The 56,263-nt window shown below is 68.3% G+C and carries 53 protein-coding genes; 25 read left to right on the top strand and 28 right to left on the bottom strand.

Going from position 1 to position 56,263, the window contains the following annotated elements:
* Positions 1–52 precede the first annotated feature (52 nt).
* The 4 genes from NBRGI_RS31670 to NBRGI_RS31655 are packed head-to-tail and all read left to right on the top strand — an operon-like array spanning position 53 to position 5,880.
* The gene (locus tag NBRGI_RS31670) at positions 53–1,270 is read left to right on the top strand and encodes a hypothetical protein (RefSeq protein WP_081878315.1); all 1,218 of its coding nucleotides are present in this window, start codon (positions 53–55) and stop codon (positions 1,268–1,270) included.
* A 13-nt stretch (positions 1,271–1,283) separates the two neighbouring features.
* Positions 1,284–2,498, top strand: coding sequence for an HpcH/HpaI aldolase/citrate lyase family protein (locus NBRGI_RS31665; protein WP_195091468.1), 1,215 nt, complete (start codon positions 1,284–1,286; stop codon positions 2,496–2,498).
* The gene (locus NBRGI_RS31660; protein WP_081878314.1) at positions 2,495–4,981 is read left to right on the top strand and encodes a phosphoribosyltransferase; all 2,487 of its coding nucleotides are present in this window, start codon (positions 2,495–2,497) and stop codon (positions 4,979–4,981) included. The genes NBRGI_RS31665 and NBRGI_RS31660 overlap by 4 nt, the downstream gene beginning before the upstream one ends.
* A gap of 50 nt (positions 4,982–5,031) precedes the next feature.
* A complete protein-coding gene (locus tag NBRGI_RS31655) occupies positions 5,032–5,880 on the top strand; it encodes a hypothetical protein (RefSeq protein ID WP_029900852.1) in 849 nt (282 codons plus the stop codon).
* Position 5,881: 1 nt separating this feature from the next.
* Here NBRGI_RS31655 and NBRGI_RS31650 read toward each other — a convergent pair whose 3' ends face one another.
* Entirely contained in the window at positions 5,882–6,334 is a 453-nt protein-coding gene (locus NBRGI_RS31650; RefSeq protein ID WP_029900851.1) for a MerR family transcriptional regulator, read from the bottom strand.
* A gap of 46 nt (positions 6,335–6,380) precedes the next feature.
* Between NBRGI_RS31650 and NBRGI_RS31645 the strand changes: the two genes are divergently transcribed.
* Together NBRGI_RS31645 and NBRGI_RS31640 are read left to right on the top strand one after the other, a co-directional pair.
* Positions 6,381–7,178, top strand: a complete 798-nt coding sequence (locus NBRGI_RS31645; protein ID WP_029900850.1) for an MBL fold metallo-hydrolase — start codon at positions 6,381–6,383, stop codon at positions 7,176–7,178.
* Positions 7,179–7,215: 37 nt separating this feature from the next.
* Complete coding sequence (locus NBRGI_RS31640; RefSeq protein ID WP_036561644.1) at positions 7,216–8,127, top strand: NAD-dependent epimerase/dehydratase family protein; 912 nt, start codon at positions 7,216–7,218, stop codon at positions 8,125–8,127.
* Positions 8,128–8,284: 157 nt separating this feature from the next.
* Here the strand turns inward: NBRGI_RS31640 and NBRGI_RS48815 are convergent, their stop codons facing one another.
* The 4 genes from NBRGI_RS48815 to NBRGI_RS31620 all read right to left on the bottom strand — a co-directional run bounded on the left by NBRGI_RS48815 (position 8,285) and on the right by NBRGI_RS31620 (position 11,323).
* Positions 8,285–9,106 carry a hypothetical protein gene (locus NBRGI_RS48815; RefSeq protein WP_063726335.1) on the bottom strand — a complete coding sequence of 274 codons (822 nt, stop codon included), beginning with the start codon at positions 9,104–9,106 and terminating at the stop codon, positions 8,285–8,287.
* A 117-nt stretch (positions 9,107–9,223) separates the two neighbouring features.
* Positions 9,224–9,988 carry an AIM24 family protein gene (locus NBRGI_RS31630; protein WP_014989055.1) on the bottom strand — a complete coding sequence of 255 codons (765 nt, stop codon included), beginning with the start codon at positions 9,986–9,988 and terminating at the stop codon, positions 9,224–9,226.
* 2 nt (positions 9,989–9,990) lie between these two features.
* Positions 9,991–10,689, bottom strand: coding sequence for an AIM24 family protein (locus NBRGI_RS31625; protein WP_029900847.1), 699 nt, complete (start codon positions 10,687–10,689; stop codon positions 9,991–9,993).
* A gap of 10 nt (positions 10,690–10,699) precedes the next feature.
* Positions 10,700–11,323, bottom strand: a complete 624-nt coding sequence (locus NBRGI_RS31620) for an AIM24 family protein (protein WP_029900846.1) — start codon at positions 11,321–11,323, stop codon at positions 10,700–10,702.
* 241 nt (positions 11,324–11,564) lie between these two features.
* Here NBRGI_RS31620 and NBRGI_RS31615 point away from each other — a divergent pair, with 241 nt between their 5' ends.
* Together NBRGI_RS31615 and NBRGI_RS31610 are read left to right on the top strand one after the other, a co-directional pair.
* Positions 11,565–12,977: a TerD family protein gene (locus NBRGI_RS31615; protein ID WP_029900845.1), complete on the top strand. Its 1,413-nt coding sequence runs from the start codon at positions 11,565–11,567 to the stop codon at positions 12,975–12,977.
* A 31-nt stretch (positions 12,978–13,008) separates the two neighbouring features.
* A complete protein-coding gene (locus NBRGI_RS31610; RefSeq protein ID WP_051728177.1) occupies positions 13,009–14,637 on the top strand; it encodes a TerD family protein in 1,629 nt (542 codons plus the stop codon).
* On the opposite strand, the gene NBRGI_RS31605 is transcribed toward NBRGI_RS31610, so the two are convergent.
* The 3 genes from NBRGI_RS31605 to NBRGI_RS31595 form a co-directional block, all read right to left on the bottom strand.
* Entirely contained in the window at positions 14,619–16,394 is a 1,776-nt protein-coding gene (locus NBRGI_RS31605) for a glycosyltransferase family 87 protein (RefSeq protein ID WP_051728180.1), read from the bottom strand. The genes NBRGI_RS31610 and NBRGI_RS31605 overlap by 19 nt on opposite strands.
* Positions 16,395–16,467: 73 nt before the next feature.
* Positions 16,468–18,633, bottom strand: a complete 2,166-nt coding sequence (locus NBRGI_RS31600) for a transglycosylase domain-containing protein (protein ID WP_228833260.1) — start codon at positions 18,631–18,633, stop codon at positions 16,468–16,470.
* A 679-nt stretch (positions 18,634–19,312) separates the two neighbouring features.
* Positions 19,313–19,732 (bottom strand): DUF5318 domain-containing protein, encoded by a 420-nt coding sequence (locus NBRGI_RS31595; RefSeq protein WP_158439950.1) that lies wholly within the window; start codon positions 19,730–19,732, stop codon positions 19,313–19,315.
* A 170-nt stretch (positions 19,733–19,902) separates the two neighbouring features.
* Here NBRGI_RS31595 and NBRGI_RS31590 point away from each other — a divergent pair, with 170 nt between their 5' ends.
* Together NBRGI_RS31590 and NBRGI_RS31585 are read left to right on the top strand one after the other, a co-directional pair.
* Positions 19,903–20,460: a PadR family transcriptional regulator gene (locus NBRGI_RS31590; RefSeq protein ID WP_014989047.1), complete on the top strand. Its 558-nt coding sequence runs from the start codon at positions 19,903–19,905 to the stop codon at positions 20,458–20,460.
* Positions 20,453–21,550: an inositol-3-phosphate synthase gene (locus NBRGI_RS31585; protein WP_029900841.1), complete on the top strand. Its 1,098-nt coding sequence runs from the start codon at positions 20,453–20,455 to the stop codon at positions 21,548–21,550. Before NBRGI_RS31590 ends, NBRGI_RS31585 begins: the two co-directional genes overlap by 8 nt.
* A 165-nt stretch (positions 21,551–21,715) precedes the next feature.
* On the opposite strand, the gene NBRGI_RS31580 is transcribed toward NBRGI_RS31585, so the two are convergent.
* From NBRGI_RS31580 to NBRGI_RS31555, 6 genes are all read right to left on the bottom strand, one after another.
* Positions 21,716–22,141 carry a GyrI-like domain-containing protein gene (locus tag NBRGI_RS31580; RefSeq protein WP_029900840.1) on the bottom strand — a complete coding sequence of 142 codons (426 nt, stop codon included), beginning with the start codon at positions 22,139–22,141 and terminating at the stop codon, positions 21,716–21,718.
* A 9-nt stretch (positions 22,142–22,150) separates the two neighbouring features.
* Positions 22,151–22,609: a GyrI-like domain-containing protein gene (locus NBRGI_RS31575; RefSeq protein ID WP_029900839.1), complete on the bottom strand. Its 459-nt coding sequence runs from the start codon at positions 22,607–22,609 to the stop codon at positions 22,151–22,153.
* Between the two features lie 303 nt (positions 22,610–22,912).
* A complete protein-coding gene (locus NBRGI_RS31570) occupies positions 22,913–25,171 on the bottom strand; it encodes a transglycosylase domain-containing protein (RefSeq protein WP_029900838.1) in 2,259 nt (752 codons plus the stop codon).
* A gap of 132 nt (positions 25,172–25,303) precedes the next feature.
* On the bottom strand, positions 25,304–26,182 hold the full coding sequence (locus NBRGI_RS31565) for a carbohydrate ABC transporter permease (RefSeq protein WP_029900837.1): 879 nt from the start codon (positions 26,180–26,182) through the stop codon (positions 25,304–25,306).
* Complete coding sequence (locus NBRGI_RS31560) at positions 26,182–27,114, bottom strand: carbohydrate ABC transporter permease (RefSeq protein ID WP_036561662.1); 933 nt, start codon at positions 27,112–27,114, stop codon at positions 26,182–26,184. The genes NBRGI_RS31565 and NBRGI_RS31560 overlap by 1 nt, the downstream gene beginning before the upstream one ends.
* A gap of 135 nt (positions 27,115–27,249) precedes the next feature.
* Positions 27,250–28,551 carry an ABC transporter substrate-binding protein gene (locus NBRGI_RS31555; protein WP_029900835.1) on the bottom strand — a complete coding sequence of 434 codons (1,302 nt, stop codon included), beginning with the start codon at positions 28,549–28,551 and terminating at the stop codon, positions 27,250–27,252.
* A gap of 143 nt (positions 28,552–28,694) precedes the next feature.
* On the opposite strand from NBRGI_RS31555, the gene NBRGI_RS31550 reads away from it, so the two are divergent.
* Both NBRGI_RS31550 and NBRGI_RS31545 read left to right on the top strand, forming a co-directional pair.
* Positions 28,695–29,561 (top strand): DUF2786 domain-containing protein, encoded by an 867-nt coding sequence (locus NBRGI_RS31550; RefSeq protein ID WP_200882252.1) that lies wholly within the window; start codon positions 28,695–28,697, stop codon positions 29,559–29,561.
* Between the two features lie 291 nt (positions 29,562–29,852).
* A complete protein-coding gene (locus tag NBRGI_RS31545) occupies positions 29,853–30,365 on the top strand; it encodes a TIGR04338 family metallohydrolase (RefSeq protein ID WP_029900833.1) in 513 nt (170 codons plus the stop codon).
* A 254-nt stretch (positions 30,366–30,619) separates the two neighbouring features.
* Here NBRGI_RS31545 and NBRGI_RS31540 read toward each other — a convergent pair whose 3' ends face one another.
* Positions 30,620–31,597, bottom strand: coding sequence for an o-succinylbenzoate synthase (locus NBRGI_RS31540; RefSeq protein ID WP_029900832.1), 978 nt, complete (start codon positions 31,595–31,597; stop codon positions 30,620–30,622).
* Positions 31,598–31,687: 90 nt separating this feature from the next.
* Here NBRGI_RS31540 and NBRGI_RS31535 point away from each other — a divergent pair, with 90 nt between their 5' ends.
* Positions 31,688–32,059 carry a hypothetical protein gene (locus NBRGI_RS31535; RefSeq protein ID WP_029900831.1) on the top strand — a complete coding sequence of 124 codons (372 nt, stop codon included), beginning with the start codon at positions 31,688–31,690 and terminating at the stop codon, positions 32,057–32,059.
* A gap of 7 nt (positions 32,060–32,066) precedes the next feature.
* Here NBRGI_RS31535 and NBRGI_RS31530 read toward each other — a convergent pair whose 3' ends face one another.
* The 3 genes from NBRGI_RS31530 to NBRGI_RS31520 are packed head-to-tail and all read right to left on the bottom strand — an operon-like array spanning position 32,067 to position 33,387.
* On the bottom strand, positions 32,067–32,372 hold the full coding sequence (locus NBRGI_RS31530) for a hypothetical protein (protein WP_148311014.1): 306 nt from the start codon (positions 32,370–32,372) through the stop codon (positions 32,067–32,069).
* A 50-nt stretch (positions 32,373–32,422) separates the two neighbouring features.
* Entirely contained in the window at positions 32,423–32,800 is a 378-nt protein-coding gene (locus NBRGI_RS31525; RefSeq protein WP_029900829.1) for a TIGR03618 family F420-dependent PPOX class oxidoreductase, read from the bottom strand.
* The gene (locus NBRGI_RS31520) at positions 32,797–33,387 is read right to left on the bottom strand and encodes a dihydrofolate reductase family protein (RefSeq protein ID WP_029900828.1); all 591 of its coding nucleotides are present in this window, start codon (positions 33,385–33,387) and stop codon (positions 32,797–32,799) included. The genes NBRGI_RS31525 and NBRGI_RS31520 overlap by 4 nt, the downstream gene beginning before the upstream one ends.
* Positions 33,388–33,476: 89 nt before the next feature.
* Here NBRGI_RS31520 and NBRGI_RS31515 point away from each other — a divergent pair, with 89 nt between their 5' ends.
* On the top strand, positions 33,477–33,929 hold the full coding sequence (locus tag NBRGI_RS31515; protein ID WP_029900827.1) for a winged helix-turn-helix transcriptional regulator: 453 nt from the start codon (positions 33,477–33,479) through the stop codon (positions 33,927–33,929).
* Positions 33,930–33,973: 44 nt separating this feature from the next.
* Entirely contained in the window at positions 33,974–34,312 is a 339-nt protein-coding gene (locus NBRGI_RS31510; protein ID WP_148311013.1) for a hypothetical protein, read from the top strand.
* A 34-nt stretch (positions 34,313–34,346) separates the two neighbouring features.
* Here NBRGI_RS31510 and NBRGI_RS31505 read toward each other — a convergent pair whose 3' ends face one another.
* A complete protein-coding gene (locus tag NBRGI_RS31505; RefSeq protein ID WP_029900825.1) occupies positions 34,347–35,516 on the bottom strand; it encodes a thiolase family protein in 1,170 nt (389 codons plus the stop codon).
* Positions 35,517–35,616: 100 nt separating this feature from the next.
* Here NBRGI_RS31505 and NBRGI_RS31500 point away from each other — a divergent pair, with 100 nt between their 5' ends.
* Positions 35,617–36,141 carry a winged helix-turn-helix transcriptional regulator gene (locus NBRGI_RS31500; RefSeq protein ID WP_081878312.1) on the top strand — a complete coding sequence of 175 codons (525 nt, stop codon included), beginning with the start codon at positions 35,617–35,619 and terminating at the stop codon, positions 36,139–36,141.
* A gap of 392 nt (positions 36,142–36,533) precedes the next feature.
* On the opposite strand, the gene NBRGI_RS31495 is transcribed toward NBRGI_RS31500, so the two are convergent.
* On the bottom strand, positions 36,534–37,616 hold the full coding sequence (locus tag NBRGI_RS31495) for an ABC transporter ATP-binding protein (protein WP_029900823.1): 1,083 nt from the start codon (positions 37,614–37,616) through the stop codon (positions 36,534–36,536).
* A 598-nt stretch (positions 37,617–38,214) separates the two neighbouring features.
* Between NBRGI_RS31495 and NBRGI_RS31485 the strand changes: the two genes are divergently transcribed.
* The 4 genes from NBRGI_RS31485 to NBRGI_RS31470 all read left to right on the top strand — a co-directional run bounded on the left by NBRGI_RS31485 (position 38,215) and on the right by NBRGI_RS31470 (position 42,160).
* The gene (locus tag NBRGI_RS31485; protein WP_029900822.1) at positions 38,215–39,009 is read left to right on the top strand and encodes an LLM class F420-dependent oxidoreductase; all 795 of its coding nucleotides are present in this window, start codon (positions 38,215–38,217) and stop codon (positions 39,007–39,009) included.
* A 170-nt stretch (positions 39,010–39,179) separates the two neighbouring features.
* Positions 39,180–40,976 (top strand): ABC transporter substrate-binding protein/permease, encoded by a 1,797-nt coding sequence (locus NBRGI_RS31480; RefSeq protein WP_029900821.1) that lies wholly within the window; start codon positions 39,180–39,182, stop codon positions 40,974–40,976.
* A 4-nt stretch (positions 40,977–40,980) separates the two neighbouring features.
* Positions 40,981–41,706 carry an amino acid ABC transporter ATP-binding protein gene (locus NBRGI_RS31475; protein ID WP_029900820.1) on the top strand — a complete coding sequence of 242 codons (726 nt, stop codon included), beginning with the start codon at positions 40,981–40,983 and terminating at the stop codon, positions 41,704–41,706.
* 157 nt (positions 41,707–41,863) lie between these two features.
* Positions 41,864–42,160: a hypothetical protein gene (locus NBRGI_RS31470; protein WP_029900819.1), complete on the top strand. Its 297-nt coding sequence runs from the start codon at positions 41,864–41,866 to the stop codon at positions 42,158–42,160.
* A gap of 85 nt (positions 42,161–42,245) precedes the next feature.
* On the opposite strand, the gene NBRGI_RS47750 is transcribed toward NBRGI_RS31470, so the two are convergent.
* Together NBRGI_RS47750 and NBRGI_RS31460 are read right to left on the bottom strand one after the other, a co-directional pair.
* A complete protein-coding gene (locus NBRGI_RS47750; RefSeq protein ID WP_148311012.1) occupies positions 42,246–42,530 on the bottom strand; it encodes a hypothetical protein in 285 nt (94 codons plus the stop codon).
* Between the two features lie 94 nt (positions 42,531–42,624).
* Positions 42,625–43,398: an AAA family ATPase gene (locus NBRGI_RS31460; protein WP_029900817.1), complete on the bottom strand. Its 774-nt coding sequence runs from the start codon at positions 43,396–43,398 to the stop codon at positions 42,625–42,627.
* A 124-nt stretch (positions 43,399–43,522) separates the two neighbouring features.
* Between NBRGI_RS31460 and NBRGI_RS31455 the strand changes: the two genes are divergently transcribed.
* Positions 43,523–44,362 carry an alpha/beta fold hydrolase gene (locus tag NBRGI_RS31455; protein WP_029900816.1) on the top strand — a complete coding sequence of 280 codons (840 nt, stop codon included), beginning with the start codon at positions 43,523–43,525 and terminating at the stop codon, positions 44,360–44,362.
* 128 nt (positions 44,363–44,490) lie between these two features.
* Positions 44,491–44,778 carry a hypothetical protein gene (locus NBRGI_RS31450; RefSeq protein WP_148311011.1) on the top strand — a complete coding sequence of 96 codons (288 nt, stop codon included), beginning with the start codon at positions 44,491–44,493 and terminating at the stop codon, positions 44,776–44,778.
* A gap of 3 nt (positions 44,779–44,781) precedes the next feature.
* Here the strand turns inward: NBRGI_RS31450 and NBRGI_RS31445 are convergent, their stop codons facing one another.
* The 4 genes from NBRGI_RS31445 to NBRGI_RS31430 are packed head-to-tail and all read right to left on the bottom strand — an operon-like array spanning position 44,782 to position 50,012.
* Positions 44,782–46,041, bottom strand: coding sequence for a CHAT domain-containing protein (locus NBRGI_RS31445; protein ID WP_029900814.1), 1,260 nt, complete (start codon positions 46,039–46,041; stop codon positions 44,782–44,784).
* The gene (locus tag NBRGI_RS31440; RefSeq protein WP_029900813.1) at positions 46,038–47,564 is read right to left on the bottom strand and encodes a tetratricopeptide repeat protein; all 1,527 of its coding nucleotides are present in this window, start codon (positions 47,562–47,564) and stop codon (positions 46,038–46,040) included. Before NBRGI_RS31440 ends, NBRGI_RS31445 begins: the two co-directional genes overlap by 4 nt.
* 1 nt (position 47,565) lies before the next feature.
* The gene (locus NBRGI_RS31435; protein ID WP_029900812.1) at positions 47,566–48,699 is read right to left on the bottom strand and encodes a hypothetical protein; all 1,134 of its coding nucleotides are present in this window, start codon (positions 48,697–48,699) and stop codon (positions 47,566–47,568) included.
* Positions 48,699–50,012 carry a hypothetical protein gene (locus NBRGI_RS31430; RefSeq protein WP_029900811.1) on the bottom strand — a complete coding sequence of 438 codons (1,314 nt, stop codon included), beginning with the start codon at positions 50,010–50,012 and terminating at the stop codon, positions 48,699–48,701. The genes NBRGI_RS31435 and NBRGI_RS31430 overlap by 1 nt, the downstream gene beginning before the upstream one ends.
* A 176-nt stretch (positions 50,013–50,188) precedes the next feature.
* Here NBRGI_RS31430 and NBRGI_RS31425 point away from each other — a divergent pair, with 176 nt between their 5' ends.
* The 3 genes from NBRGI_RS31425 (at position 50,189) to NBRGI_RS31415 (ending at position 53,838) form a co-directional block, all read left to right on the top strand.
* The gene (locus tag NBRGI_RS31425; RefSeq protein ID WP_029900810.1) at positions 50,189–50,728 is read left to right on the top strand and encodes a lipoprotein LpqH; all 540 of its coding nucleotides are present in this window, start codon (positions 50,189–50,191) and stop codon (positions 50,726–50,728) included.
* An 86-nt stretch (positions 50,729–50,814) separates the two neighbouring features.
* Positions 50,815–51,618 (top strand): hypothetical protein, encoded by an 804-nt coding sequence (locus tag NBRGI_RS31420; RefSeq protein ID WP_029900865.1) that lies wholly within the window; start codon positions 50,815–50,817, stop codon positions 51,616–51,618.
* Positions 51,619–51,771: 153 nt separating this feature from the next.
* Positions 51,772–53,838 (top strand): PhoX family protein, encoded by a 2,067-nt coding sequence (locus tag NBRGI_RS31415; RefSeq protein WP_029900809.1) that lies wholly within the window; start codon positions 51,772–51,774, stop codon positions 53,836–53,838.
* A 75-nt stretch (positions 53,839–53,913) separates the two neighbouring features.
* Here the strand turns inward: NBRGI_RS31415 and NBRGI_RS31410 are convergent, their stop codons facing one another.
* Both NBRGI_RS31410 and ggh read right to left on the bottom strand, forming a co-directional pair.
* Positions 53,914–54,648 carry a glycoside hydrolase family 25 protein gene (locus NBRGI_RS31410; protein WP_014989012.1) on the bottom strand — a complete coding sequence of 245 codons (735 nt, stop codon included), beginning with the start codon at positions 54,646–54,648 and terminating at the stop codon, positions 53,914–53,916.
* 94 nt (positions 54,649–54,742) lie between these two features.
* Positions 54,743–56,080: a glucosylglycerate hydrolase gene (gene ggh / locus NBRGI_RS31405; protein ID WP_029900808.1), complete on the bottom strand. Its 1,338-nt coding sequence runs from the start codon at positions 56,078–56,080 to the stop codon at positions 54,743–54,745.
* Positions 56,081–56,263 lie beyond the last annotated feature (183 nt).

Below are 56,263 nucleotides of genomic sequence, written 5' to 3'. Positions count from 1 at the left end.
GTAGGAACCCGCAGAACCCCCGGTGAACAGAGGAGATCTCTAAGATCGGGGCGTGGTAGGCCGTAGGCGCGGATGGTTCCGCTCAGCCGGGAACAGCGAATGGATCGAGCAGGCGCGACAGTCGCTGGCGTCGGCGTTCCTCGACATGGACAGACGGCAGAGCGCGGCCGAGGCGGCGGTGCACGCCTCCGAGCAGGTGTTCCCGGAGCGGCGCCTGGCCGCGCGCTGGGAGCCGGTGCGCAGTCGCTGCTACGACGCGTCGGGCGCGTATCTGACCCTGACCGAGCAGCTCGAGCAGGTCGAACGCGACGCGACCCCGATGCCCCAGGGGCAGGCGCAGGCCGACACCGTGACCAGGCAGCTGGTCGAGGCGGCCCGTGCCGTCGACGAGTTCTATCGCGCCAACCAGGCACAACTCGAGCAGGCGGTCGGCGTGCTCGCTACGGTGCCGCAGCTGGCCCAGCAGGTGAAGATCAGCGCGGCGGGCGTGCGCAGGCAGGCGGCCGAGTCGGAGTTCGCGAACTATCCCTCGGTCCGCCAACGCGCCCAAGCCGTGGATGAGGCCCTCATCACACTCGAAGCCGCAGGTCCGGGGGCGCCGGCCGGCGCGGTGCGCGACGCCGCGAACCGGCTGGAGGCGACCACCAAGGCGTTGGCAGAAGCGTTGGCGCAGGCCCCATCTCGGGCCGCCGCCGCGAAAACCGCGGTCGCCTCGGTGACCACCCGGCTGGCCGCGGTCCGGACCAGGGCCGAGGGGCTCGGCCCGGCCTATTCGGCTCTACTGCGCGAATTCAATGCTGCGAGTTCGGCAGACTTAGCTGACAATGAGCGGGAAAGCCAGCGAGCCATCGAGGCCGCGGACGATGCCCTGGCCCGGGCACGTGCGGCAGCGGCGGAGAACAACCCGGAGATTGCACTTGATCTGACCACGTCCGCCCGCGGGTATCTCACGAAGGCCGAGCAGCAGGTCGACGCCGTCACGAAACGGCTGACTTTGCTGCGAGAAGTCCGGTCCGACCCGCAAGAGAAGGCCAAGGCCGTACGATTTCGGCTGCGGGACGCGCAAATGCTCGCGGTGAGTCGCGAGCTCGTCCCGGAATGGGGTTCTGTGCTCGACGCGCAGGCCGTACGGATCGATCGAATCAGCGAGAGCCTGTCGGGGCGGCACCCCGACTATTGGGCGTATGTGACGGAGCTGGATACCGTCATGGATTTCATAGCCGGGGTGGTAGATCGAATGAGAAAACAAGCAGGACCACGACGAGAATGAGGATGGACCAACGATGACCGCAGGCATCGCCGTCCAGCGGGAAGTTTCCCTGCGGAAGCGAATGCCGCTGCGCCACTTTCGGCAGCTGCATGGTCCGGACGCACGGAGTCTTTTCCATCGGGAGCCCGAGCCGTTCGGCGACGACCACACCGATCGGGAATTACTGGCGGTCGCGCTGGGCGCGACCCTTTACGCACCGGCCACCCGGCCGGACCTCGCGCTGACCATCAGCAAACGCGCCGAACGCGGCGTGTGCTCGATGGTGATCGATCTCGAGGACGCGGTCGCCGATCACGAGGTCGAACTGGCCAAGTCGCAGACGGTTCGGACGCTGGATGCGCTGGCGCACAACGGGGATTCGAATCCGCTGCTGTTCGTCCGGGTGCGCGACGCGGAGACCATCACCGAGATCGTCGAGCAGTTGGACGCCGGCGCCTCGGTGCTGACCGGATTCGTCTTCCCTAAGTTCGACAGCACGACGGGTCCGCGCTATCTGGAGGCGTTGAGCGCGGCGGTGCGGCGCCTGGATCGGCCGATCTACGGGATGCCGGTGCTCGAATCGGCGGGCCTGGTGCACCGGCAGACCCGCGACCAGGAGCTGACCCGGATCGCCGAACTGCTCGGCGCGCATCGTGACCGGGTGCTGGCCGTGCGGGTCGGCGCCACCGATATGTGCTCGACCTTCGGCATCCGGCGCGACCGCGACCTGACCATCTACGACGTGCGAGTGGTCGCCGACGTGATCGGTGACATCGTGAACTATCTGGGCCGCGCGGACGGCACCGGTTTCGTCATCACCGGCCCGGTCTGGGAGTACTTCGCCGACCACGAGCGCATGTTCCGGCCGCTGCTGCGCACCGCGCCGTTCGAGGAATCCGACGCGGTGCCGTTCCGCCAGTACCTGGTCAGCCGGGATCTGGACGGCCTGCTGCGGGAGATCACGCTGGACCGGGCCAACGGCATCCAGGGCAAGACGGTGATCCATCCGTCGCATGTGGCGGCGGTGCACGCGCTCTCGGTGGTGACGCACGAGGAGTACTCCGACGCGCTGGACATCCTGCAGGTCGATGTCGGCGGGGTCGCGGCCTCGGGCTACCGGAACAAGATGAACGAGATGCGGCCGCATCGCAGCTGGGCCAGGCAGACCTTGCTGCGCGCAAGGGTGTTCGGCGTGGCCAACAAGGGAGTGTCGTTCGTGGATCTGCTGACCGCATTGGTGAAGGTATGACCGGCGCCGCCCTCGAGATGATGGAAACTCCCTGGGCTACAAAGAATCTCGGCATCCAGCTGGAGCACGCGGAATCCTTCGGCACCGCCCCGGTAGGGGTGCTGCCCGCGGAGTTGGACATCGCTGCGTTGATCCAGCCCGGGCTGCGGCGGGGCAACAAGCGCCGTGCGCACCTGCTCGTCTCCACCGTGCTCGGGAAGCACCTGCCCACCGACCCCCGCGTGGTGCTCGAGGGCGGTAACCGGCTGGGCGATCTCGTGCGCGAACTGCTCGGTGCGCGCGACGCGCTGGTGCTCGGATTCGCCGAGACCGCAACGGGACTCGGCCACTGTGTCGCGGCGCGGATCGGGGCCGTCGGTTATCTGCATTCGACCAGGCGTGATGTCGCCGAAGCCGACACGCTCACCGGTTTCGAAGAGGGGCATTCGCACGCCACCTCGCATCAACTGCAGCCGGTACCCGCCGACATCTTCGTCAACGATCTGCCGCTGGTTCTGGTCGACGACGAAATATCCACGGGCGCTACGGCACTCGACGCAATTCGGGCGCTGCATGCTTTTTCGCCGCGTTCGCACTATGTGCTCGCCTCGCTGGTGGATATGCGGGTCGAGGCCGACCGTGCCGCATTCGAGAAGGCGGCCGCCGATATCGGCGGCCGGATCGACACGGTCTGCCTGGCCTCGGGGCAGACCGTACTGCCCGCGGGACTCGTGGACGCGGTCGCCGCACTCCCTGAAGCCACGCTCAATCCGGTTGCCGCACAGCGCGGCTCGTTCACCCGCCTCGAATTGCCCTGGCCCGCAGCGGTGCCCGAGGGCGGTCGGCACGGTGTGCTGCGCGCCGACCTCGCGGCGTTCGACGTGGCCCTCGCGACGGCCACGGACCTGTTGCGCGCTCGGCTCGGCGCGCAGTTCCCGGCTCGGCCGGTCATCGTGCTCGGGCACGAGGAGCTGATGTATCTGCCGCTGCGCCTGGCGGCGGAACTCGCCGAGGCCGGTACGCCGGTGCGATACCAGACGACCACCCGTTCGCCCGCGTATGTGCTGAACGAGCCGGGGTATCCGCTGCGGCGCGGATTCCGGTTCACCGCACCGGAATCGGATCGGGAGGCGCCGCGGTATCTGTACAACGCGCAGTGGGACGACGACACCGACGCCGATCCGGTGCTGCTGGTCGTCATCGATCCGCCCGCCGACACCGACGAGCTGGTCGCCGACGGTGGTCTGGTGGATGTGCTGACCGCCTCCGGCGCCGACGTCGTCGTCGCGGTGCTGCCCGGCGCGGATCCGCGGGCGCTCGATGCGGCGCGGGCCGAGTTGCGTACCGGCACCGCGGCGGCCGCCGCGGCCTCCGGACTGCCGACGCCGCTGTACGGCCCGGAATTCGGTTCGTACGCGGCCGACGAGGTGTGCTGGCTGCTGCAGGATCTCTCCGCCGTCGACCTGGAAGCCGATGTCGTGGAGCGGGAACGGCGCATCCAAGCCGGGGTGGCGCACTACGCGGAATCGCTGCCGATCGAATACCAGCCCGACGCGGCCTATCGCGCGCTGTTCGACGAGGTGCTCGCCGACAGCGCCGAGCGGTTGGCGCTCGCGGTCGCGACGGTCGCGGAACTCGTGGTGGCCGAACGCGGCGACGATATCGTCCTGGTCTCACTCGCGCGGGCGGGGACGCCGATCGGCATCCTGATGCGGCGCTGGCTGCGGTCCGGGCGGGCCGCCGACCTGCCGTCGCTGGATGTGCCGCACTATGCCGTCTCGATCGTGCGCGGTCGGGGTATCGACGCGGTGGCGCTGGATTACCTTGCAGCACATCATGATCCGTCTTCCATCGTGTTCGTGGACGGCTGGACCGGCAAGGGTGCGATCACGCACGAGCTGACCGAAGCGCTGGACGCCTACCATGCGGCGGGCGGCGCGCGCTTCAACGACGAACTCGCCGTGCTCGCCGACCCGGGGCACTGTGTGCGCACCTACGGCACCCGTGACGATTTCCTCATCGCCTCCGCCTGCCTCAATTCGACTGTCTCCGGCCTGATCTCGCGCACCGTGCTGAACGACCAACTGATCGGGCCCGGTGAGTTCCACGGCGCCAAGTTCTATCGCGAACTGGCCGGCGACGACGTGTCGAACCGGTTGCTGGACACCGTGGCCGCCGCGTTCGACGCGGTTCGCGACCGGGTGCCCGGCGCCGTCGCCGCGGTCCGCGCCGGGGTGCGCACGCCCACCTGGACCGGCTGGGCGTCGGTCGAGCAGGTGCGGGCCGAATACGGCATCACCAGCGTCAATTTCGTGAAGCCGGGGGTGGGCGAGACCACCCGGGTGCTGCTGCGCCGACTGCCGTGGCGGGTGCTGGTGCGCGAGGCCGACGCACCCGAACACGCGCACATCCGGTTGCTCGCCGCCGCGCGCGGGGTGCCGGTCGAGGTGGTGCCCGGCCTGGCGTACTCGTGCATGGGGCTGATCAAGGACGTGCAGTCGTGACCGAGCAGCGCAGATGATGATGGAACCGACTGGATGATGGAGCTGGGTGCATGATGGAGCTGGGTCGACTACGAAGACACACGCTGGTCGCCACCGACCTGGACCGGACGATGATCTACTCGCGCAACGCGTTCAGCGCGCACCCCGAGGTGCCGACGGTCTGCGTGGAGCACCTCGAGGGCGCCCCGCTGTCGTTCATGACGACCGCCGCCGCGCTCCGCATGCAGACCCTCACGCAGCCTGCCGCGGTCGTGCCGACCACCACCCGCACCATCAAACAGTTCAATCGCATCCAATTGCCCGGCGCGCCATGGCGTTACGCCATCACCAGTAACGGGGGCAACATTCTGGTCGATGGCGTGCCCGATCTGCGCTGGCGCATCGATATCGACGCCAAGGTGCGCGCGGGCGGTGCGACCCTGTCCGAGATCACCACCGAACTCCGCGCCCGCATCGGCGATTCGTGGGTGTCGAAATTCCGGGTCGCCGACGATCTCTTCTGCTACCTGGTGGTTCGCCCGAAAGAAGTGCCCGAGGGTTTCCTCGCCGAATGGGATGCATGGTGCCGTCCCCGGGGTTGGTCCGCCTCGCAGCAAGGCCGCAAGATCTACACGATGCCGCAGGTGGTCTGCAAGAGCCACGCGGTCGCCGAGGTGCGGCGCAGGCTGCTCGAGTCGGGCGAACTGGCCACCGAGTCGAGGACTTTCGCCGCCGGTGACGGTGCGCTCGATGCCGAGATGTTGCGTGCGGCCGACTATGCCATTCGCCCGCGGCACGGCGAACTCGAACATCTCAACTGGACCCACCCGAACCTCACGATCACCCGGGCCACCGGCATCCTCGCGGGCGAGGAGATCATCAACTGGTTCATCAAGGGCTCACCGCCGCAGCAGGACTGAGTCAGGCTGCGCCGGAACGGCGTCGTGGTGTGCTCGCCGGCTTCCGCGTCCGGGCGGTGCGTGGGGCCGGATTCGCCAGGGTGCGCTTGAATTCCGGGCAATCCACCAGCACCTCGTGCGTGCAGGTGGCGGCGTGGCGCAGACCGTCGCGCATACGAATGAGCCGCGCGATGTCGTCCTCCAGATCGAGAGCCTTCTGCGCCATGTTCGCCCGGATATCGGTGTCGCCCGGGGTGGCGCGGGTGAATCGGGTGATCTCGGCGAGGGTGAAGCCCGCCTCGCGGGCGCAGATGATCATCGCGAGGCGGCCGAGCACGTCCGGATGGTAGGTCCGGCGCAGGCCGTTGCGGCCCGCGGACGCGATCAGGCCGCGCTGCTCGTAGAACCGCAGCGCCGAGGGCGCGAGGCCGCAGCGGTCTGCCACCTCGGCGATGTCCAGCAAAGTATCGGCCACGGTTCTCCTTGACTTGAAGCGCGCTTCAAGTTGAACACTAGTCGCCATGAACATTCACCACCTCAATTGCGGATCGCTGCGGCAGATCGACGCGACGTACGCGGGACCGCAGCCGGCACCCGCGGTCAACCACTGCCTGCTGGTCGAAACCGATTCGGCCGGACTGGTACTCGTCGAGACCGGGCTCGGGCTCGGCAACGTCCGCGACCCGGAAGGCACGCTCGGCGCGGACTGGGTAGCCATGGCCCAGCCGCTGCTCGACCCGGAAGAGACCGCGATCCGACAGGTCGCCCGCCTCGGCTACGCGCCCGCAGACGTCCGGCACATCATCCTCACCCACCTCGACGTGGACCATTGCGGTGGTCTGCCCGACTTCCCGCAGGCGAAGGTGCACGTGCTCGCCGCCGAACTGGCGGCGGCGCAGGCAGCAGGGCCGAACTTCCGCTACCGCGAAGCACATTGGGCGCACGGCCCGGACTGGGTCACCTATCACCCGGACGGCGACGAAGACTGGTTCGGTTTCCGCGCAACACCGTTGACGGGTTTGCCGTCGGACTTCAAGCTCGTCCCGCTCGGCGGGCACACGGCGGGGCACACCGGAGTCGCTGTGCGCGAGGGCGAACGGTGGCTGCTGCATTGCGGCGATGCCTACTACTATCACCGCGAGTTGACCCAGCCCTATCAACCGCACCCCGTGATGGACGTGGTGCAGACCACCTCGGAAGTGCATCACGACCTACGCGTCGGCACCCGGGCGCGGCTGCGCGAACTCGTGCGCGACCATGGCGACGAGGTCTCGGTGTTCAGCGCGCACGACCCGTGGGAGTTCAGCGGTTACAACTGACCGCCGCCTGGCACTATCAGGTGCCGAGAGGAGAAGCGTGCGGGTTCTGGTGACGGGGGCGAACGGTTACCTGGGCGGGGCGGTGGTCGCCGCGCTGCGCAACGGCGGCCACGAGGTGGTCGGGTCGGTCCGGCGCGAACGCGCGGGTGTGCCGCCGGGAGTGCCGGTGCGCCGTGCCGACCTGCGTGATATCGCCGCGCTCAGCGCGGCCGTCCGGGACATGGACATCGTCTGCCATCTGGCCGGGCGCACCCGGGTGCGTGAATCGTTCGCCGATCCGCTCGGCTACTTCGAGGTCAACGTGGGCGGCACCGTCGCGCTGCTGCGGGCGATGAGCGAATGCGGGGTGCGCAAGCTGGTGTTCGCCTCCACCGCGGCGGTTTTCGGGGCGCCGGAGGTACAGCCGATGTCCGAAGATCTGCCGGACCACCCGTCTCATCCCTACGCGGCGAGCAAGCACGCCGCCGAATCGGTGATCGCCGCCCATGCCGCCACCGGGGCGCTCGACGCGATCGTGCTGCGGCTGTTCAACATCGCGGGCGGCGATGATCGCGATCCGACCAGGATCATTCCGCGTATCCTGGCCACCGCCGCGGGGGAGAGTCCGATGCTGGCCGTCAACGGTGACGGTTCCGCCGTCCGCGACTACGTCCATATCCACGATGCGGCACAGGCGTTCGTGGCCGCAGTCGAGCGGGACGTGCCGGTGCCCTGCCGGACCTACAACATCGGCAGCGAAACCGGCACCAGCGTCAACGAATTGATCGCCGCGGCGCGCGAGGTGACCGGGCGGCCGATCCCCGTCGAATACCGATCGGCGCAGCCGGAACCACCCCGTTTGGTCAGCGACAGCACTCGGGCGCACCGCGAACTCGGCTGGATCCCAACCCGTTCCGCGATCCCGGCCATCCTGCGCGCCGCCTGGCTCTCGCCTCCCGCCGTGCCTTGATGTCGCGCCTCTCCGGCCGAACCCCCTGACTGCATGCATGCTTCTCGCCGCCCGGGCCGATGCTGAGCCCACGGACCGCTGCGAGTCCACGCACCCGCTCTGGCCGGCCACTATGAGTGCGAAAGCTGGACAGTGTGCGGGAATTCGGCAACGGCCCTCAACGGCGGCGGGCGCGTAGCCAGTCGACGCCGTCGCGGAAGGTGGGGGAGTGGTCGAGCGGGGGTACAGACCCTCCCGGGCGTTCCTGCCGAAGGGCGTCGGGTCCGCATCGGTAGTACTCCCGCTCGGGGTCCGTCGGGAAGCGGTCGGGTCGGGCGTCGCCTGACCTACTCGGGTGTTCGTGCTGAGCGTCGGACGGGTGGCGGTACTGCGGGAAGCGATCGGACCGCTGCTGCTGTTGGGAACGACTCTCGCGCGGCGGGGCCGAGCCCGGGTGTCCGAGGTTGCGGAGGAAACGGTCGAGGGTCGGCGAGTTGCCCTGTGCGCCGGTGCTGCCGGACGACGCGCCGGTGGGCTTGGCGGGGGCGAAGGGGACGCCGCTGGCCAGCGCGCGCAGGCCGAGGGTGAGCATCTCGCCGAGCATGCCGACGCCGATCGAGAGTGTGATCGGACGGGCCTGCGGATGCATGCCCATGACGCTGCCGAGCGCGCTGACGCCGAAACCCGCGACGGCCGAGACACCCCATACGGCAAGGGTTTTCACCGTGTACCGCTGCCACAGGTAGCCGTCGCGTTCGAACAGGACGGTGGTGGTGCCGCGCACCGCGCCGAACGCGATGCCGATCACCGCCCCGATCACCAGCCACCCGATATCGGTGCCGTCGAGTCCGTCGACATGGATGACGCTGTATCCGCCGATGCCGACCAGGATCAACGGCGTGAGGAAGGTGTCCCGCGCGTCCACCGGCTCCCCGGCGAACCGCTTCACGATCAGCACGAGCACGCCGACGAAGACGGCGATCAGCAACCCGACGCTCATGGCGGCCTCCCGGCAAGTAGTCCTGCCGGAAAACTAATCGGGCGCCGCGGCGCTGCGGATCCTCCGAACGAACGACCCGGCGGAGGATCCGCCCTCCTCCGGGTCGTCGGTCGTCGGTCAGTAGTGCTGCTGGTTGCCGAGTTGCTGCATGATGGTGGCTTGCAGCCGTTGCAGGCCGGGCGGCGTGATACCGCTCTGGATCTGTCCCTCGATGGTGCGGACCAGCATTTCGTCGCTGAGCACCTTCTCGCTGGACTGGATCAGCACCGTGCCCGCGCCGGTGAAATCGAACTGACGCTCCTCACCGGAGTTGACGCCGAACCGGGCCGCGCCCGCGGCCAGGAAGCTGCCGATCCAGCGCTGGTCGTAGTGATGGCTGGGGGACGGGCAATCGGCCCAGCCGACCAGGGATTCCGGGTCGACCCGCAGCGGCGGCTCGGCGAACATGACCGGCCCGTTGGAGGAGGCGAGGAACTTGCCGGTGCCGATCAAGGTGAGGAAGCCGGGCACGATGGACTGGTTCAGCGACAGACCGGGCTCGAACGCCAGCAGATTCGCGGCGCGGATGGTGAGGTTGCCGTTGTCCTCGAGGTCATAGGAATTGATGTCGTAGCCGCGGTCGCCGATGATCAGCTTGCCGTGGCCCTCGGCGACGACGTAGTCGCCGGTGAACAGCGGCGCGGAGAACTGCTGCGACACCATGTGCAGCAGCCCGCCCTGCAGACCGTGGGTGAGCGTCTGGAAGCGCATGTCGCCGTAGTAGGCGATCATCGCGCCCTTGCGCATGAACCAGGGCTTGTTCAGGTCGATGCAGTACGCGTAGCTGTTGCCCGGAATGTTGTCGCTGTCCCCGAGATTCATCGGGTTCAAGATGTCAGCCATGGTCACAACTTCTCTTCGGAGGCCTGCACGTACACCACACCCTGTCCGACGCAATGCAACTGCATCGCCTCGCCCGCGCCGCGGCCGACCGCGTCGCGCCAGCTGAGTGCCGTCTTCAGCTCGGTTTGCACATTGCCGTACGCGGCGACGAAGGCCTGCGGATCGACCACGATCGGATTCGGCCCGCCCACTTGCAATTCCAGGAAGCCGCCGTGGGCCAGCAGCACCGCCGAGCCCTGACCGGAGAGCTGGGTGGTGAACATGCCCTGTCCGGTGAGCGCACCCGAGGCGGCGCCGCGCAGCGCGCCCATGAGTCCGCCGCCGCCACCGCCCCCGCCCGAACTCATCACGGAGACAATCGAACTCTGCAGCCCGGCGGTGTTCGCGAGCAGCCGTGAGGCCTCGACCCGCAGCGTCGCACCCGGCTGCATATGCACCACGTGGACTTCCAGCCCGGCGTAGCCGTAGTGCACCTCGCCGTTGCCCTGCGCCAGCATGGTGCGTTCGTGCTCACCGGCCATCATGCGGCCCGCCATGCGCATCAGCCCACCGCCGCCGCCCATTCCCTGGCCGCCCGGAATCTGGTGCGGCGCAAAGGAAACGTCGCCGGTGTAGAACAGCATCGCGCCGGTGCGAGCGACCACGCCGCCGGACATCCCGACGTTGACCTTGACGACCTTGCCGTTGACTTTCTCGAACATCTACCCGCCCTTACCGTTCCGCCGGCTGGATCAACACCACGCCCTGGCCGTCCCAGCGCAGCGAGAACGTCTCGCCGGCGCCCTGGCCGACCGCGGTCCGCCACGAAATATCGGTGATGAACGACTGATTGAGGTTGCCGCGCGCCGCGACGAACGCGTCGGGGTCGACCACCAAGGGATACTGCGGTGACACCTCGAGGTGGATCAGCGGACCGCCCGCCGACAACAGGGCGACCTGACCCTGACCGGTCACCGTGGTGGTGAACAGGCCGGCGCCGGTCGACGCGCCTCGCAGGCCGGCGAAGCGCACGTCGGTGCGCAGGTTGCCGGCGAACGCGAGCAGCTGCTGCGATTCCACCTGAAGGGTCTCGTTGTTCAGATTCACCACGGTCACGTGCTGGCCGTTGACCGCGAAGAACACCCGCCCGTTGCCGGAGCACTCCATCAGAGAGAGCTTTTCGCCGGTGGCCCGGCGCTTGAGTCCGGCGATCACGCCGTCGCCGCCGCCGAAACCGGCTGCTTTGAACTGCACGTTGCCCTCGTAGGCGATCATCGAGCCGGATATCGCGCGCAGGCTGGTTCCGGCCAGGTGCGCCTCGATCACCTTCTTGGATTGTTCGAAAAGTTGCGCCATGTGGGTGTCTGCCCTGCTGTTCTTGTCAGTGAATATGGGGTAATCGCGCCACATTCCGCCCGCGTTTCGTCACCTTGATAGGCGCAGCGCGACGGATTCTATCCACAGATCCGGTCCATCCGGGGTGAATGCAGGCGGTATGCCCGCAGAACTGACGGGGCCGGGCGGCGTTTACCTGAACCGTGTCCCGCACGTTTCTCGTAGAGTGGCATCGAACGCACCGACAAGCGAAGGGTCGAACTTGTCCGCAACACTCGCCAAGGGCCAAAACGGTCCGTTGGCCACGAACGACGTGGTGGTGTCCATCCAGCTCACGGCGCCGGCGGATCTGTCCGCGCTGCTGGTCACCGAAACGGGCAAGGTCCGCTCCGACGCGGACTTCGTCTTTTTCAACCAGCCGAGCGGCCCCGGGGTGAACCTGCAGCCCGCGCCGGCCGGACAGCCCGCCTCGCTCGCGGTGTCGTTGAACGCCGTGCCGCCGGAGATCGATCAGATCCGCGCGGTGATCACGCTGGACGACGCGAACAGCAACTTCGGCCGGTTCCCCGCGCCGACCGCGATCGTGTCGGACACGGCCGGTAATCGGTTGTACGAGTACCAGATCGACGGATTGAGCAGCGAGTCGATCGTGATCGCGCTCGAGCTCTACCGCAGGCAGGGCAGCTGGAAGGTGCGTGCCGTCGGCCAGGGCTACGCCGGCGGTTTCGCCGCGCTGGTCACCGACCACGGCGTGACGGTCGACGATTCGCCGTCGCAGCCCGCCGCCCAGGCTGCCCCGCCGCCGCCTCCGCCGCCCGCGTACCCGACGCAGCCGCCGCCCCCGCAGCAGCAGCCGAACTACCCGCCGCCCACCACGCCCGCGTATCCGACGCAGCAGGACCCGCAGTTCGCGCAGGGCGGCTACCCACCGCCCGGCCCGGGTTACCCGCCGCCGGGGCCCGGCTACCCGCCGCCGCCCGGTCCGGGCGGTCAGTACCCGCCGCCCGGCCAGCCGCAGGGATTCCAGCAGCCGGGGCAACCGGTCGCGCCGCCCCCGCAGCAGCCGCCGGCCGAGGTCAGCCTCAGCAAGGATCGCCCGGTCAGCCTGACCAAGGGACAGCGGGTCACCTTGCGCAAGGAGGGCGGTACCGCCCTGACCTTCGTGAAGATGGGCCTCGGCTGGGATCCGGTGAAGAGCCGCGGCATGTTCGGCAACCGCACCGTGGACGTCGACCTCGACGCGTCGGTGGTGTTGTTCGCCGATATGAACCCGGTGGACGTCGCCTACTACGGGCAGCTGACCTCCAAGGACGGCTCTATCCGGCACCAGGGCGACAACCTCACCGGTGAGGGCGAGGGCGACGACGAGGTGATCCTGGTCGACCTCACCCGCATCCCGGCGCACGTGAGCACGCTGGTGTTCATCGTGACCTCGTACAAGGGCCACACCTTCGAGCAGATCCAGAATGCCTTCTGCCGCTTGGTCGATGGCTCCAACAACGCCGAACTGGCCCGGTACACGATGGCCGGCGGGATGCCGTTCACCGCGATGGCGATGGCCAAGGTCTTCCGGGTCGGCAACGACTGGAAGATGCAGGCGCTCGGTGAAGGCTTCGCGGCCAAGCATCCGGGCGAGGCGATGCCGCACCTCGGCCGGTTCCTGCAGAACGGTTGAGTTCGGCAGCGCGGACAGCAAGGCAGACAACGTGATTCAACTCAAAGCCGGTCAGAACATGCCGCTGACCGGCGATATCGTCCGGTTCGGCGCGCACGCCGAAGCGGCACTGGATGTTTCGGCACTGGTGGTAGCAGAGAACCTGAAGGTGTTCTCCTCGGACGATTTCGTCTTCTACAACCAGCCCGCCACCGCGGGCGTGGCGCTGACCGACGCCGAGGTGACCGTCACGCTCGCCGAGGTCCGCGCCGACGCCAAGGCGGTGCTGCTGGTGGTCAGCGCCGACCCGGCGGTGCCCGCGCGGACGGGCGGGCTCGGCACGGTGACCGCGACGCTGTTCGAAAATGATTCGGCGGCAGCGGAATTCGTGGTGAGCCCGGCCGCGGGTGAGGCGGCGCTGATCTGCCTGGAGGTGTACCGGCGCGGGCCCGAGTGGCGGTTGCGCGCGGTTGGACAGGGTTATGCGGGCGGGCTCGCGGTGCTGCTGAGCGCGCACGGCGTCGACGTCGAGGACGAGCCCGCCGATCCGGCCGCGCAGACCGGTTCGGCCGCGCAGACCGGTGACGTGCCACAGCCGGTCGACGCGCCCCGCTCGGGCCCGGTCGCGCACACCATGGCCGGTCCGATGGCGAGCGAGGCCCGCGCGGTCACCGCCACGCCGACGGAGGTCGGGCACGGCCTGGAACGGCTGTGGATGATCTTCGAGGACGCCGCTCGTTCGGCCGCGGCGCTGGTCTCCGCGCGCGACTACGCGGCCAAACGGCTCGATCACGAATTGTCCGCCGCTGTTTCCGATCCCGCGATCAGGAACACTCCGGCCGCCGATGCGGCCCGCCGCGCCGCCCAGCAGCGCAACGACGAATTGATCGCCACCGCCGAACGAAATCATCAGCGCGACAGCGAACAGCTCATCCGCGAGCTCGCCGATGCCGACCTGATGTTGCCGCCCGCGCTGGCGTCCTGGGACGCGCCGGCGTGGGACAAACCGGTGGCGCCCAGCGACGGCATCCGGCTCGGTGAGCTGTACGCGCAAGAACGCGGTGCGCTGCGGGTGCCGTATTGCGTTCCGGTGCCGCTGAATCGGCCGCTGTGGATCGACACCGAGTCGTCGCAGGCGGTCGCGCCGGTGGTCGGCGCGCTGCTCGCTCGGCTGCTCACCGCGGCGCCGGACCGGCGCACCGTGGTCGACATCATCGATCTGACCGGAGCCTTCACCAGCTTCACCGAGCCGCTCGCACCGGTGCTGCACGGTCCGCCGATCACCGACCACACGGAGATCTCGGCGCGGCTACAGGAACTGGTCCAGGCCGCCGAACTGGCCGAGCTCGCGTTCACCAGCGGAATGGGCAGCCCGCCGAGCGAACACCGGATCCTGATCGCGGCCGACTTCCCGCACGGTTACCAGAGTTCGGACGCGCAACGGATCGGCTCGCTGATCATGCGCGGCGACCTGATCGGGTTGTCCACGGTGATCGTCGGCAGCGACGAATCCGACTCCACCGACACCACGGTCGCGATGCTCTCGCAGTCGTGCCGGCACCTGCCGACCGTGGCCGGGACGCCGCTGTTCGATCCGTGGACCGGCAGCCCGTGGCAGCTCGACCTGGACCTGCTCATCCAGGAACCGGAGCGGCTGGCGCGCTACCTGCGCACCCACTGAGCGGACGCGTCCACCTGCGGCTGCCATTCGCGGGTGGGCGCCACCCGGGGCCGCAGCACCTCGGGCAGCCACGGCAGCAGCGGATCGGGCGCGCGGTCGACGATGCCGCCGATCGGGTCGTCCACGTAGTCGCGGCGCACCAGGTCTTCGCCGGGGCGATAGATCTGGCGAACGATCAAGGCGCACAAGGCGATCACCGCGAGGTCACGCAGCACGACGGTGCCGGTGAACCACTGCTCGGGCAGGCCCTTCTTGTCCAGACCGAGGTAGTAGAACATACGTGGCGCCCAGACCAGGGCGTCGATGGTCATCCAGGCGAGCAGGATGCGGCGGTGCGGCAGCGCGAGCACGGCCAGCGGCACCAGCCACAGCGAATACTGCGGGCTCCACACCTTGTTCGTCAGCAGGAACGCCGCCACCACCAGGAAGCAGAGCTGCGCGAGCCGGGGGCGCTGCGGTGCGGTGAGCGCGATGTAGCCGATCGCCACGCAGGCCGCGATGAACGCGAGCAGCGATACCGCGTTCAGGATCACCGGCGGCTCGCCGTGCGCGAGTTGCCCGTCGAAACCGGCCCAGCCGGTGAACGAGGTGATCACGTTGTAGATCGAGTCCGGGTCGGCGTGCCGGGAGGTGTTGAGCCGGAAGAACTCTCGCCAGCCGGTGGGGTACAGCGCGGCGATCGGCAGATTCACCACGATCCAGGTGCCGAGCGCGGCCGCGACGGTGACCGCTGCGGCGCCGAGCGGGCGCGTGCCGAGCAGGTGCACGCGGTAGGGCGTTTCGCGTACCCAGTCCAGTGCGGCCGCGACACTGTCGATATCGCGCAGCCGCAGTCCGGCCTGAGTGCTCGGCATGCGCTGCATGGGATCGGTGCGCAGGCACAGCAGCACGATCGGGCCGAGCAACAGCAGTGGATACAGCTTGGCGGCGCCGCCGAGCCCGAGCAGCAACCCGGCCAGCGCGGGTCGCCTGCGGGCCCAGGCCAGCAGGCCGGTCGCGGCCAAAGCCGTTGCCAGCGCGTCGAAATTGGTGAAGATGTGCACGATCACCAGCGGCGAACAGGCGACCAGCGCCGTGTCCCACACCCGGCGCCCGGCCAGTTGCGCGGTCGCCCACACCGTGACCAGCCAGGCGAGCGCGAGGCCGATCGCGACGACGTTGAAGTAGATCACCACCTGCAACGCGCCCGGCAGCGGCGTCATGTCCCAGGCCTTGGCGATCCGCATCGACAGGTACTGGTAGAGACCGGACAGCACCGGATACTCCATGTACCTCGTCTCGCGGCCGCCATCGGGGGTTTGCTCGATCCAGAACTTCTTGTAGGGGAACGCGCCCTCGTTCAACCGCTCTGCCCCGTACAGCGGCACGGTGTCCGAATAGCACATCGCGACGTACTGGCGGCCGTTGTTCCAATCGAGCGTGAGCGCGCCGTCGGCGGTGGTGGTCTGCTGGATGCAGCCCGCCTTGCCGAACCAGCCGAACGCCAGGAACACGACCGTGAAGGCCAGCAGCACGCGCATCGGCGTCCAGAACCGGGCGCGGCCGATCAGCGCGTGCTCGCCGACCGGACCGCCGATCACCGTGGACAGCTGCGCGGTCAGCGAGTCGTTGCGACTGGGCCGATCGCGGGCGTCGGCCGAGCGCAGGTCCGGCGCGAGCGGGCCGGGGGCGACGTAATACGCCGTGCCGGAAGGCGCCTCACTCGCGTGCGGTCCGCTCCCGTTCGCCCGCTGATCCACCAGCTGCTGATCAGTCACGGCACCCGAGGCTACCGGGCGATCGCCGTCGGGTGCGTCGCGCACCTGTTCCCCCCTGGTCACTCGACCAGACCTACCTGCTGCGCGCGGTCGGGGGAGTTCCGTTCGTATCGCCCTGCCCGTTGGTGCCCGGGCGCGGCGCACCGGTGGCGGTCGGCGACGATCCGTCCGAAGGAGCCACCGGCTGGCCCGGGAGCGGACCGGCGTCCGGCTTCTCGGGCTGCTCGTTGCGCGGCTGCTGCTGTTGTTGTTGCTGTGGCCGCGGCTGGCCGCCCGGCAGTGGAATCGGGCCGAACGGGGTGTCGATCGTCGGCGGGATGTAGATCGGCGGCAGGATCGACGGCGCTTCGGTGGTCGACGGCGGGGTGTACGGCGCCGACCACTCCGGCACGCCCGCTTGGCCCTTGATCGGGGCGGGCTTCGGGAAGGTCTCGTTCTGCGTGCCCTGCAGGGCGCCGTCCATCGTGGCCTTCCAGATGTCGGAGGGCAGGCCCGAACCGTAGATCATGCCGCCGCCGTAGTTGCGCAGCGGCGAATCGTCCACGCTGCCGACCCAGACCGCGGTGGACAGCGACGGGGTGTAGCCGACCATCCAGGCGTCCTTGTTCTCCCCGGTGTCGCCGAGCTGGGCGGTACCGGTCTTGCTGGCCGACTCCCGGCCACCGGCCAGGTTGTGGTTGCGCGACCAGGCCGCGATCGGCTTCATCGCGGCGGTGACGTTGTCGGCCACCGCGGCCGAGACGCGCGGCTCGCCCGCGACCTCGCCGCGATCGAGCAGCACCTGACCGTCGGCGGTGACGACCTTCTGCACGAAGTGCGGCTTGTGATAGGTGCCCGACGCGGCCAAAGTGGCGTAGGCCGAAGCCATGTCGAGCGCGCGCACCTGGTACTGGCCCAGCACGATGCCGTTGTTCGGACCGGAGCCGTCCGGCTCGGTCAGCGTCTTCGGCACGCCGGGAATGGCTTCCGGGATGCCGAGCTTGTGCGCCATATCCGCGATCTTCTTCGGGCCGTTGCCCATATCGATCTGCATCCGGTAGAAGCTGGTGTTCAGCGAGCGCTTCAGCGCCTCGGCGATGGTGCACATACCGCACTGCTCGCCCTCCACGTTGGTGATCTTGATGCCGTTCACCGTGAGCGGCGAGCTGTCGTACAGCTGCGACAGCGGCACGCCCTGCTCCAGGTTCGCCGCCAGACCGAACACCTTGAACGACGAACCCGGCTGCAGGCCCGCGTTGGCGAAGTCCCAGCCCTGGCCGTCCTCACCGCCGTAGTACGCGCGCACCGCGCCGGTCTTCGGATCCACCGAAACGACCGCGGTGCGCAGCTGTTCCGGCTCGCCCTGCATCTTCTTCTGCGCCGCGTCGACTGCGGCCTTCTGCGCCTTCGGGTCGATCGTCGTGGTGATCGACAGACCCGCGGTGTTGAGCTGCTGCTCGCTGATGCCTTCCGCGGTCAGCTCTTTGAGCACCTGCGACTTGATCAGGCCCTCCGGGCCGGTGTCGAGGGTCTTGTCCTTGGTCGTCGCGACGGGGACCACCTGCGGGTACTGCATCGCCTGCCGGTCGGCGGCGGAGAGGTTGCCGCCGGAGACCATGCCGTCGAGCACGTAGTTCCAGCGGGTCTTCGCACCCTCCGGGTTCTTCTCCGGGTCCAGACCGGACGGCTGCTGGATGGTGGCGGCGAGCACCGCGCCCTCGGCGGGCGTGAGGTCCTGCACCGGCTTGCCGAAGTAGGCCTTGGCCGCGGCATCGATGCCGTACGCGCCGCGACCGAAGTAGATGGTGTTCAGGTACGCGGCGAGGATCTCGTCCTTGCTCCACTGGCGCGCCATCTTGGCCGAGATGACCAGTTCGCGCATCTTGCGGGTGAGCGAGCGCTCGTCACCGACGAGTGCGTTCTTCACGTACTGCTGGGTGATCGTCGAACCACCGCCCGCGCTCTCCCGGCCGAGGACGTTGTCCCGGGCCGCGCGCGCGAAACCGGAGATCGAGAAGCCCGGGTTGGAGTAGAAGTCCCGGTCCTCGGCGGCCATCACCGCGTACCGCACGTGCGGCGGGATCTTGTCGATCGTGACGTCGGTCCGGTTGCCTTCCGGCGGAACGACTTTGCTGATCACCGACTCGCCGTCGGCGGCGAGGATGGTCGCCACCTGATTGGTTTTGAGATCCTGCGGCTGGGGTACCGACACTGTCGTGTACGCGATCAGGAAGACGCCGCTGGGGATCAGGATCATCATCGCGATCAGCACGTAGATGACGCGCCGCACGATCCGCCACGGTGATTTCTTCTTCTGCCCCGGACGCTTGCCGGAGCCACCGCCGGAACCGTCACCGGAGCCGCCGTTGCGTCGCGGCGGCGGGCCGGAGGGCGGTCCGCCCGCGGTCTTGCGCCGTTCGCCGGTGCCGTTGGCCGGGTCGCCGACGCGGCGGGCCCGTTCGGCCGGACGCGGGCCGGTGGGCGGGGCGCCGCGCCGATTGCGTTCGGCCACCGCGTTGTTGGGCAAGTTGGAGCGTTCGATGCGCTGGGTCGCCTGCGGTCCGTTCGGCGCGCCGGGCGCGGGACGCCCCCCTTGCGGCGGCCGCTGCTGCGGTGGCGGTGGCGGGCCGGGGCGGCGCTGTGGCTGCGGGCCACGCAGCTCGCCCGGGTACGGGGCCGGACGCTGCGGCGGCGGACCAGGACGTGCGCCGGGCGGCGGCCCGGGACGGGGGTTCTGGTACGGGTTGGGACCTGGATGTGAACTCCGTGGAGCACGGCCGCCGTTCGGGTCATCGCCGTAGGGGGAAGTCTCGTAGGGCGAATTCACTGACAAGATCTCCATAACTCGTGACGTTGCTGGTGGCTCGGTGCGGTCACGCGGACCGCGGCGGACCCGGTTCGGCTCCGCGAGTCACCCGACGGGCAGATGACCAGGCACTTCATTCGGCTGCGGTGCGCCGGTTGGCTCGGGTCCCGGTGCGGCGGCGGGTAGGCGCCGGCGCGGTGCCGAGCACGTAGGACTGCACCAGATGATTCCAGCTGCAGGACCGGCATACCTCGACGACATGGACCGAGAACTCTTCGCGAGTCTCATCGAGACGCGCCAGCTCCTCCGGGGTGCGAGCCGAACCCGCCATCGGTCCCAGGCCGTCGCCGTAGACCCAAGATACAAGCGTGAGCTGTTCTTTCCGGCAGATCGGGCATGTGACCTCGCTCCCCCGACCATGGAACTTCGCCGCACGCAGGAGATAGGGATTCGCATCACATACCTCGGCGACATCGACACGGCCCGCGTACACGTCGGCCAGCAGAGATCGCCGCCGGAGGGCGTAGTCGACCACTTGTCGCTGGATTCGCACGAGAACCAGAGTAGCGGTGTTGCCGAGGGGGTGCCCCGGCTCAGGGGTATGAGAAAGCCGGTAGATCGCGGGTTATATCGAGCGGGGCTGTGCGCGGTTATATCGCTCCGATATAGTTTGGAGTCGCATCCATCAGTTAGGTCTGTACATAGTCAGGGAGGTGAAGCCCGGTGCTCGAGCTGGCAATCCTCGGGCTGCTCCTCGAATCGCCCATGCACGGCTACGAGCTGCGCAAGCGGCTGACCGGCCTGCTCGGTGCGTTTCGTGCCTTCTCCTACGGGTCGCTCTACCCCACGCTGCGCCGCATGCAGTCCGACGGGTTGATCGCGGAGGAGATCCCGGCGGGCGTGGTCGCGCGCCGTGCGCGCCGGGTCTACCAACTGACGCCTGCGGGCCGGGAGCGGTTCAGCGAACTGCTGGCCGACACCGGACCGCAGAACTACACAGACGACGGCTTCGGCGTGCACCTCGCCTTTTTCAGCCGCACCCCCGCGGAAGCGCGGATGCGGATTCTGGAGGGCAGGCGGCGCCAGGTCGAAGAGCGCCGAGAAGGGCTGCGGGAGGCGATCAAGCGGGCCAGTGGGTCGCTCGATCGCTATACCCGGCAGCTCCATCAGCTCGGACTCGAATCAAGCGAGCGCGAAGTGCGCTGGCTCAACGAGTTGATTGCGGCGGAGCAATCGACGAAGGCGGCACCACAGAAAGAGGGAAATATCGGCCATGAGTGAAGCACAGAAGGCTGACAACGCCACCGAAGTACGCGTCGCCATCGTGGGTGTGGGCAACTGCGCCTCCTCGCTGGTCCAGGGTGTGCAGTACTACAAGGACGCGGACGAGACCGCGACCGTGCCCGGCCTCATGCACGTCAAGTTCGGCAAGTACCACGTCCGCGACGTGAAGTTCGTCGCTGCGTTCGACGTGGACGCCAAGAAGGTCGGCTTCGACCTCGCCGAGGCGATCTTCGCCAGCGAGAACAACACGATCAAGATCTCCGATGTGCCGCCGAGCGACGTCGTCGTGCAGCGGGGTCCGACCCTGGACGGCATCGGCAAGTACTACGCCGAGACCATCGAGCTTTCCGAAGCCGAGCCGGTCGATGTGGTCAAGGTGCTGAAGGACAACAAGGTCGACGTCCTGGTCTCGTACCTGCCGGTCGGCTCGGAAGAGGCCGACAAGTTCTACGCGCAGTGCGCCATCGACGCCGACGTCGCGTTCGTCAACGCGCTGCCGGTGTTCATCGCCTCCGACCCGGAGTGGGCCGAGAAGTTCACCAAGGCGGGCGTGCCCATCGTCGGCGACGACATCAAGAGCCAGGTCGGCGCGACCATCACGCACCGCGTCATGGCCAAGCTGTTCGAGGATCGCGGTGTGCAGCTCGACCGCACCATGCAGCTGAACGTCGGCGGCAACATGGACTTCAAGAACATGCTCGAGCGCGAGCGCCTGGAGTCCAAGAAGATCTCCAAGACTCAGGCCGTCACCAGCAACCTGAAGAAGGAGCTCGGCGCCAACGACGTGCACATCGGCCCGTCCGATCACGTCGGCTGGCTCGACGACCGCAAGTGGGCCTACGTCCGGCTGGAGGGTCGCGCCTTCGGCGACGTCCCGCTGAACCTGGAGTACAAGCTCGAGGTGTGGGATTCGCCGAACTCGGCGGGCATCATCATCGACGCGGTGCGTGCGGCGAAGATCGCCAAGGACCGCGGCATCGGCGGCCCCGTCATCCCGGCCTCGGCCTACCTGATGAAGTCCCCGCCGAAGCAGCTGGCCGACGACGTCGCCCGCGCCCAACTGGAAGCCTTCATCATCGAGGCGTGAGTCATCGGCCGCGTGGCCGCGGCGTGTTCATGACCCCCTGATGTCTCGGGCCATGAACGTGCTCGTCGGGCTCGCACTGTGTGGGCGAGGTCATCGATGCACGAGCCGCCCGGAGGTACTCCTCCGGGCGGCTTCGGTTTTCGGGACTCGGTGCGGTGGGTCGATTCAGTCGAGGGAGACGTAGACCTCGACGGAGGTGGGGCCGGTGTAGCGCTCGAGTTCGGCGGTGTGGGAGCGGGTGATGGTGCCGGCGCTTTCGGCTTTGCGGACCTGGGCCCAGGCGGTGCGGAGCAGGTCGTAGGGCTTGTCGGAGACGACGAACTTGGCGTAGCGGCCCTGCGGGACGCGGGTGAGCACGTCGCCGGCGTCCATCTCGTCCATGCCGGTGATCTCGTAACCGAGCACCGCGACGGCGTGATCGTTCTGGCCGATGTAGGCGGCTACCCGCGGCACGTTCTTCTCCCGCGCGAGGTAGCGGTCCCAGGTGAAGTTCACCAGGTCGAGGTCGCGGGCGGTCACCTCACGCCCGGCCAGCGGGACGGTCAGTCCGGCGACCAGGCTCTCGTCCAACGTGACAATCTCGAAGTCCACAGTCTGTTCCTACCCGTCGACCTGATCGTCTGCCAGCGCTACGAAGACTTCGACCGTGCGCGCGTCGGGATAATGCTCCCAATCGCCGGTATAGGACCGCACGAAACGGCCCGCGGCCTCGGCATCCCACACCGAGCGCCAGATGTAGACGATGGTGTCGCCGAGGTTGTCACCGCTGGCGATGAACCGCGCGAATCGTCCCGCGGGCACCCGTGCCAGTACGTCGCCGGGCAATAAGTCGTCGAGGCTGCGGCAGCGATAACCCACGATGTGGGTCAGATACGAATTGATCTCCGGCGCGTGGTCGACGTACGCGGTCGTCGGCGGTCCGGGCAGCTGGCGCGCCAGATTGCGCTTCCACGCCTCTTCGACTTTCGCGCGGCGCGGCCCCTCGACCGCGAGCGCCGGGCTGCGCAGTACCGTGCCCGCCACCAGCGTCTCGGGTTGGTCAACGACATTGAAATCCACCGGCGTAGCCCCTATGTCTCGTCTGTCTCCAATTGCGGCGCTCCCTGGCCCTTCGTGGTGCGCCTCCGGGCCGGTTCGCGGGTCGCTGTGTTCCGTTTCGAAGCCCATCGTGGTCAGGCAAGTCGCCGCCTCCGGGCCTGTCGCTCACACCGCTGTGTCGTCGTTCGAGCGCATATCCTTCCGCATCGATCCCGGGACTCCGGCGTCGGCCTGTTCCGACACAGTCCCTGTTCGCTCTCACTCTGGCAAACGATGCTGCCATGCCAACCGTTCCCCCGGTGCACGAAGGTCACAGCATCATCGCTATCCCGGGACCGGAATGCTCAGCCCGGGGAAGATCTCCACTTCCTTGGGCGGCTGCGGGGCGGGCGGGATGATGACGACCGGCTCACGCGGGGCGCTCGTCGGCGGGTTCAGGATGTCGTAGGCGCCGCCCGAGGGCTTGTTCGCGTTGGGTGTCGCGGCCGGGCCGGGCCCGTCCACGGCGGGGAACTGCTCGACCGGCGTGCCGTCGAGCGCGTTGTCCATCACCTGCTTCCAGATGTCTGCGGGCAGGCCGGAGCCGTAGATATCCGACCCGCGGGCGGTGTGGATGGGCTGGGACTGTTCGGTCCCGATCCAGACGGCCGTGGACAGCGACGGGGTGAACCCGATCATCCACGCGTCCTTGTTGTCCGCGGACTCGCCGCGCTGGGTGGTGCCGGTCTTGGCCGCGGACGGCCGGCCACCGGCGAGCGCGTGGCCGTTGGAGTACGCGGCGATCGGCGTCATCGCCTGCGTGGTCTTGTCGGCGATCGCCTTCGGTATGCGCTGTTGCCCTGCGGGCATCTGTTTGCCGATCTGCTGTTCCGGAGCGCCGCGGTCCAGCAGCACCCGTCCGTCACCGGTCACCACCCGCTGCACGAAGTACGGCTGGTGATAAACACCGGAAGCACCGATGGTGCCATAAGCCGAGGCCATATCGATGGGGCGAACGAGATACTGCCCCAACACGATTCCGTTCAGCGGACGGCCACCGTCCTCGGTGAGCGTCTTCCCGGCCACCCCGGGGATCTCCTCCGGGATGCCCGCCGCGTGCGCCGCGTCGGCGATCGCCTTCGGCCCGTCGAACATCGACATGGTGAGCCGGTAGAAGCTGGTGTTGAGCGACCGTTTGAGCGCCTCGGCCATGGTGCATCGGCCGCACGACTCGCCGTCCACGTTGGTGATCTTCGTGCCCCGGTCGGTGACCGGGGAACTGTCCAGCAGCCGGGTCAACGGGACGCTCTGCTGCTGTGCCGCGATCGCCGCGAACGGCTTGAACGCCGACCCGGTCTGCAACGGCGCCTGGGCGAAGTCGTAGCCGATGCCGTCGAATCCGCCGAAGTAGGCGCGCACCGCGCCGGACCGCGGATCGATCGACACCACCGCCGCGCGCAGTTCCGGCGGCTGGCCGGCCAGCCGATCCTGGACCGCGCCGAGCACCGCCTGCTGCGCCTTGGCGTCGATCGTCGTGGTGATCTGCAAAGCCCCGGTGTTCAATTCGTGCTCGCTGATCCCGGAGGAACGCAACTCCCGGACGACCTGGGCGCGGATCAGCCCCTCGGGACCGCGGGCCACGTTCTCGTCGGGAATCTCGTTGAGCGGGATGATCGCCGGGAACGTCGTGGCGTCGCGGGTGCCCGGCGCGAGCACGCCCATCTCGACCATGCCGTCGAGCACGTACTGCCAGCGGGCGGTCAGCTCGGGCAGGTGGGTTTCCGGGTCGAGAATGGACGGGGTGCGCACGAGTGCGGCGAGCACCGCGCCCTCTGCGAGGGTCAGCTGGTTCACCGGCTTGTTGAAGTACGCCTTGGTCGCGGCGGCGATCCCGTACGAGCCGCGCCCGTAGTAGATGGTGTTGAGGTAGGCGGCGAGGATGTCGTCCTTGCTCCACTGCCGCGCCATCTTCGCCGCGATGATCAGCTCGCGCATCTTCCTGGTCAGCGTGCGTTCGGAACCGAGGAAGGCGTTCTTCACATACTGCTGGGTGATGGTGGAGCCGCCGCCCGCGTCGTCGCGGCCGAGCAGGTTGTCCCGGGCGGCGCGCAGGAAGCCGGAGGTCGAGTAGCCGGGATTGCTGTAGAAGTTGCGGTCCTCTGCGGACAGCATCGCGTCTCGGGTCGACTGGGGCACCTCGGCAAGCGGGATCGGCGTCCGATTCCCGTTCGGCGGCACGACTTTGGCGATCACCGTGCTGCTGTCGGCGGCCAGGATGGTGGCGATCTGGTTGGTCTGCACCGAACTCGGATCCGGGATCTCGGCGCTCCAGTAGACGAGCACCGAGAGCAGCAGCGGCACCACGCCGAAGATGATGAACAGCGCGAGCACGAGCCGGCGGAACCGCTCCGCCCTGGTGCGCGGCGGGCGGTTCGGATCCGGGGTGGGTTTCGGTGTGGTCGGCGGCCGGTCCTTTGCCGCGTGCGCGCGCCGCTTCGCCCGGGCGGCGGGTGAGGTCAGCTCGTTGAAGCCCGCGATGGAGGAGTACGGCGCGGAATCAGTGCCGCGCCGCGATTTCCGCCTGCGAATCGAGCCCACGATCATCTCCTCCCGGAGCGTCGGTCGAAACTCACCTGCACGAACAACGATCGGAAATGTGCCCCCACGGCCCGACTGTACTCGTGCCGTGGGTGACCCGCGATGCTATCACCGGGCCGTTGCGGCGCAGCGGGATTCTCAGCTCTTGACGCCACCGGCGGTGAGGCCGGAGATGATCCGGCGCTGGAACAGCAGCACCATGAGCACCAGCGGAATGGACACCATGGTGCCCGCCGCCATGATCGCCGCGTAGGGCTCCACCAGCGGGTTGTTACCGGAGAACCGGGCGACCGCGACGGTCACCGGCTCGGTCTTGTCCGAGGAGAGCAGCCGGGCCAGCAGGTATTCGTTGACCGCCGCGATGAACGCGAGGATCGCGGTGGTGAACACCGCGGGCGCGGCCAGCGGCAGCATCACCAGGCGGAAGGCCTGCATCTTCGTCGCGCCGTCGATCCGCGCGGCTTCTTCGAGCTCCCACGGCAATTCGGTGAAGAAGGAGGCCAGGATGTAGACGGTCATCGGCAGCACGAACGAGATGTTCGGGATGATCATCGCCTGGTATTCGCCGATCCAGCCGATGTTGGTGAACAGCTGGAACAGCGGGGTCACCAGCACCACCACCGGAAACATCGACGCGCTCAGGATCAGGCCCGACACCAGGTACTTGCCGCGGAAGGTGAGCCGCGCCAGCGCGTACGCCGCCATTACGCCGATCAGCAGCGCGATCACCGTGGTGATCGAGCCGATGACCACGCTGTTGATCAACGCCCGGCCGAAGTTGTTGCCGCGGCTGGTGTCGAAGGCGTTGCGGAAGTTCTCCAGCGTGACATGCGTGGGCCACGGGGTGCTGTCGAACGTGTAGTCCGGATCGCGGAACGCGGTCACGGCCATCCAGTAGAACGGCCCGAGCCCCCACACCAGCACGATGAACACACCGGCGTAGAGCCGCACCGACTTGAGCCGGTGGGTCCACGGAACCGATTGCGCGGCAGGCTTTGCCGAAGTCTGTACGGACATCAGTGCGCCTCCCGCTGTTCCTCTTGGGTCCGGACGGCGTTGGCGCCCAAGACCTTCACCAGCACGAAGGCCACCGCGAAGATCAGCAGGAAGGTGATCGTCGACAGCGCGGCCGCGCTGTTGGGGCCCTGCCGCACCTGGTCGACCACCAGGATCGACACCACCCGGGTGGACGGGTTGTTGAGCGTCATGATCGCGGGCAGGTCGTACATGCGCAGCGCGTCCATGGTGCGGAACAGCACCGCGACGAGCAGGGCCGGGCGCAGCAGCGGCAAGGTGATCTGGGTGAAGCGCTGCCAGGCGGTCGCGCCGTCGACCCGGGCCGCCTCGTACACGTCGGCCGGGATCACCTGCAGGCCCGCCAGCAGCAGCAGCGCCATGAACGGCGTCGTCTTCCACACGTCGGCGGCGATGACGGCGAACCGCGCGGCCCAGGCGTCGGAGGTCCACAGGATATGGGTGCCGAACACCCGGTTCACCACGCCGTCGTACTGGAACATGAACTCCCACAGCCGCGCCGTGACCGCGGTGGGGATCGCCCACGGGATCAGCACCGCGGCGCGCAGCAGGGCGCGGCCGCGGAACGTCTTGCCCATCACCATGGCGAAGCCGAGGCCGAGCGTGGCCTCCAGCGTCACCGTGATCACCGTGAAGAACAGCGTGACGCCGATGGCCAGCCAGAACTGCGACCCGAGGTTGCCGGTGGGACAGCTGACCGTCTCACCGCCCGCCTGGCACTGTTGCAGCAGCCAGTGCGTGTAGTTCGAGAAGCCGGCGCTGCCACCCTCGGTGAACATGCCCGTCGCCGGGTCCAGCCCCGAATCCTTCTGGAACGACATCCACAGCGCGCGCACCACCGGATAACCGATGACCACCGCCAGCGCCAGCAGTACCGGCGAGACGAACAGCCAGGCTTTACCGGAGCGCCGCATTTCCAATGCCAGGGTTTCGCCGAGGCCACGCTTGCGTGGCAGGAAATCCTCACTCGACACAGTGCTGGCCGCTCCCGAAGGATCCGACACCGTTTCTCTCTCCTACGGGTCTCGTCGGGTCCGTTGCGCTTCCGCCTACGATCCCGCGGTCTCGATGCCCTTCTGCATGCCGGTGATCGCGTCGTCGACCGACTTGGTCTGCTTCAGCGCAGCATAGGCGTTTTCCTGGATGGCCTTCGACACCGCGGGATAGAACGGCGTGACCGGGCGCGGCACCGCGCTGGCGATGGAATCCTTGAGTGCGGGCAGGTACGGCATCTTCGCGATCAGGGCCGGATCGTCGTACATCGACGCGCGCACCGAGGGCAGCGCGCCGGAGGCGACGATGTGCTGGGCGTCCTCGCTGATCAGGAAGCGCAGGAAGTCGAGCGCGGTGGCCTTGTTCTTGGAGTAGGCGCTGATCGCCGCGTTGTAACCGCCGAGCGTGGACGCGCCGACGCCGTTCTCACCGGGCAGCGGGGCGACCGCGAACTTGTCCTTCACCGCGGACGATTCGCCGCCGACGTCACCGTAGGTGGACGGCCACGAACGCAGGAACATGAGCTTGCCCTGCGCGAAGGCGTTGCTGCTCTCCGGCTCCTTGAAGGAGATGGCCTCCGGCGGGATGTCGCCGTTCTTGTAGGCGTCGACCAGCACCTCGAGGCCGGCCCGGGACTGCGGGCTGTTCACCGTCGGGGTCTTGCCGTCGGCGCCGACGAAGCTGCCGCCGTAGGCGTTGATCACCTCGGCGGTGTTCACCGTCAGGCCCTCGTACGGCGCGAACTGACCGGCGTAGCAGCCGATGTTCTGCTCCTTGGCCAGCGGGCACTGGGCGAGCAGCTCGGTCCAGGTCTTGGGCGCGTTCGGCACCAGGTCCTTGCGGTAGAACAGCAAGCCGCCGTTGGTGTTTCGCGGGGCCGCGTACAGGGTGTTGTTGTAGGTGGCGCTGGCGACCGGCGGGGAGAGCAGCGCGGAGGTGTCGATGGCGAAGGCGTCCTTCAGCGGCTGGATCCAGCCCTTCGCGGCGAACTCGGCCGTCCACGGCACGTCGAGGGCGACCACGTCGTAGTTGGACTGCTTGGAGCGCATGTGCTCGACCAGGTCGTCGTACTGCTGCGAGGCGTCGTTCGACTGTTCCTTGAACGTCACCTGCTCGTCCGGGTGCGCGGCGTTCCAGCGCTCGATGAGCTGCTTGACCGCACCGGTCTCGGTGGTGTCCTTGCCCTCGACGTAGGTGATCGGGCCGCGCCCGGTGAGGTTCTGGCTGGTCGGGCTGCCGCCGCTGTCGCTGGAGCAGGCGCTGGTGAACGTCGCCGTCAGCAGCGCGACCGAGACAGCCGCGACCGCGGCCTTCGGTACGAGCGACGTACGTAGGGACGACACCTTTTTCACAGCCATCGCGGACACTCCAGATCGATCGTGAGCATTAGCACACCCTGCCGGTTGCACAACGCAAGATACATGGTGTGGGAGTTACTCGGGGGAATGTGGCGGGAAGTCCTCGCTACATCGCCGCGTCCCGCCGCCTAAGCTCGCAGGTGATGACATCGCCGAACCCGGTTCCCGAACGGATGCTGACACGCATCGGCGGACTGCTGCGCCAGGCCGAGTCCACCGACAACGAACACGAGGCCGAGGCGTTCCTCGCCGCCGCGCAACGCCTCGCGACCCGCTCGTCCATCGACCTGACGGTGGCGCGTGCGCATGTCGCGGGGCGCGAACGCAGGCCGACGCCGATCCAGCGGATGATCCCGATCGGCGAGCCGGGCAAGCGCGGATTGCGCACGTACGTGCAACTCTTCGTCGCGATCGCGTCCGCCAACGATGTGCGCTGCGATGTCGCTCGCACCTCGACCCAGGTGTACGCCTACGGTTTCGACTCCGATATCGATACCTGCGAGGCGTTGTACGCGAGTCTGCTCGTCCAGATGGTCCGCGCTTCGGATCAGTACATCAAATCGGGTCAGTACCGTTCGGCGACCGTGGACAAGGTGGTCACCGAAAAGCGCTGGGGCCGAAAGGTGCAACGCCGGGTGCAGGCGCCGGTCGCGGGCGTGACGGCGCGCTTGAATTTCCAGATGGCGTTCGCGGCGCGGATCGGGCAGCGGCTCGCCGCGGTGAAGGCCGAGGTCGAAGCCGAGGTGGTACCCGCCGACGCGCCCGCCACCGGCACCGCGCTCGCCTTGCGCAACAAAGAGATCGAGCTCACCGACTTCTACACCCGCACCTCCGAGGCCCGCGGCACCTGGCGTGGACCGCAGGCCTCGGCCGGGCATTCCGCGGCGGCGCGGCGTGCGGGGGACCGCGCGGGCAAAGCCGCCCGCTTGGGCGCCTCCCCCGAACTCGGCGCGGCGCGCGGACAATTGACCACGCGGAAGGCACGCGGCGCGGGCGACGGATCGGAGTGAGTGCGCCGCGGATTTCCCGCTCGGGTCGCGCATTCGGGTACGTCGGACGATGCTCGTGAGCGTGTGTCAGCTGAGTGACCTGAGCCACAGTGGGTTCGGGCGAAGGGCAGGACGGCCGCGGGCTCGAGGGACGGGCGGGCGGGTTCGTGGCCGAGTCGTCCGAGACCTGGGGACGAGTCGCACTGACTGGGCCGAATGCTTGTTCCGGCACAGGCGTTCGGCTCGGTCGTGGATGTCGGGTCAGCAGTTGTCTTCGTGCGCGGCTGCGACGTACTCGGCAGGAGATCTGTCGTGAGTGCGCGAGATACCCAGCGCGCCAAGGTGTACGACGCCGAGCAGCTGGTGCGCGGGGTCTTCGATCGCGCCGACGAGCACGGCAATCGCACCGTCGAACTCTACGGCTCGCACATCACCCTGCCGATCGAACGCCGTTTCGCCTCGGTGGATTCGGTGCAGACCTACGCGGACAAGGTGCTCGCACTGAATTGGGTTCGGGCACAGTGGGATCGCGCCGACGTACCGGTGCGGGTGCGCGCCAGGGCGGGCGCCACCGCCGCCCACTACGAGTCCGCCGACGCCGTGCTCGCCGTCCCGCTGCACACCGGCGGCACCGCCTGGGCACTCCGCGAACTGGTCGTCCTGCACGAACTCGCCCACCACCTGGAATCCGCGCCGGAAAAAGTCGCCCCCCACGGTCCCGAATTCTGCACCCGCTATCTGGAATTGACAGACGGCATCATCGGTCCCGAAGCAGCCCTGATCCTGCGCGCGACAATGCTGGGCTGCGGCGTACGCCTGGGTTGACCCAACCCCGTTGCGCCCCAGCGAGTGCGCCTTCCCGGCGCCCTGCCGTCCCGCGGCGCACCGTCCCGCGCGCGTTTCAGCGTCCCGCGCGCGTGTCGGTCGACTAACACGCGCGCGGGGTGACGAAAGGTGCGCGGCAGTGCTGGGTCAGTTCTGCGCGCCGCTGAGTCGGGGCACACCAGGGGCTTAGGCCGCGAACTATGCGGGAGGCCACGACTATTCAGGTAGCCGCCGCGACCGGGGGCGGTGGCGAATCAGGGTGCGGCTGGGATCAGTTGGAGGGTGCGCTCTAGGCGGTTCTCCCACCAGGTGACTCGTTCGGGGTCGCGTTGGCGGTATTGCTCGAGCAGGGCAGGGTCGGGTCGGGGGGCGGTTCGGGGGACGGGGAGGTAGCCCTCGGCAGGGCGTAGCGAATCACGCACTGTGTCGCCGGTGAGCAGGGACAACGTGCCCAGACCGCAGGCGAAGTCGAGTTCGGGGAGGGCGCCGGCGAGGGCTAGCTGGGCGGCCAGACCGACGCTGGTTTCCAGTGCCGAGGAGATCACGCAGGGTAATCCTGCGGCCTCGGCTACCCGCAGTGCGCGGCGGACCCCGCCCAGGGGAGTGCATTTGAGTACCGCGATATCGGCGGCGTCGGCGACCGCGACGCGCAGCGGGTCTTCCGCGCGCCGGATCGATTCGTCCGCGGCGATCCGGACGTCGACGCGGGCGCGCACCGCCGCCAACTCCTCGATCGTTCGGCACGGCTGCTCGACATACTCCAAACCGCCTGCGGCTCGGTCGATTCGGGTGATGTGCGCGACCGCGGTTTCGACATCCCACACCGCGTTGGCGTCGACCCGGATCGCCCCGGCCGGACCCAGGGCGTCGCGCACAGCCTCGACTCGGGCGAGATCTTCGCTCAGCGAATCGGGATGGTCCGCGATTTTCACCTTCGCCGTGCCGCAGCCCGATCCTGCGACGATCGCGTGCGCGCGCTCCGCGTCCACCGCGGGCACCGTGCAGTTGATCGGGATCCGGTCGCGGACCGGTTCCGGCCATCCGGTGCTCACCTGCTCGAGCGCCGTCGCCAGCCACCCGGCCGCTTCCCGGTCGTCGTATTCGACGAACGGACAGAACTCGCCCCAGCCGAGCGGTCCGCGGATCAGCATCCCTTCGCGCACCGTGATACCGCGGAATCGGGTGCGCATCGGTATGGCGTAGACGAAGCTCTCCAGCACTTGATCGCTCATCGCCGCCAGCGTAACCGGCACGGAATCCCCTCATCCGGCCTGAGTAGTTTTGCGGTGCTCGCCATCGGTCGCGCCCACGATGCTGAAGGCATGACCTACTACCCGGCCGCTTATCAGTCGGCCCAGCCGCAGCAGCGGACCTGGGACGTGATCCTGACCGTCGTCCTCTATTGCGCCGCCGCGGTGCTCGGCCTGCTCGCCGCCTACTGCACCGTCTTCTTCGCCTTCGCCGCCGACGCGTGCGGATCCGGTCGCGATTGCCGCGACGAATATCTGAGCGCGGCTTTCGGCGTCTCCTGGGGCGGTACCGCTCTCGCCCTCGCCGGCTCCTTCGTCATGATCATCATCGCCGCCGTGAAGCGCTGGCTGATGTGGTACTGGCCGGTCCTGGCCATGGTCCTGATCGTGGCCTCGTTCTTCAGCGGCGCGGCCCTGGCCAACGAGGTCTACAACACTGCGTGACGCCCGCTCACGCGACCAATCCGGCTGCCGCCCCGGCGAATACCACCACCGGCACCGCGACGATCCGCCACGACCACTGCCGCTGCCTGCCCACCACGTACAGCGTCTTGATCGCCCAGATCAGCTGGCAGACACCCAGCAGCACCCCGCCGAGCACGATCCCGACCAGCTGATCTGGATCGGTCAACGCGCCGGCGAACGGAACTCGCCCGAGCCGGACACACAACAGAATCGCCACGCCGAGCACGGTGCCTGCCAGCACCACGGCACCCGGCGCAGTGGCCAGATCTTCCCCATCGGACGCGACTGTCATCACGCCATCCTGCTGCACCACGGCCGAACTCTCAACGGTGCCAACCGCTCTCACCCGGCGCGCTGGTGGTCGGGTTCGATCAGGGCGACGACGCGGTCGAGTTCGCGGGAGTAGGGCTGGCCGGTGTATTCGATCGCGAGCCGGTCGATAATCGCCCAGGCGGCGTCGCCGTCGAGCCATTCGACGACCCGGCCGCGCAGGATCACCGGGTGAAAGAGGTTGTCGGCGGGGGTCATCGACAATGCGACCCGGGGGTCGCGGCGCAGGTTGCGGGCCTTGCGCGAGTCCGGGCCGGTGAAGAAGACGACGTGGTCGCCCTCGGTGCCGACGTAGACGGGCACGGCGTGGGGCGAGCCGTCGGGCAGCAGGGTGGCCAGGTGCGCGTGCGGGGCACTGTCGAGTACCTGGCGGACGGCGGGGTCGATCATCGCTGGACCTCGTAGTGCAGGTGGGTGACGCCGGGGGCGGGGACGGCTTCGATCAGCCGCAGCCGCACGTGCTCCGGGAGCGACTGGAAGAACGGCCGACCGCCGCCGAGCAGGATCGGAACCTGGTGCAGGAGCACCTCGTCGACGAGCCCGGCCTGCAACGCCGCGGCCAGCACACCACCGCCCATCAGCCCGACATCACCGTCCCCGGCCGCTTCGCGGGCCGCCGCGATCGCGTCTTCGATCCCGGTCGTGACCAGGATCTGCTGTGCGCTGACCGGCACCGGACGATGGCTGAGCACCACCAGCCGGGCGTTCGGATGCGGACTGCCGCCGTTGAATCGTTCCGAGTCCTCGTAGGTGTTGCGGCCGGCGACGATCGCGCCCACGCGCCCGCCCGCGGCGTCGAAGACCCGGGCGCTCGGCGCGCTCAGCTTGAAACCGTCGAACACCGCGCTGGGTGTGTCGCCGTCGAAGTACCAGTCGAAGAGCATCCCGCCGTCGCCGAGTCCGTGCCCGGCTCGGGGGTCGCGCCCGGTGATGTATCCGTCGACGGATACCGAATGAGCGCTGATGACCTTGCTCATCGCCGCTTCCTTTCTGAGTTCCTTCAGGAGACTCCAGAACCGTAGCAGTCTGAGTTCCTTAAGGGAACCCCAATTGGTAGACTGCTTTCATGCAGCGGACGAACTTCGGTGAGATGGCCTGTTCCATCGCGCGCACCCTCGATGTCATCGGCGAGGCATGGTCACCGCTGATCCTGCGCGACGTGTTCGTCGGCATGACGCGCTTCGATCAGCTCCAAGCCGATCTCGGTGTCTCCCGCAAGGTGCTCACCGAACGCCTGAACCACCTGGTCGAGCACGGCGTTCTCGAGCGCAAGCCCTACGACCAGCGCCCCCGCTACGAATACGTACTGACCCAGCAGGGCATCGAACTGTTCGAGGTGCTCATGGTCATGAAGGGCTGGGGCGACAAATGGCGCGCGGGGGCCGCCGGGCCGCCGGTCCTCTACCGCCATCACGCGTGCGGTGAGATCAGCAATGTGGAGCTCCGCTGCGACCACTGCGGTGAACCCATGCGCGCCACCGACATCGACCTGCTGCCCGGGCCCGGTGCGGCAACCTGAGGATCACGCGTTTGGTGCGGCCACGTTGCGGGCAGGAATGAGGGGTGAGTTCGCAATTGCGGGGGTGGGGAGCGGACATCGCGCGGGCAGTGCTCGGGTCGGTGTTCGTGATCGGTTTTGCCTGGGTGGTGGCGGCATTCGTGTCGGTCTACGACGTGGTGGCGTGGGAGGACGCCGACGGCGGGGCGCGGCGCTATCTGGCGGTCGCGCAGTTCGTCGCGTTCGCCGGGATCGTCGTCGCGGTGCTCTGGGCGGTGCTGCTGATGGTGGGAAAGGTCCGGGCCCGCAGGCCCGTCGGGTGGACCCCGGTGGTGGCGGTGCCGGTGATCATCGGCGCGTGGGTGGCCGGACTGTTGGTCGCGATCGTGCTGGTGGCGGTATGACGGTGCCCACCCCGCGAGGTGGGCACCGCTGCGCTCAGAGCCGCTCGAGGATCATCGCGTTGGACAAACCGCCTGCCTCGCACATGGTTTGCAGGCCGTAGCGGGCGCCGCGTTCCTGCATCGCGTGGACCAGGGTGGTGGCCAGGCGGGCGCCGGAGGCGCCGAGCGGATGGCCGATGGCGATCGCGCCGCCGTGCACGTTGACCTTGGCGAGGTCGGCGCCGGTCTCCTGCGCCCAGGCCAGCACGACGGGCGAGAAGGCCTCGTTGACCTCGAACAGGTCGATGTCGGAGAGCTGGAGTCCGGCTCGTTGCAACACCTTTCGAGTCGACGGGATGACGGCGGTGAGCATCAGCAGCGGATCGTCGCCTGCCACCGCGAAGCTGTGCAGCCGTGCCAGCGGACGCAGGCCCAGCTGCTTCGCGCGCTCGCTGGTCATGATGAGCACCGCGGCACTGCCGTCGCTGACCTGGCTCGCGGACGCCGCGGTGACCTCCCAGCCGATCTGCGGGAAGCGGGCGGACATGGCCTCGTCGTAGAACGCGGGACGCAGCTTGGCGAGGGTGTCGAGGGTGCTGCCGACCCGGATGCCCTCGTCGGTGTACAGCCCGTTGAGTGGCGCGAGTTCGCGCGTGAACAGGCCGTTCTTCGTTGCCAGGGCGGCCTTTTCGTGACTGCCGATGGCGAATTCGTCGAGCTGCGTGCGGTTCAGGCCCCATTTGGCGGCGATCAGTTCGGCGCTGATCCCTTGCGGTACCAGCCCTTCCGGGTAGCGCTCGGCGAAGCCGACGCCCGAGACATCGTCGGAGCCGACGAGGTTGGCGCCCATGGGAACTCGGCCCATCGATTCGACGCCGGCGGCGACGACGATGTCGTACGCCCCGGCGAGCACGCCCTGCGCGGCGAAGTGGATCGCCTGCTGACTGCTGCCGCACTGCCGGTCCACCGTGGTGGCGGCGACGGATTCGGGGTAGCCGGCGGCGAGCGCGGCCCGCCGGGTCATGTTCATGCCCTGCTCGCCGACCTGGGTGACGATGCCGCCGATCACGTCATCGATGAGTACCGGGTCGACGCCGCTGCGGCTGACCACCTCGCGCAGGCTGTGCGCGAGCAGGTCCACCGCGTTGACCTCGTGCAACGCACCGTTCGGCTTGCCCTTGCCGATCGGGGTGCGTACCGCTTCGACGATCACCGCGTCTCTCATGGTGCAACCTTTCCGGACCGAGAACCCGGCGACCATGCCTGGCTCTATCAACACATAGTCAGGTTACACCTGGCAATAGTTGAGGCAAGTCAGCTCGGCTATGATGTCGGTCATGGCAGCAGTGATGGAAGGCCCGTTGGCCGATCTGAGCGCGTGGCAGACGACGGACTGCTCGATCGCCAAGGCGATGGATTTGGTCGGCACCCGCTCGGCCGTCCTGATTCTGCGCGAGGCGTACTACGGCACCACCCGATTCGACGGCTTCGCGCAGCGCGTCGGCATCACCGACGCGGCCGCGGCGAGCCAGCTCCGCAAACTCACCGCGGCGGGCCTGCTCACCAAGCAGCCCTACCAGGAGCAGGGCAAACGCACCCGCCACGAATACGTGCTGACCGCGATGGGCCGCGACCTGCTCCCCGCCGTCCTCGCGCTGATGCAGTGGGGCGACGCGTATCTGCAGCCCGGTCCCGCGCCGCTGCTCCTGGTCGAAGAGGCCACGGGCGCACCCGTGCGCGTACAGGTCCGCAGTGAATCCGGCCGCGAGATCGCACTCGAAGAACTCGGCGTCCGCTTGAACGACGACTACCTCGCCGCCAAACGGCCCAAGCGCACCCCGAAACCCTGAAGCCCCAACCCCTCCGACCCTGCCGCACCCTTTCCGTCTTCCCACACCCCGTTCGTCTTCCCACCACGCCAGAGCGGGTGTGCGAACGCAGAAGTGGTGCGGGAAACGATCATGCGTGCCGCACACCGCTCCTGCGCCACTGCCGTTCTGACGTGTCCGCCCGCGGCATCAGCCTCAACCCGCGGCATCAGCCTCAACCCGCGGCATCAGCTTCGGCCCGCGCCGTCGGCCTCGGCCCGCGGTATCAGCCCCCAGCCTCGAACCTGGCTGGGCCTCTTGCGGATTCGGCGCCGGGATTGCTCGGCGCCGGGCGTCTGGCCCACGGCCTGACGCCTCGCTGATCCGGTCTGCTGCCGCCGCGCCGATCTGCCGGTGCGGCGGCACCACCGGACTCAGTTCAGTCGACGCCCATCGGTCGCCGAGAAGAAGTACGTGTGCACCGGGTCGGTGGACAGCCGGACCCGGGTGCCCTTCGACGGCGGGTTACGCCAATCCGCGCGCGCCACAATGGTTTCCCCGGCGGCGTTGCCCTGCGAGGTGGTGCGGCCGTAGATGTAGGCGTCGGAGCCGAGTTCCTCGACCACGTCGACCTCCATCTCGATACCGCCGCCCGCGCCGTTGAGTTCGAAGTGCTCGGGGCGGATGCCGACCGACACCGAACCCTCGGCCGCGTCCACCACCGAACGGGGCAGCGGCAGTTCATGGCCGCCGAGCGACACGGTCCCACCGGAGACCGGCAGCGTGAACAGGTTCATCGCGGGGGAGCCCATGAACCCGGCGACGAACACGTTGACCGGATCCTGGTACAGGTCGCGCGGGGTCGCGCACTGTTGCAGCAGACCGTCTTTCAGCACCGCGACGCGATCGCCCATGGTCATCGCCTCGACCTGGTCGTGCGTGACGTACACGGTGGTGGTGCCGAGCCGGCGCTGCAGCTGCGCGATCTGGGTGCGGGTCTGCACACGCAGTTTCGCGTCCAGGTTCGACAGCGGCTCGTCCATCAGGAACACCTGGGGCTGGCGCACGATGGCGCGGCCCATCGCGACGCGCTGGCGCTGACCACCGGACAGTGCCTTGGGCTTGCGGTCCAGGTACGGCTCCAGGTCGAGCAGCTGCGCCGCCTCGAGCACGCGCTTGTCCTTCTCCGCCTTGGCGACCTTGGCCAGTTTCAGTGCGAAGCCCATGTTCTCGGCGACGGTCATATGCGGGTAGAGCGCGTAGTTCTGGAACACCATCGCGATATCGCGTTCCTTGGGTTCGGCGTGCGTCACGTCGTTGGCGCCGATCAGGATGCGCCCGTCGCTCACGTCCTCCAAACCGGCGAGCATGCGCAGCGAGGTCGACTTGCCGCAACCGGAAGGGCCGACGAGGACCAGGAATTCACCGTCTTCGATCTCCAGGTTCAACTGGTCGACGGCGGGTTTGGTGGAGCCGGGGTACAGCCGCGTCGCGCGGTCGAAGGTCACTGTGGCCATGCGAAATCACTTCCCATCACCGGCAGGAACGTGCCGGACGATCCGAGTAAGGGTTGACCCGCGATATTACTGGTTCTGCGCGATTCCTGCTCGAAATGCTCGAGTTCGCGCGGAATCGATCGCTCGGCACCGGTGAGATCGATCGCTCGGCATCGGCCATCTCGGCCATGGACGCATCGAAACTCGTTGCGGCCCAACAGTTGACCGGCGGCATACACGGCTGTGGCGCATCGTCGCGCTGATCGTGCTGGGCCGCAACCTGACCGGGCACGCCGTGCTGATGGCCGCCGAGATCGTGCGCCCGCGCCCGCGGTTACGACATCCGGCGCTGAACCACCGTCTTTCCCCTGGGCAGGACCGCCGTCGCTGTCCACGGCCGCCGCCGTCGGTCTGCCTGCCTGCATCTCCTGGGGAACTCTTGCTGGTCGCGGCGGTGGGCGCCGGGTGCTGACCTGCGCACCGACCGCAGCACCGTCCAGCCGCATCGCGCCTGAACGCTGCGCCGGTCCGCCGGCCGCGGGTAGCCTCGGTCGGGGGACTTGCCGCCGACGTCGAGGAGGAGCGTTGTCATGAGTGAGCGAATCATCGGGGCGCACGGATGAACCGGCCGGTTCGGATCGCAGTCCAACTGAAGCCGCAGCACGCCCCGAAGTACGGACTCATCCGCGACGCCGTGCGCCGTGCCGAGGACGCGGGCGTCGACATCGTCTTCAACTGGGATCACTTCTATCCGCTCACCGGCGATCCCGAAGGCGCGCATTTCGAGTGCTGGACCATGCTCGGCGCGATCGCCGAGCAGACCGAACGGGTGGAGCTCGGCGCGCTGGTCACCGGCGGCGGCTACCGCAACCCGGATCTGCTCGCCGATATGGCGCGCACGGTGGACCACATCAGCGACGGCCGGCTCATCCTCGGCATCGGCGCGGGCTGGTTCCAGAAGGACTACGACCAATACGGCTACGACTTCGGCACGGCGGGCAGCAGGCTCGCGCTGTTGAAGGAGAACATGGCGCGGCTCACCGCCCGGCTGCGTGCGCTCAATCCGGCGCCGACCCGAGAGATCCCGATCCTCATCGGCGGCGGTGGCGAACGTAAGACGCTGCGCCTGGTCGCCGAGTACGCGCATATGTGGCACAGCTTCTCCGGTCTGGACGAACTCGCGCACAAGAACAAGGTGCTCGCCGAGCATTGCGGCGCCGTCGGCACCGACGACGCGCGGATCGAGCGCTCTGTGCAGTGGCCGGGGCTCGCGCAGGCGCCCGCCTTCGTCGCGGCGGGTGTGTCCACCTTCACTATCGGCGTCGACGGGCCCGACTACGACCTGAGCGAGGCCGAACGCGCGATCCGCTGGCGCGACGAGGTGAACCCGGAACAGGTCAGCGGGCTCGCCTGAACCGATTCCGCCCGGTCGGAGCCCGATTGCCGGTCCGGGACTGTCGTGGCGCGCCGGAATTCGGATCACGCTGATCCGAATCCGTGCGGTCCTGGTCCGACTTGTCCCGTTCCGGGCGCCGCCGGGGTAGCTGCGGGTTAGCAACCCGCGCGCCGCTAGGGTTGTCCATCATGGCTGGTCTGCCCGCTGTGCGGTCTCGTGCGTTGATCGCCGTGATATTGCTCGCCGTCGGTCTCGCGGCCACGGCGTGCGGTTCCGGCTCCGATGGTGCTTCCTCGGAGCGCAACCTGTGTTCCCCGCCCGGGGTGAGCGCGGCCTCGGCCGCGCCGACCAATCTGGCCTCGGCGCAGACCGCGGGCGCGGACAAATACACCACCGCGACCACCGCGCCGGTGTCCGCGATCGACGTCTCGAAGCTCGGCTTGATCACTCCGGGCAAGCTCAGCGTCGGCACGCTCTCCGACGCGCCGCCGAGCATCTGCGTCGACGGTAGCGGCGCCTTCACCGGCTTCGACAATGAACTGTTGCGTGCGATCGGCGCGAAACTCGGTCTGCAGGTGGAGTTCTCGGGCACCGAGTTCGTTGGTTTGCTGGCGCAGGTGGCGAGCGGACGCTTCGACGTCGGCTCGTCGAATATCACCACCACCGATGCCCGCAGGCAACTGGTCGGCTTCACCAACGGCTACGACTTCGGCTACTTCTCGCTGGTCGCGCCGGCCAACAGTGCGATCAAAGGGTTCTCGGACCTGAACCGCGGCACCAGGATCGCCGTCGTGCAGGGCACGGTGCAGGACGAGTTCGTGGTCAACACGCTGCACCTGGATCCGGTGAAGTTCCCCGACTACAACACAGCCTACGCGAATCTGAAGTCCGGTCAGGTCGACGCCTGGGTCGCGCCGTCGGCGCAGGCGGAGGGCGCGATCAAGCCCGGCGACGGAATGACGGTGTCGCAGAACACCTTCAGCCTGGACAACTTCGTCGGCTACGCGGTGGCCAAGAACAACCAGCCGCTGATCGACGCACTCAACAGCGGCCTCGACGCGGTGATCGCGGACGGCACCTACGCCAAGCTCTACCAGGATTGGGTGCCGCGCGAACTGCCGCCAGGCTGGCAGCCGGGCTCCAAAGCCGCGCCGCTGCCCCAACTTCCCGATTTCGCCGCCCTCGCCGCTCAGCAGAAGCCGGACGACACCGCGCAGAACGCGCCGAAATCCACACTGCAACAACTGAAGGACACGTTCTTCGACTGGTCGTTGTACCGCAAGGCTTTTCCCGACCTGTTCAAGACCGGTCTGCCGAATACCCTGATCCTGGCGGTGGTTTCGGGCGTGCTGGGCACCGTGCTCGGCATGCTGCTCGCGGTGGCGGGCATCTCCCGGACCCGATGGCTGCGCTGGCCCGCCCGGGTGTACACCGACATCTTCCGCGGCCTGCCCGCCGTGGTGATCATCCTGTTGATCGGCCTTGGCATCGGGCCGGTGGCGCGCAACGTGACCGGGAACAACCCGTACTGGCTCGGCGCCGTCGCGCTGGCCCTGTTGGCCTCGGCCTATATCGGAGAGATCTTCCGTTCCGGTATCCAGTCCGTCGAGGCCGGCCAGCTGGAGGCGGCCCGCGCCATCGGGTTCGGTTACCGGCAGGCGATGACGCTGGTGGTGATCCCCCAAGGCGTGCGCCGGGTGCTGCCCGCGCTGATGAACCAGTTCATCGCGCTGATCAAGGACTCGTCGCTGATCTATTTCCTCGGCCTGCTCGCCACCCAGCGTGAGCTGTTCGCGGTCGGCCGGGACCTGAACGCCCAGACCGGAAACCTTTCCCCGCTGGTCGCCGCGGGCCTGGTCTATCTGCTGCTCACCATCCCGCTCACGCACCTGGTGAACTACATCGACCGCCGGATGCGCACCGGCAGGCCGGACCGGCCGATCGACCCGGTCGAGACCGCCACGATCACGGAAGGGCGCGGTTAGACCCATGAGTGCTTCTCTCACCGGTACCGGACTGCATCTCACGCTCGGGCACAACCACGTGCTGCGCGGGATCGATATCCACGTCGACGCGGGCAAGACCACCACGGTCATCGGCCCGTCCGGCTCGGGCAAATCGACACTGCTGCGCGTGCTGAACCGGCTGCACGAGCCCGACCAGGGCGATGTGCTGCTCGACGGCGAGTCGGTGCTCACCGAGGACCCGGACAAGCTGCGCCAGCGCATCGGGATGGTGTTCCAGCACTTCAACCTGTTTCCGCACAAGAGCGTGGCCGACAATGTCGCGCTCGGCCCCCGCAAGCTGCGCGGGCTGTCCAAAGAGGCGGCCCGCGCGCTCGCGGTGGAACAGCTCGAGATCGTCGGGTTGTCCGACAAGGTCGACACGCGGCCGGCGAACCTGTCCGGCGGGCAGCAGCAGCGCGTCGCGATCGCCCGCGCGCTGGCGATGAAGCCGGAGGTGATGTTCTTCGACGAGGCCACCTCGGCGCTGGACCCCGAGCTGGTCAAGGGTGTGCTCGCGCTGATGGCCGACCTGGCCTCGGGCGGTATGTCGATGATCGTGGTGACCCACGAAATGGGCTTCGCCCGAACGGTTTCCGACAGCGTCGTGTTCATGGACGAAGGTCAGGTGGTGGAGACCGGGACGCCCGACGCGCTGTTCGACAACGCGCAGACGCCACGCTTACAGCGTTTTCTGTCGCAGGTGCTCTAACGTCTCCGATGCCGTGGCGTCCGCGTTCCTGCAGCGCGTCGGACGCCACGGTTCCGCGGGGGCCGGCGCACCCCCAGCAACCTTCATTGATGCGCACCTGTTAATGTGTTGGCGATCACAAGTTCCATCTGTCCAGGCTGGGAAAGAGGGAGAACTGATGACGACAGCGCATATGCAGCACACCGAGCACGATCATGCGCACGGCCCCGGTTGCGGGCACACCGCGGTCGAGCACGGCGACCACGTCGACTACGCGCACGACGGTCACCTGCATCGCGAACACGACGGCCACTACGACGAGTGCGAACCGTCAGGCCACACCGAGCACGCCGACCACACCCACGAGCACGGCGAAGGCTGCGGCCACGAGTCCGTCCAACACGGCGACCACGTCGATTACCTGCACGACGGCCACCGCCACGCCGCCCACAACGGCCACTACGACGAACACTGAGTTCGCCCGCCCGCGAACCGGCCGAGCCCGGTCCTCGCGGGCTCGGCCGAGCCGAGCTTCGGTTACAACGGCGAGGGTGCCCGGGTCACAGGTGGTACACCAGCAGTAGCCACAGGGTTGCGCTGGTCTTCGTCTCGTGTGGCACGCACATGGGTACGTTGCCGGGCCGGCGATAGGCCGCCGAGGCGGATCGGCAATCCCGTTCGGTATCGAAGGCGCGAACCACCCGATCCCGGTCGATATCGGCGGTGTTTTCGATGCGCACCGTTGTCCGCGCGGGTTCGCTCTCGTCCGGCGTTGCCAGCGCGGTAGAAACGGAAACGAGGGCAAGAAAACCGAGCGCTTTCGCGGCAACGATCTTTCGAACCATAGACATCCAACCCTCTGCGCCACCGTATCAAGCGGATCCTCGTTCCGCACAGCCGTTTTCCCGCCCTGCCGGTGACGGCGCCGCGCTCTTTCGGCTACCTGTCGTCGGGCAGCAGATGGCGCAGGAACTTTTCTGGGGCGGAGAGGAAGTCGCGGGTGAGGCGCACCGGGAGGGCGTCGTCGTAGTCCACTGTGCTGATCGTGCCGTCGTCGGAGATCTCGAGGATGGTCGCGCCGGGGAGTGCGAGCAGCACGGGAGAGTGGGTGGCCACGACGATCTGGCTGCCCTGTTCTGCTAGTTCTGCGAAACGCGCGAGCACCGCCATGCAGCCGCGAACCGAGAGCGCCGCCTCCGGCTCGTCCAGCAGATACAGCCCGCGCGGACCGAAGCGATGCATCACCAGGTCGACGAACGATTCTCCGTGAGAGCGCTCGTGCGGTGAGACGCCGCCGTAGGCGGGCAACAGGGGCGGACCGCCGCCGCGATCGAGTCGTTCGATCTCCGAAGCCACGTTGTAGTACGACTCCGCCCGCAGAAAGAAGCCCGTCTGCGGCTTGTGGATGCTTCGCTGCAGGACCAGCTGGTCACCCAGCGACGATTCGCTGGCGCGAGTGGCGAACCGGAAGTTTCGACTGCCGCCTTCCGGGTTGAATCCGGCCGCAACCGCGATCGCCTCGAGCAGAGTGGACTTGCCCGAACCGTTCTCGCCCGCCAGGAACGTGACTCCCGGCGGCAATGGCAAACCCTGGGACTCGGCCAGATACCGCACGGCCGGCAACGTGAACGGGTAGTCGTCGGTGACGGCGTCCGGGTGCAGCAGAACGCGTCGGATGAAGCCACCTCGCGATGCGAAACGGTCATTCGTCACCAGCGTCGTCCTTCGCGTCCGGTACCCACGACATCACCGTACGGTCCACGGAACTGTTCCACTACCGGGCCGCCGCGAGGCGCTGGGCTGCGGCGGAGTGGGGTGCAGGATCTAGAGTCGGGTGGTGATCGAGGCGACGGAGATTACTACGCGGGCGGGGACGTTCGATGCATTGACCTGCGGGGACGTGCGGGGACGGGAAGTCATGCTGTTGCACGGGTTTCCGGAGGGGGCCATCGAATGGGAGTTCCAGCTGCATACGCTCGGGGGTGGCGGGTGCTATGTGGTGGCACCGGACCAGCGGGGGTATTCCGCGGGGGTGCGGCCGCAACGACCGGCCGAGTACCGGGTCGAAGAGCTCGTCGGCGACGTGCTTGCGATCGCCGACGAATTGGGTTGGCAGCGTTTCGATCTGGTGGGCCACGACTGGGGCGGGTACGTCGGCTGGGCGGTGGCGGCGGAACATCCGGAGCGGGTGCGAACGTTCACCGCGGTCTCGCAACCGCATCCCGGCGCGCTGCTGAAGGCGATGAAAGAGGACGAGGACCAAGCGCTGCGGTCTCAATATGTCGCGCGGCTGCGCGAGCCGCGGACCGCGGAGCGCGCCTTGCTCGCCGACGGTGCCATCGGCCTGCGGCGGCTCTTCGAATGGAAGGTCCCGGAGGAGCGCGTCGACCACTACGTGGAGCGACTCAGTCAGCCGGAAGCACTGACGGCGGCGTTGAATTGGTATCGGGCCGCGCATTTGTCGGGCCGGGTGGGCGAGGTCACGGTGCCGACGCTGTACGTGTGGAGCACCGAGGACAGCGTCATCGGCTCCACCGCCGCGCTCGCCACGGAGAAATACGTCACCGGTCCCTATCGCTTCGAAATGCTCGAAGACGTCTCGCACTGGATCCCCGAGCAGGCCCCGGAAGACCTGGCCCGGTTGATCATGCGGCACCTGCTCGCCCATCGGTCCTGAGCCGGGACACCTTCGCCCGACAACCTTTTCGCGAGCACGTGCCCCGGTCGCCGGGGCGAGCCGGACGATTGTGTTAACGAATCGGTGACACGCCGATCCAAGGGGGCACGCCGCTCCGAATGCGGAGCATGCCCAACTCGAATACGCGCACTCTGCACGAACTGCCGCCGGCCGTCGCGGCGGTCGTCCGCGAAGTGGTGGCAACCGGCGCGGACGCCGTCGTCACCGACGGCGACACCGAGATCGCGGTGATCATGACGATGGCCGACTACGAACGGCTGCACCAGTACGCGGATCTGGCGGACGCGTCGCGGCCGGACTACGCGGGCGAGGTGCAGGCGATGTCCATCTCGCAGATGCTCGACGTGCTCGGCGTCGATCCGACGGTGGTCCGGACGGTCCGCGGCCGGACCTAGGCCCTAAGCCCGCAGCGTGGCGAAGGCCGACCAGAGCAGCGGCGAGTGCTCGATCGCGCCGTCGCTGCGCCAGCGGTTCAATTGCGCGCGTTGCCATTCGGCGAGCGCGCTGACCGGGTCTTCTGCTTCGTGCGCGGCGTCTATCGCGCAGATCGCCTGCTGGAGCGGATGAGCGTCCGGCGGGGCGCCGGCGATCCGGTGGAAGGCGAGATCGGTGGGCAGCGGCCAGCGGCTCGCCGTCACCAGCTCGGCGCCGCCGTTGATCATGGCCGCGGTCAGGCCGAGCGCCTCGGTGAAACGCATGTCGCCGCCGCTCTCGCAGGCGATCAGGGCGACCCGGCTGGGGATCGGCCAAAGGTCTCGGCCGTTCTCGGGTTCCGCGCTCAGCGTGTGGGTGCCGAGCAGGAAGTCCTTGGCGGACAACGGCCGATGGGTGCGATCGGGCGCGGCGAAACCGAGTGTGCCCGCGGTGCAGGCCAGATGGAGTTGTGCGGCTTCGCTCTGGCCCGACTCGGGCGGCGCGGCGGTGACGTGGCCGACGTAGACCAGCCTGCTCGCGCCGGCGCGCAGGGTCGCGCTGAGCCAGGTGCGATCGAGGTCCGTGCGGCGGAAGATCTCGGTCGGCGCACCGACCGTGGGCAGCAGGCGCCCCTGCTCCGCGTAGGCGGCGATACGCCGGGTGAGCGGGGCGGCCTCGGGCATCCGGCCGAGCACCGAGCCCAAGATCGAGTCCGCGCGGAAGCCGGGAACGCGCGGATCGAGCACGGCGACAACGGGTCCGCGCCGTGTCCGAGCCCAACTGCGGGCGGTGCGGCCCGGCGCCTGCACGATACCGGCCGGAGCCAGCAGGCTGATGTCGGCGATATCGATCAGGCGCAGCTCGGGTGCCGGTGCGAGGAGCTCCCACGGCACCTGTGCCACTCGCGGCGACGGTTGCAGGCGGATATGCGGTCTGATGCCCTGCCGATACAGCTCGTACAACTGGGCGGCGAGTCCCTGTGGCAGCAGTGCGCGGGAAAGCGCCTGGGCGACTGCGTATTCGGTATCGAGTGCGGCGAACGGGCCGGTCGTCATGGCATGTTCCAGTCCACCCGGCTGTTGCGGGCGCGGGAGCGCGTCGGCCAGTCGCCGGATCGCGTCGAGCACCGCTTCGCCGGGCAGCATGGCCGCGCCGCGGGCGGCGGTGCCGTCGGGCCAGCGCCACGACATATATACGTCGCCCGCGTCCGCCATGCGCACCAGGACCGTCGGCTGTGGCGTCATACGGTGAGCACCTTGCTGTCTCGGATCGACCGGCCGTATCGCTGTTCGGCGGCGGCGATGTAGGGATCCAACGCGATCCGGCCCTCCGCCGCCAGCGCCAAACGCGGCGGCGGCGACACCGGGAGTCCTGCCTCGGCCGCCACCTCGGCGAGCGCGGCACCGAGCTGTAGTGCGTCTACGCCGGGATGCGCCGCCGACTCGGCGGGCAATTCGAACAATTCCAGCGGTAATCGCGCGGTGCCAGTGTCTTCGGCGCGGTCGACGTTCAAGGTGGTTCCCGCGCACTGGGTTTCGATCAAGTCCGCGAGCAGTAAGCCGTTGCCGGAAAGGTAGGCGAAGCGGAACGCCAAGCGCATGGCGGGGTCGGCGATCTGCCGATTCCACTGGTCTCGCTGATTGCCGTTGGGCAGGGTGTAGCGCACCGCGTCGATGGCCAGCGCCGCCGGGACGGCCACGTCGACGGCTCGGGCGAGCAGCTCTGCCGAGGGTGACTCCGTAGCGGCCACCGCTGCTTCCAGCAGCGTCGCGTACCAGTAGTCGAGTTGGGCGCAGTGCAGTCCGAGACCGCGTTCGGCGTAGGCGCTGAAGGCGTGCGCGAGCAGTGCCTCGCATTCTGCGACTCGACCGCTCTTGAAAGCCACGGTCGCCAACCGCATCCGCAGATCCGCGGCGTCCAGGACCGCGCCGGACTCGACGAAGCAGGCCAGACTGCGCTGGTAAAGGTCCTGTGCCTGGGCGAGATCCGCACGGCCCTCGGCGAGGAAGGCCAAGGTCTTGAGCCCGATACCCGCTCGGTAGCCCAGCCCCGCCTGTTCGAAATACTCCTGACTGGCCCGCAACGGCGGCTCGGCCTCGTCCAGGCGCTCCAGCCGGACCAGCATGGTGGCGAGATTCTGCTGGGTTTCGGCGACGGCATTGCGGTCGCCGACGGCATCGAACGCGGCGAGAGCTTGGCGGGCGAAATCGATGGCCAGCTCGCGCCGCCCGGTCTCGAAATACGTGGCGGCCAGGTTCATCAGCGGATGTCCAGCCAGCTGGGGCGCGAACCGTTGTGCCGCGTCCAGTGATTCGCGTGCCAGCTCCGCGGCGTAGGCCCAGTGCTGCCGGTGCAGCGCGACGGCGGTCAGCGACAGCAAACAGGCGACCCGGAGCACGCCTTGATCAGGATCGGTGCTCGCCGCCAGCAGCGTGCGCGCCTGCTCCAAAGCCTCCTGCGCGGCATCGAGTTCGCCGAGGTGCTGTAGTGCCTGCGACATATTGACCAGCGCGTTCGGCCGCAACCGCGGAGCGTCCCGCGGCATGGCCGCCAACGCCTCCCGATAAAGCCGCAACGCCGTCGCATGCTCCCCGAGCTCGTCCGCCATACTCGCCGCGTTGACGATCGCCCCGATCCGCACATCCCCGGTCGTGGTCCGCGCGGCATCCTCGAAGATGCGCAGCGCCCCGGCCGTATCACCGCGGGTGTACGCCTGCGCCCCGGCCGCCAGCAGCGCACGCCCGTCGTCCGGTGTCGTCTCGGCCATGTCAGAAGTCCGAATCCGAAGCGGCGGCTGCGGTTTCGGCGGCCAGGGGGGCGGCGTCCGGGTCGGTCGCGCGCAGCAGGCGCGCTGCGGCGAAATCCCTGATGCGGCGGCGCATCTCCGCATCGCCCGACCCGCCGCTCGGCTCACTTCCACCTTGCCCGGCGTTGCTCGAGGCGGTCCCGCCGGACTCGCTGCCGCTTGGTCCGGGGTTACCCTGTGCAGCGCCGCTCGATCCACTGTCCGACTCGGCACCGCCCCAGCCATAGTCGACATCGCCTACGCCCGGTACTGAAACCACCACGCGCACAGCAGGATCCGCGGTATCGGGCGCGGCGACCTCGGCGGTCCACTGGTCACCGTGCAGTGCCAAGGCTGTTTCGACGGTTCCTGTGGAAGTGTGGATCGCCGCGTGGGGGTGCAGGTGTTCGGGGACTTCGGCGGGCAGGCCGGGGGCGGCGACGGCGCGCACCGAGACGGTGGTGCGGCCGCCCTCGCGCCGGACTTCCCAGGAGATCGCGCGTTCGGAGGCGTCGAGCAGGCCGGGTGGGCAGCAGCGCCAATCCCAGCCGGTGCTGCCTCGGGCGAGGACCAGTGCGCCGCTCGGCGCGGCGGCGGGTCCGGCGGCCAACGCGTAATCCTCGGCGCGCCCGACGTACACCGGCAGGTCCACCTCCTCGACCGCCTGATCGGCTCCGTCGACGAGCATCTCGCATTCGGCGCTGAGCACGGCGATCTCGTCGAACAGGAGCCGCTCGTCCAGCGGAGCGATCCCGTCGAGCACGGACGCGGGCCACCAGCGGACCGCCCAGTGCGCGTAGCCGAGCCGCCACGCACTCAGCACCAGTTCCGGTAATTCGGGGGCGGCGGGCAGTTCGACGTCGGCACCCGCTTCGACGGCGAGCGCGATCTGTTCGCCGAACACCGCCCACAACCACTCCTGCGCGAGGTCGGCGCGATCGAGCACCGCGGCGGGCAGCGGTCCGCCGTCGAGCAGACGCCACGTCAGATGCCCGCCCAGCACCTCGAGCACGGTCACGTCCAGTCGCGCCGCCGCGTCGAGGACGGTCGGCGCGCCGGCGGGGGCGACCACTACGAGCCCGTCGCCGGTCCGGTGGATGCGCACCGCATCGTTCATCAGCTCGCCCTCGATTCGGTCGAATCCGGCTCGGCCGCCATGACACTCAACGCCTGTTTGACCCTGGTGCGGTGATCGAGAATGACCGAGCGAGCGACACCGTCGAGCAGATCCCACAGTTCGTCCGGGTCATAGACCGCGAACTCGCGGACATCTCGGCCGTGCAGCCGAACCCACAGCCGGCGCAGGTAGGGCCGCCACGGTGTGGACAAATCCGCGGCGATGGCGGCGAGCGGTCCGGTGGGCTGCGGCGTGGCGGCGCTACGGATCACCAGCCGCCGAGCTTGCAGCACATACGCTTCCCGTCGCCATCGGCTGTTGATCACGCGGTGCGCCGCGGCTTCCGGACCGCGGGCTCCCTGCCCGCCGATCGGCGCGAGACCGTGTGCCAGCGTGACACCGATGGTCGCCGCCACCCGCAGTGATTCGTCCAGAAACGCCCAAGGTGAACAACTTCGGGCGATCTCGGTGCGCACCAGCTCGGGAATCGGCGGTAGATCGGCGCGTTCGGTCGAGGCTTGTAGCGCGGTGAACACGCGCTCGTAAACGGTGCGGTCGAACGGCAAACCGAGAGTGGCCGTCGAGGCCGAGACGCCGACCTCGGGCGGCCGCGGTACGGCATGCATCGTGAGCCCGAGTTCGCCCGCGGAACAGTCGGATTCGTCCTGCCACAGCCGGATCCCGGCGTGCGTGCCCGCGTGTGCGGCGACGAGCCGGTCCAGCGTTTCCTGACCGTTGTCCCGGTGCTGCCCCTGCCGCGCGGCGGCGCACGCATCGAGCAGCCCGACGATCGCGGCCGTGTGGTCGCCGCCCGCGGGACCGGTCAACGGTCTGCGCCGCCAAGCGATTTCGATCAATCCGGCGAGTTCGGTCGTGCGTTGCGCGACGTACTCCTTCAGGGCCTGGGTGGTCCGGCCTGCCGCGAGATCGTGCACATCGCGCAGTGTCGCCTCGGCGACCGCGCGGTCGCGCACCGGGTCCGGCGGGCCCGTCGTCGTCGCCAGTTCGAAGCAGCGCTGAAAGTACAGGTCCTGCGGATTCCCCTCGGTGATCCGCAAGGCTCGGCGCACCTGCTTGAGCAGCGTGAACCAGGCCGCGGTAGCGCGCAGCACATCCGCCGCGGCGTGCACCCGGGTGGCGAGCAGCACCGCACCGTCGGCGCTGAGGATCGGCCCGGCGCAGAGCGGATGCTGCACAGGGCGGATCACCAGCGGATCGAGCACGAGTTTCACCGTGCGGCGCAACGGCCCGCCGTGCGGACCGCTGAGCGGTTCCACTCCGTCGAGCTTGCGCCACACCTCGTCGAGCACCATGGCGCGCGGTCGTCGCATTCGACCAGGTTAACGGACATTTGTCGGATTCGGACCGGCGCAAACCTGGGATCGGTAGGGCGCGAACCGTTCCTACCTTTCTCGTATCGGCCCAGCCACACCGGGCCGGCCGAACTCCAGGAAGGCACCGAGCCCTCCACAGACAGTCAGGAAGCATCATGAACACCAAGTCCGTCACCGCCGTCCTCGTCACCGCCGCCGCCGCTACCGCGCTGTTCGTCACCGGATGCAGCGACGACGCGAGCAGCAGCCCGGCCAAGTCCTCGGCCGCCGCCACGCCGTCCGCGCAGGGCAACCCGGCGCCGGCGGGCAAGTCGACCGCCTCGGTCGACGGCAAGGCCCTCACCGCGACGTTCACCACCACCTGTGCGAAGCAGGCGGGCACGCTGGCACTCGCGCTGACCGACACCGCCAACGCCACCTACGGCAACCTGTCGGTGAGTGCCACCATCACCGGCACCGACACGGTCCAGGCGGTGGGGTTCGCGGGCACCAAGGGCGGCGAGTCGGGCCAGCCCTATGCGATCGGCTTCGGCAACGGCATGCCGGGCGGCTCGGCCACCCTCACCAAGGACGGCAACACCTACAAGATCTCCGGCGAGGGCGTCGGCGCCCCCGACCTGACCAACCCGCTGGCCGGCCCGAAGACCTCGAAATTCGACGTCACGTTCGCCTGCTCGGACATCGTCGGCGGCTGATCGCCCACGGCGCCAACCCTTTCCGCCCCACCCCGTCGTCGCGGCCACGACCCCGACGACGGGGTGGGCTCGAATCCAGAAGGAGCATCATGAAATACCTGCGCTGGGGCGCCGTCGCGGTCGGGGCGCTCGCCATCGGCTACTACGTCTTGCACGGCCTCACCTACGCCCGCACCGATGTCTACGAACCGGCCGGAATGGGTTGGCTCGGTTGGCAGATGGTGCTGCCCATCCTCGCGCTCACCCTCGTCCCGACCGTATTCGCGTTCACCGGCGAGGGCATCGCCGCGGCGTTCACCGGCCGTAACAGTGCGGCGTTCCGCAACGGTCTGCTGGGCCTCGGCACCATCAGGTCGGTCGGTCAGACGGGTATGACCGTCAACGATCAACCGCAGGTGCGGATCGAGTTCGCCGTCGAGGGCGCCGATGGGAAGAACTTCGTGGCAACCGCGAAAATGATTGTGCCGCTGACGGAATTGGCTCTGCTGCAACCTGGGGTGGTGCTGCCGGTGCGTTACCTGCCGGACCGCACCGACAAGGTCGAGGTGGATCTTTCCGGTGATACCGCCCAGGCGCAGCAGGCGATGAACGAGTCGATGATCCGCAAGGGCATCACCACGCGGCACAAGCTCGACATCGCCGAGCGGGGGATCGCGACCCAGGCGGTGGTGCGGTCGCTCTCGGTGACCGGCGAGATCCGCGACGGCCATTCGAAGATCGCCCTCGGGCTGGTCGTGACCAGGCCCGACGGGTCGACCTTCAGCACGCTGGTGGAGAAGTTTTTGGCCCCGAGCAGTGTCGGCCAGGTGCAGGTCGGTCGCATCCTGCGGGTGCACTATCTGCCGGAGGCCGAGCACGAGGTCGTCATCGCGCTCGCCGTCAATGCCTGAACCCCGGCGAATGCCGCGCTGCTCCGCATCATGCGCAGGGCGCGGCATTTGTTCGTGCCGAGCGGTAGCTGGGCAAACTGAGGGTTACCTAATTGGTCCGCTGTTCACCTTTTGTCCGTTTCTGGATTGTCCGGATCGTTTAGCGTGCCGTTCGTGAAGTTGCAGCCCCTCGCCTTGTTCGTGAAACACGACGGCCAGTCCTCGCGTGCCGCGGTCACGTGTGAATACAAATGCGCGAACGCTTGTTTCCACGAGGTCCCCAACACCTCGGCGGGCGCCTACTTCGGTGACATCGTCAGCTCGCTGAACCGGCGCGGCCTGATCAAGGGCGGCGCGGCGGCCGTGCTCGCCGTCGGCGCCGGCAGTGTGCTCGCGGCCTGCGGTGACGATGTCGAGCAGCCGGGGTCGGCCGGCCCGTCGCCCAGCGGCCCGCCCGGGACCGGCACCGACTTCGCCGCGGTCGCGCCGAACAAGGAAGACGCGCTGGTGATCCCGGAGGGCTACGAGCAGGGCGTCGTGATCCGCTGGGGCGATCCGCTTTTCGCGGACGCGCCCGCGTTCGATTTCGACAAGCAGACGGCGGCCGCGCAGGCCAGGCAATTCGGCTACAACAACGATTTCGCCGCGCTGTTGCCGATCGAGGGGCAGGCGAATGCCTTCCTGCTCGTGGTGAATCACGAATACACCACCGGTCCGCACATGTTCCGCGGCTACAACAAGGACGCACCGACCGATGAGCAGATCGCGATCACTCAGGCTGCGCACGGCCTGACCGTGGTCGAGGTGCGCGGCGAAGCGGGCACGGGCAAGCTGACGCCCGCCTTCGGCAAGTACAACCGCCGGATCACCGCGACCACCGAGTTCAAGCTCACCGGCCCGGCCGCGGGCAGTGATCTGGTCAAGACCTCTGCCGATCCGACCGGCACCAAGGTGCTCGGCACCTTCGCCAACTGCGCGGGCGGTGTGACCCCTTGGGGCACAGTCCTTTCCGGCGAAGAGAACTTCAACGGCTACTTCGCCAACGGCGACAAGCTCAGCGAGGCCACCGCGGCCGCCCGCGCCAAGCGGTACGGGTTCGCCGCGGGTAAGACGCCCAACCAGTGGGAGCGCGCCGACAAGCGGTTCGACCTGGCCCAGGAACCCAACGAGGCCAACCGATTCGGCTACGTGGTGGAGGTGGATCCGTGGGATCCCACCTCGACGCCGATCAAGCACACCGCGATGGGCCGGCTCAAGCACGAGGGCGCCACCATCTACGTCACCGCGAAGGGCGAGGTCGTCTCCTACACCGGCGACGACGAAAAGTTCGACTACATGTACAAATTCGTGTCGTCGCGGAAAGTGGAATCGGGTGCGGGCGCATCGAGCATGCGGCACAACCTGACCATCCTGGACGCGGGCACGCTCTATGTCGCCAAGCTCACCGGCGACCATCCGGACAAGGTCGACGGCAGCGGTGCGCAGCCCTCCGACAAGGGTTTCACCGGTACCGGCCAATGGATTCCACTGCTGGAGACCGGCGCGGACGGCAAGGGCAAGTCGCTGGTCGACGGCATGAGCGCGGCAGAGGTCGCGGTGTTCACCCGGCTGGCCGCGGACAAGGTCGGCGCCACCAAGATGGACCGTCCCGAGGACTTCGAGGCCAACCCGTACACCGGCAAGGTCTATGTCGCATTGACCAACAACGACAATCGCGGGGCCGCCGGCAAACAGGGCCCGGACGAGGCGAATCCGCGCAACCTGAACAAGAACGGTCAGATCCTGGAGATCGACGACGAGCACGCGGGCACGAAGTTCACCTGGTCGCTGCTGCTGGTCTGCGGTGACCCGAACGCCGCGGACACCTACTTCGCCGGGTACGACAAGTCGAAGGTCAGCCCGATCTCCTGCCCGGACAATCTGGCCTTCGACCCGTACGGCAACCTGTGGATCTCCACCGACGGCAACGCGCTGAAGTCGAACGACGGCCTGTTCTCCGTCGTGCTCGACGGCGCGAATCGCGGTGCCACCAAACAGTTCCTGACGGTGCCGCGGGGCGCGGAGACCTGCGGCCCGGTGGTCACCGAGTCGCGCGTGCTGGTGTGCGTGCAGCATCCCGGCGAGTCCGACGACGCCACCCCCGAGAACCCGCTGTCGCATTGGCCCGATGGCGGCACCGCGCAACCGCGTCCTTCGGTCGCCGCGGTGTGGAAGAAGAACGGCGGCCGGATCGGCGCCTAGCGGTCCGGTGCACCGCCCTGCGAAACCGCCACTGTTTCCCTGCAGGAGTGGCGGTTTCGTGGTTTCCGGGTGGCACTACATATTGGCGAAGCGGGCGAAATCCCCCTGTGCGCCGCTGTAGCGGTTCAGGTCGGTGTTGCCCGCGATGCCGTCGATCCGGCCGCTGTCGGTGGTCTGCCAGAAGGTCCAGTGCGGCCAGCCGCCGGGCACCTCGGGATCGTCGTTGTCCCGGTAATCGGCGATCCACAGCGGATACCGGGTGAACTCGTTGGTATCGGCCATCGCCGTCCGCCAGAAGTGTGGATAGGTGTAGACGATCGGGACGCGCCCGGTGAGGGCCTGCACCGTGTTGAGATACCGCCGCGTCCAATCGATCAGCGCGGCGGGCGGCAGTCCGCCGGTGGTCTCCAGATCGAGCACCGGCGGCAGGTCCAGCGCGCCGTTCTGCCCGAGCACCACGGTCGCGTACAGCGCGGCCTGCGGCTCGGGCGGCAGGTTCGGCCGGGCGTAGTGGTAGGTCCCGCGCGCCACCCCGGCCGCCCGCATCAGCAGGCTGTCCGGGACGAAGTACGGGTTGATGTAGCTCAGGCCCTCGGTGGCCTTCACCATGGCGAAGTCGTGGCCGGAACGCTTGACCGCGAACCAGTCGATCAGCCGCCCGTCGATGTGCTGCCAGGACGAGACGTCCGGCCCGGTCGGCGTGGCCACCGCGGTGCCGGGCAGGGTTGCGGTGAGGATGCCGGTGAGCGCGAGCAGGGTCAGTGCCGAACCGCGGCGACGGATGGTCGAGCTCCAACGAGGGATGTCCATGGCGTTCGACGATAGCTATTTGATCTTCCTGTGACCAGTGTTGCGTAAGAGGCAGTTGCGGAACATTTACCCAACGATGGGCGAACCGGGTGGTTCAGCCCAGCCAATCCAGCACCGACGCGGCGGTCCACGACTGCTGCATGCTGCCGAGCGGTTCGCCGGTGAACGGTTCGTAGTATTCGGCGAAGCTGCCGTCGCTGGCCTGGCGCAGGCCCTCGGCCCGCAGCATGAACGAGCGTTCGGCCCAGCCGCGCCGGGCGAACACCCAGGAGAACAGCCAGCTCATCACCGGCCACACCGGCCCGCGCCAATATTCGCGGGACCGGAACTCCCGCGACACCGGCGAGGTCGAGGGCGGCAACGCGTAGCGCAGATCGGGATGCCCGCAGAAGCGCGGACCCTCGAATGTGCGCAGCAGCGTCCGCTCGGTATCGCGGGCCAGCCCGCCGCACAGCAGCGGCGCGAACATCGCCAACGTCTCGGTGCTGATCCAGCGCTGCAGGCGTACGTCGAAATCCCGGGCCGCGCCGGAGCGCGGATCCGTCGTCGCGACGACGCCCGCCCGGAAACGGTCGGCCCACGTGTACAGCTCGCGGACGTCGGCGTGCGGCTGCTTGTACTCCTCGCCGATATTCGCGAGCACCTCGCACGCCAGCGCGAAGATCCCGGTGACGAACACGTCCTCCACGGCGAAACTCATCGTCGAGGAGAGCTGGTAATCGTCGTAACCCGCCCGCCGCATCTGCTCGACCAGCCAGAGATAGCGGTCGTACTCGCGATCGCTCGGGCGCTGGGTGGGATCGGCGACCACCGCGGTGTCCTCGCGCCGGTAGGGCGGCAGGTCTCCGGGAACCACGTTGGCGTAGGCCCGATCCCAGCGCGGTGAATTGTCCATGCCGGATTCCCAGCCGTGATACAGCGTGATCCGGCCGGTTTCCTTGGGGTCGCGGGCGTGCGCCAGCCAGCGATGCCAGCGCACCAGGTCGGGCCAGCGCCGGTGCAGGAAGTCCTCCGCGACCGCGCGGGTGCTGCGGCCGTGCCTGCGCGAGTGATCGAGGATGCGCTGCACCGCGATGGCGTGCACCGGCGGCTGGGTGATCCCGGAGGTGTCCGGCCCGTCGGGCGCGTTCGCGGCCAGCCTGCGGCACTCCCACCGCGCGGGACCCGGAAAATAGCCGTCGACACCGTTGGCGAACACGATGTGCGGGATCATGCCGTTCTTCCACTGCGCCGAGAGCAGCGTGTCGAGCTCGATCACGGCCCGTTCCACGCTCAGCGGCGCCAGGCCGACCGCGACGAACGCGGCGTCCCAGCTCCACATGTGCGGATACAGCCGCGGCGCCGCGCTGGTCATCGTGCCCAGGTCGTTGCCGCGCAGCAGGTACGCGGCGCGGGCCGCGAGCTGCGTGGGCGTGAATCCCGGGTGTGCCATCCCCCTATTCTGCGGTGCCACCCGCAAGTACGCCCGTTCTGTGATGTCCGACTCGGCCTCGTCCCACCTGGGGGCGGGGGGCTCGTGCGCGGCGGTTGTCACTCTCGAATGCCCCGTCCGTATTTCACTGCTCGAGATGGTCGATCGATATATGCATGCATCGCTCTGTTTTCCTGGGCTATT

Source organism: Nocardia brasiliensis IFM 10847 (assembly GCF_000710915.1).
GTDB lineage: Bacteria > Actinomycetota > Actinomycetes > Mycobacteriales > Mycobacteriaceae > Nocardia > Nocardia brasiliensis_A.
Note: the sequence above shows the minus strand (reverse complement) of the source record. Positions and strands in the feature narration are given on the sequence as shown.

Bases quoted from the DNA above. Each gene is read 5' to 3' on its own strand.
- NBRGI_RS31435 (WP_029900812.1), bottom strand. From the start codon at position 48,699: ATGAACGATGCGGTGCGCATCCACCGGACCGGCGACGGGCTCGTAGTG.
- NBRGI_RS31530 (WP_148311014.1), bottom strand. From the start codon at position 32,372: ATGACAGTCGCGTCCGATGGGGAAGATCTGGCCACTGCGCCGGGTGCC.
- NBRGI_RS31540 (WP_029900832.1), bottom strand. From the start codon at position 31,597: ATGAGCGATCAAGTGCTGGAGAGCTTCGTCTACGCCATACCGATGCGC.
- NBRGI_RS31520 (WP_029900828.1), bottom strand. From the start codon at position 33,387: ATGAGCAAGGTCATCAGCGCTCATTCGGTATCCGTCGACGGATACATC.
- NBRGI_RS31430 (WP_029900811.1), bottom strand. From the start codon at position 50,012: ATGGTGCTCGACGAGGTGTGGCGCAAGCTCGACGGAGTGGAACCGCTC.
- NBRGI_RS31515 (WP_029900827.1), top strand. From the start codon at position 33,477: ATGCAGCGGACGAACTTCGGTGAGATGGCCTGTTCCATCGCGCGCACC.
- NBRGI_RS31660 (WP_081878314.1), top strand. From the start codon at position 2,495: ATGACCGGCGCCGCCCTCGAGATGATGGAAACTCCCTGGGCTACAAAG.
- NBRGI_RS31645 (WP_029900850.1), top strand. From the start codon at position 6,381: ATGAACATTCACCACCTCAATTGCGGATCGCTGCGGCAGATCGACGCG.
- NBRGI_RS31570 (WP_029900838.1), bottom strand. From the start codon at position 25,171: ATGATCGTGGGCTCGATTCGCAGGCGGAAATCGCGGCGCGGCACTGAT.
- NBRGI_RS31410 (WP_014989012.1), bottom strand. From the start codon at position 54,648: ATGGACATCCCTCGTTGGAGCTCGACCATCCGTCGCCGCGGTTCGGCA.
- NBRGI_RS31495 (WP_029900823.1), bottom strand. From the start codon at position 37,616: ATGGCCACAGTGACCTTCGACCGCGCGACGCGGCTGTACCCCGGCTCC.
- NBRGI_RS31620 (WP_029900846.1), bottom strand. From the start codon at position 11,323: ATGGCGCAACTTTTCGAACAATCCAAGAAGGTGATCGAGGCGCACCTG.
- ggh (WP_029900808.1), bottom strand. From the start codon at position 56,080: ATGGCACACCCGGGATTCACGCCCACGCAGCTCGCGGCCCGCGCCGCG.
- NBRGI_RS31500 (WP_081878312.1), top strand. From the start codon at position 35,617: ATGATGTCGGTCATGGCAGCAGTGATGGAAGGCCCGTTGGCCGATCTG.
- NBRGI_RS31445 (WP_029900814.1), bottom strand. From the start codon at position 46,041: ATGACGCCACAGCCGACGGTCCTGGTGCGCATGGCGGACGCGGGCGAC.
- NBRGI_RS31480 (WP_029900821.1), top strand. From the start codon at position 39,180: ATGGCTGGTCTGCCCGCTGTGCGGTCTCGTGCGTTGATCGCCGTGATA.
- NBRGI_RS31505 (WP_029900825.1), bottom strand. From the start codon at position 35,516: ATGAGAGACGCGGTGATCGTCGAAGCGGTACGCACCCCGATCGGCAAG.
- NBRGI_RS47750 (WP_148311012.1), bottom strand. From the start codon at position 42,530: ATGGTTCGAAAGATCGTTGCCGCGAAAGCGCTCGGTTTTCTTGCCCTC.
- NBRGI_RS31565 (WP_029900837.1), bottom strand. From the start codon at position 26,182: ATGTCCGTACAGACTTCGGCAAAGCCTGCCGCGCAATCGGTTCCGTGG.
- NBRGI_RS31655 (WP_029900852.1), top strand. From the start codon at position 5,032: ATGATGGAGCTGGGTCGACTACGAAGACACACGCTGGTCGCCACCGAC.
- NBRGI_RS31600 (WP_228833260.1), bottom strand. From the start codon at position 18,633: ATGATGATCCTGATCCCCAGCGGCGTCTTCCTGATCGCGTACACGACA.
- NBRGI_RS31535 (WP_029900831.1), top strand. From the start codon at position 31,688: ATGACCTACTACCCGGCCGCTTATCAGTCGGCCCAGCCGCAGCAGCGG.
- NBRGI_RS31585 (WP_029900841.1), top strand. From the start codon at position 20,453: ATGAGTGAAGCACAGAAGGCTGACAACGCCACCGAAGTACGCGTCGCC.
- NBRGI_RS31475 (WP_029900820.1), top strand. From the start codon at position 40,981: ATGAGTGCTTCTCTCACCGGTACCGGACTGCATCTCACGCTCGGGCAC.
- NBRGI_RS31560 (WP_036561662.1), bottom strand. From the start codon at position 27,114: ATGCGGCGCTCCGGTAAAGCCTGGCTGTTCGTCTCGCCGGTACTGCTG.
- NBRGI_RS31665 (WP_195091468.1), top strand. From the start codon at position 1,284: ATGACCGCAGGCATCGCCGTCCAGCGGGAAGTTTCCCTGCGGAAGCGA.
- NBRGI_RS31450 (WP_148311011.1), top strand. From the start codon at position 44,491: ATGCCCAACTCGAATACGCGCACTCTGCACGAACTGCCGCCGGCCGTC.
- NBRGI_RS31440 (WP_029900813.1), bottom strand. From the start codon at position 47,564: ATGGCCGAGACGACACCGGACGACGGGCGTGCGCTGCTGGCGGCCGGG.
- NBRGI_RS48815 (WP_063726335.1), bottom strand. From the start codon at position 9,106: ATGAGCGTCGGGTTGCTGATCGCCGTCTTCGTCGGCGTGCTCGTGCTG.
- NBRGI_RS31485 (WP_029900822.1), top strand. From the start codon at position 38,215: ATGAACCGGCCGGTTCGGATCGCAGTCCAACTGAAGCCGCAGCACGCC.
- NBRGI_RS31625 (WP_029900847.1), bottom strand. From the start codon at position 10,689: ATGTTCGAGAAAGTCAACGGCAAGGTCGTCAAGGTCAACGTCGGGATG.
- NBRGI_RS31630 (WP_014989055.1), bottom strand. From the start codon at position 9,988: ATGGCTGACATCTTGAACCCGATGAATCTCGGGGACAGCGACAACATT.
- NBRGI_RS31470 (WP_029900819.1), top strand. From the start codon at position 41,864: ATGACGACAGCGCATATGCAGCACACCGAGCACGATCATGCGCACGGC.
- NBRGI_RS31525 (WP_029900829.1), bottom strand. From the start codon at position 32,800: ATGATCGACCCCGCCGTCCGCCAGGTACTCGACAGTGCCCCGCACGCG.
- NBRGI_RS31425 (WP_029900810.1), top strand. From the start codon at position 50,189: ATGAACACCAAGTCCGTCACCGCCGTCCTCGTCACCGCCGCCGCCGCT.
- NBRGI_RS31550 (WP_200882252.1), top strand. From the start codon at position 28,695: ATGACATCGCCGAACCCGGTTCCCGAACGGATGCTGACACGCATCGGC.
- NBRGI_RS31555 (WP_029900835.1), bottom strand. From the start codon at position 28,551: ATGGCTGTGAAAAAGGTGTCGTCCCTACGTACGTCGCTCGTACCGAAG.